The sequence below is a fragment of the Paucilactobacillus oligofermentans DSM 15707 = LMG 22743 genome (genome assembly GCF_001434315.1).
Taxonomy (GTDB): Bacteria; Bacillota; Bacilli; order Lactobacillales; family Lactobacillaceae; genus Paucilactobacillus; species Paucilactobacillus oligofermentans.
Genome location: NZ_AZFE01000002.1, coordinates 57,672 through 106,568, shown reverse-complemented (window position 1 = coordinate 106,568; position 48,897 = coordinate 57,672). Strand labels below are relative to the sequence as shown.

Annotated in this window: 45 protein-coding genes, 2 riboswitches and 1 other annotated feature (1 of these 48 cut by a window edge); of the genes, 30 read left to right on the top strand and 15 right to left on the bottom strand. The window is 37.3% G+C overall.

The window, feature by feature from the left end; genetic code table 11:
* Positions 1-292: 292 nt before the first annotated feature.
* The 8 genes from pyrR to pyrE all read left to right on the top strand — a co-directional run bounded on the left by pyrR (position 293) and on the right by pyrE (position 9,797).
* A complete protein-coding gene (gene pyrR / locus FC70_RS00815) occupies positions 293-832 on the top strand; it encodes a bifunctional pyr operon transcriptional regulator/uracil phosphoribosyltransferase PyrR (RefSeq protein ID WP_057889145.1) in 540 nt (179 codons plus the stop codon).
* Between the two features lie 153 nt (positions 833-985).
* Positions 986-1,915 (top strand): aspartate carbamoyltransferase catalytic subunit, encoded by a 930-nt coding sequence (locus tag FC70_RS00810; RefSeq protein WP_057889144.1) that lies wholly within the window; start codon positions 986-988, stop codon positions 1,913-1,915.
* Positions 1,916-1,946: 31 nt separating this feature from the next.
* A complete protein-coding gene (locus tag FC70_RS00805; protein ID WP_057889143.1) occupies positions 1,947-3,218 on the top strand; it encodes a dihydroorotase in 1,272 nt (423 codons plus the stop codon).
* Positions 3,218-4,312, top strand: coding sequence for a glutamine-hydrolyzing carbamoyl-phosphate synthase small subunit (gene carA, locus FC70_RS00800; protein WP_057889142.1), 1,095 nt, complete (start codon positions 3,218-3,220; stop codon positions 4,310-4,312). Before FC70_RS00805 ends, carA begins: the two co-directional genes overlap by 1 nt.
* Positions 4,305-7,487: a carbamoyl-phosphate synthase large subunit gene (carB, locus tag FC70_RS00795; RefSeq protein ID WP_057889141.1), complete on the top strand. Its 3,183-nt coding sequence runs from the start codon at positions 4,305-4,307 to the stop codon at positions 7,485-7,487. The genes carA and carB overlap by 8 nt, the downstream gene beginning before the upstream one ends.
* Before the next feature lie 42 nt (positions 7,488-7,529).
* Positions 7,530-8,450 carry a dihydroorotate dehydrogenase gene (locus tag FC70_RS00790; RefSeq protein WP_057889140.1) on the top strand — a complete coding sequence of 307 codons (921 nt, stop codon included), beginning with the start codon at positions 7,530-7,532 and terminating at the stop codon, positions 8,448-8,450.
* Complete coding sequence (gene pyrF / locus FC70_RS00785; protein WP_057889139.1) at positions 8,447-9,166, top strand: orotidine-5'-phosphate decarboxylase; 720 nt, start codon at positions 8,447-8,449, stop codon at positions 9,164-9,166. Before FC70_RS00790 ends, pyrF begins: the two co-directional genes overlap by 4 nt.
* 1 nt (position 9,167) lies before the next feature.
* Positions 9,168-9,797 carry an orotate phosphoribosyltransferase gene (gene pyrE, locus FC70_RS00780; RefSeq protein ID WP_057889138.1) on the top strand — a complete coding sequence of 210 codons (630 nt, stop codon included), beginning with the start codon at positions 9,168-9,170 and terminating at the stop codon, positions 9,795-9,797.
* Positions 9,798-9,838: 41 nt separating this feature from the next.
* On the opposite strand, the gene FC70_RS00775 is transcribed toward pyrE, so the two are convergent.
* Entirely contained in the window at positions 9,839-10,675 is an 837-nt protein-coding gene (locus tag FC70_RS00775) for a YitT family protein (RefSeq protein WP_057889137.1), read from the bottom strand.
* A 143-nt stretch (positions 10,676-10,818) separates the two neighbouring features.
* Positions 10,819-11,256, bottom strand: a complete 438-nt coding sequence (locus tag FC70_RS00770; RefSeq protein WP_057889136.1) for a DUF2628 domain-containing protein — start codon at positions 11,254-11,256, stop codon at positions 10,819-10,821.
* Between the two features lie 164 nt (positions 11,257-11,420).
* On the opposite strand from FC70_RS00770, the gene FC70_RS00765 reads away from it, so the two are divergent.
* Both FC70_RS00765 and FC70_RS00760 read left to right on the top strand, forming a co-directional pair.
* A complete protein-coding gene (locus FC70_RS00765; RefSeq protein ID WP_057889135.1) occupies positions 11,421-12,965 on the top strand; it encodes a glycosyltransferase in 1,545 nt (514 codons plus the stop codon).
* Entirely contained in the window at positions 12,965-14,470 is a 1,506-nt protein-coding gene (locus tag FC70_RS00760; RefSeq protein WP_057889134.1) for a glycosyltransferase, read from the top strand. Before FC70_RS00765 ends, FC70_RS00760 begins: the two co-directional genes overlap by 1 nt.
* A gap of 54 nt (positions 14,471-14,524) precedes the next feature.
* On the opposite strand, the gene FC70_RS00755 is transcribed toward FC70_RS00760, so the two are convergent.
* The 5 genes from FC70_RS00755 to rlmD all read right to left on the bottom strand — a co-directional run bounded on the left by FC70_RS00755 (position 14,525) and on the right by rlmD (position 20,391).
* Positions 14,525-15,877 (bottom strand): M20/M25/M40 family metallo-hydrolase, encoded by a 1,353-nt coding sequence (locus tag FC70_RS00755; RefSeq protein ID WP_057889133.1) that lies wholly within the window; start codon positions 15,875-15,877, stop codon positions 14,525-14,527.
* Between the two features lie 18 nt (positions 15,878-15,895).
* Complete coding sequence (locus FC70_RS00750) at positions 15,896-16,576, bottom strand: methionine ABC transporter permease (RefSeq protein WP_057889132.1); 681 nt, start codon at positions 16,574-16,576, stop codon at positions 15,896-15,898.
* Positions 16,576-17,664, bottom strand: a complete 1,089-nt coding sequence (locus tag FC70_RS00745; RefSeq protein WP_057889131.1) for a methionine ABC transporter ATP-binding protein — start codon at positions 17,662-17,664, stop codon at positions 16,576-16,578. The genes FC70_RS00750 and FC70_RS00745 overlap by 1 nt, the downstream gene beginning before the upstream one ends.
* 23 nt (positions 17,665-17,687) lie before the next feature.
* Positions 17,688-18,512, bottom strand: a complete 825-nt coding sequence (locus FC70_RS00740; RefSeq protein ID WP_057889130.1) for a MetQ/NlpA family ABC transporter substrate-binding protein — start codon at positions 18,510-18,512, stop codon at positions 17,688-17,690.
* Positions 18,513-18,591: 79 nt separating this feature from the next.
* Positions 18,592-18,840: a binding site (T-box leader), on the bottom strand.
* Positions 18,841-18,993: 153 nt separating this feature from the next.
* Positions 18,994-20,391 carry a 23S rRNA (uracil(1939)-C(5))-methyltransferase RlmD gene (gene rlmD, locus FC70_RS00735; RefSeq protein ID WP_057889129.1) on the bottom strand — a complete coding sequence of 466 codons (1,398 nt, stop codon included), beginning with the start codon at positions 20,389-20,391 and terminating at the stop codon, positions 18,994-18,996.
* Positions 20,392-20,625: 234 nt separating this feature from the next.
* On the opposite strand from rlmD, the gene FC70_RS00730 reads away from it, so the two are divergent.
* Positions 20,626-20,931, top strand: a complete 306-nt coding sequence (locus FC70_RS00730) for a helix-turn-helix domain-containing protein (RefSeq protein ID WP_057889128.1) — start codon at positions 20,626-20,628, stop codon at positions 20,929-20,931.
* Positions 20,932-21,046: 115 nt separating this feature from the next.
* On the opposite strand, the gene FC70_RS00725 is transcribed toward FC70_RS00730, so the two are convergent.
* Positions 21,047-21,898 (bottom strand): aldo/keto reductase, encoded by an 852-nt coding sequence (locus FC70_RS00725; RefSeq protein WP_057889127.1) that lies wholly within the window; start codon positions 21,896-21,898, stop codon positions 21,047-21,049.
* 162 nt (positions 21,899-22,060) lie between these two features.
* A complete protein-coding gene (gene tenA / locus FC70_RS00720) occupies positions 22,061-22,726 on the bottom strand; it encodes a thiaminase II (RefSeq protein ID WP_057889126.1) in 666 nt (221 codons plus the stop codon).
* A 94-nt stretch (positions 22,727-22,820) separates the two neighbouring features.
* Positions 22,821-22,911, bottom strand: a riboswitch (TPP riboswitch).
* 115 nt (positions 22,912-23,026) lie between these two features.
* Between tenA and FC70_RS00715 the strand changes: the two genes are divergently transcribed.
* The gene (locus FC70_RS00715) at positions 23,027-23,668 is read left to right on the top strand and encodes an ABC transporter ATP-binding protein (RefSeq protein WP_057889125.1); all 642 of its coding nucleotides are present in this window, start codon (positions 23,027-23,029) and stop codon (positions 23,666-23,668) included.
* Complete coding sequence (locus FC70_RS00710) at positions 23,665-24,420, top strand: ABC transporter permease (protein ID WP_057889124.1); 756 nt, start codon at positions 23,665-23,667, stop codon at positions 24,418-24,420. Before FC70_RS00715 ends, FC70_RS00710 begins: the two co-directional genes overlap by 4 nt.
* Positions 24,421-24,465: 45 nt before the next feature.
* Here the strand turns inward: FC70_RS00710 and FC70_RS00705 are convergent, their stop codons facing one another.
* Complete coding sequence (locus tag FC70_RS00705) at positions 24,466-26,160, bottom strand: phosphoenolpyruvate carboxykinase (ATP) (protein WP_057889123.1); 1,695 nt, start codon at positions 26,158-26,160, stop codon at positions 24,466-24,468.
* 160 nt (positions 26,161-26,320) lie between these two features.
* Positions 26,321-26,959, bottom strand: coding sequence for a TetR/AcrR family transcriptional regulator (locus FC70_RS00700; RefSeq protein ID WP_162253430.1), 639 nt, complete (start codon positions 26,957-26,959; stop codon positions 26,321-26,323).
* A gap of 48 nt (positions 26,960-27,007) precedes the next feature.
* Here FC70_RS00700 and FC70_RS00695 point away from each other — a divergent pair, with 48 nt between their 5' ends.
* The 4 genes from FC70_RS00695 (at position 27,008) to thiE (ending at position 30,487) form a co-directional block, all read left to right on the top strand.
* Entirely contained in the window at positions 27,008-27,760 is a 753-nt protein-coding gene (locus tag FC70_RS00695; protein WP_057889121.1) for a hypothetical protein, read from the top strand.
* An 86-nt stretch (positions 27,761-27,846) separates the two neighbouring features.
* A riboswitch (TPP riboswitch) is annotated at positions 27,847-27,952 on the top strand.
* A 141-nt stretch (positions 27,953-28,093) separates the two neighbouring features.
* A complete protein-coding gene (thiM, locus tag FC70_RS00690) occupies positions 28,094-28,882 on the top strand; it encodes a hydroxyethylthiazole kinase (protein ID WP_057889120.1) in 789 nt (262 codons plus the stop codon).
* A 3-nt stretch (positions 28,883-28,885) separates the two neighbouring features.
* Positions 28,886-29,704 carry a bifunctional hydroxymethylpyrimidine kinase/phosphomethylpyrimidine kinase gene (thiD, locus tag FC70_RS00685; protein ID WP_420835975.1) on the top strand — a complete coding sequence of 273 codons (819 nt, stop codon included), beginning with the start codon at positions 28,886-28,888 and terminating at the stop codon, positions 29,702-29,704.
* A 135-nt stretch (positions 29,705-29,839) separates the two neighbouring features.
* Complete coding sequence (thiE, locus tag FC70_RS00680) at positions 29,840-30,487, top strand: thiamine phosphate synthase (protein WP_057889150.1); 648 nt, start codon at positions 29,840-29,842, stop codon at positions 30,485-30,487.
* A gap of 47 nt (positions 30,488-30,534) precedes the next feature.
* Here thiE and FC70_RS09540 read toward each other — a convergent pair whose 3' ends face one another.
* Complete coding sequence (locus FC70_RS09540; RefSeq protein ID WP_083478586.1) at positions 30,535-31,269, bottom strand: CPBP family intramembrane glutamic endopeptidase; 735 nt, start codon at positions 31,267-31,269, stop codon at positions 30,535-30,537.
* Between the two features lie 30 nt (positions 31,270-31,299).
* Positions 31,300-31,854: a CPBP family intramembrane glutamic endopeptidase gene (locus FC70_RS00675; RefSeq protein WP_057889118.1), complete on the bottom strand. Its 555-nt coding sequence runs from the start codon at positions 31,852-31,854 to the stop codon at positions 31,300-31,302.
* A 461-nt stretch (positions 31,855-32,315) separates the two neighbouring features.
* Between FC70_RS00675 and FC70_RS00670 the strand changes: the two genes are divergently transcribed.
* From FC70_RS00670 to FC70_RS00655, 4 genes are read left to right on the top strand one after another with little or no spacing between them, the layout of a single operon-like run.
* A complete protein-coding gene (locus tag FC70_RS00670) occupies positions 32,316-33,602 on the top strand; it encodes a sensor histidine kinase (protein ID WP_162253429.1) in 1,287 nt (428 codons plus the stop codon).
* Position 33,603: 1 nt separating this feature from the next.
* The gene (locus tag FC70_RS00665) at positions 33,604-34,347 is read left to right on the top strand and encodes a response regulator transcription factor (protein ID WP_057889116.1); all 744 of its coding nucleotides are present in this window, start codon (positions 33,604-33,606) and stop codon (positions 34,345-34,347) included.
* A gap of 26 nt (positions 34,348-34,373) precedes the next feature.
* Positions 34,374-35,054 (top strand): CPBP family intramembrane glutamic endopeptidase, encoded by a 681-nt coding sequence (locus tag FC70_RS00660; protein ID WP_057889115.1) that lies wholly within the window; start codon positions 34,374-34,376, stop codon positions 35,052-35,054.
* A gap of 46 nt (positions 35,055-35,100) precedes the next feature.
* Entirely contained in the window at positions 35,101-35,922 is an 822-nt protein-coding gene (locus FC70_RS00655; protein ID WP_083478585.1) for an alpha/beta hydrolase, read from the top strand.
* Between the two features lie 412 nt (positions 35,923-36,334).
* On the opposite strand, the gene rpsN is transcribed toward FC70_RS00655, so the two are convergent.
* Positions 36,335-36,604, bottom strand: coding sequence for a 30S ribosomal protein S14 (gene rpsN, locus FC70_RS00650; RefSeq protein ID WP_057889114.1), 270 nt, complete (start codon positions 36,602-36,604; stop codon positions 36,335-36,337).
* 165 nt (positions 36,605-36,769) lie between these two features.
* Here rpsN and FC70_RS00645 point away from each other — a divergent pair, with 165 nt between their 5' ends.
* Positions 36,770-37,198, top strand: coding sequence for an OsmC family protein (locus tag FC70_RS00645; RefSeq protein ID WP_057889113.1), 429 nt, complete (start codon positions 36,770-36,772; stop codon positions 37,196-37,198).
* A 474-nt stretch (positions 37,199-37,672) separates the two neighbouring features.
* Complete coding sequence (serS, locus tag FC70_RS00640; RefSeq protein ID WP_057889112.1) at positions 37,673-38,986, top strand: serine--tRNA ligase; 1,314 nt, start codon at positions 37,673-37,675, stop codon at positions 38,984-38,986.
* A 60-nt stretch (positions 38,987-39,046) separates the two neighbouring features.
* Here the strand turns inward: serS and FC70_RS00635 are convergent, their stop codons facing one another.
* Complete coding sequence (locus tag FC70_RS00635) at positions 39,047-39,895, bottom strand: oxidoreductase (protein WP_057889111.1); 849 nt, start codon at positions 39,893-39,895, stop codon at positions 39,047-39,049.
* 359 nt (positions 39,896-40,254) lie between these two features.
* Here FC70_RS00635 and FC70_RS00630 point away from each other — a divergent pair, with 359 nt between their 5' ends.
* The 7 genes from FC70_RS00630 to rsmG form a co-directional block, all read left to right on the top strand.
* Positions 40,255-41,607, top strand: a complete 1,353-nt coding sequence (locus FC70_RS00630) for an amino acid permease (RefSeq protein WP_172457062.1) — start codon at positions 40,255-40,257, stop codon at positions 41,605-41,607.
* Positions 41,608-41,937: 330 nt separating this feature from the next.
* Positions 41,938-43,743: a threonine--tRNA ligase gene (gene thrS / locus FC70_RS00625; protein WP_083478584.1), complete on the top strand. Its 1,806-nt coding sequence runs from the start codon at positions 41,938-41,940 to the stop codon at positions 43,741-43,743.
* Between the two features lie 977 nt (positions 43,744-44,720).
* The gene (locus FC70_RS00620) at positions 44,721-45,077 is read left to right on the top strand and encodes a hypothetical protein (RefSeq protein ID WP_057889109.1); all 357 of its coding nucleotides are present in this window, start codon (positions 44,721-44,723) and stop codon (positions 45,075-45,077) included.
* Positions 45,078-45,100: 23 nt separating this feature from the next.
* Complete coding sequence (locus FC70_RS00615; protein ID WP_057889108.1) at positions 45,101-45,850, top strand: epoxyqueuosine reductase QueH; 750 nt, start codon at positions 45,101-45,103, stop codon at positions 45,848-45,850.
* A 390-nt stretch (positions 45,851-46,240) separates the two neighbouring features.
* Complete coding sequence (locus FC70_RS00610; protein ID WP_057889107.1) at positions 46,241-47,485, top strand: NupC/NupG family nucleoside CNT transporter; 1,245 nt, start codon at positions 46,241-46,243, stop codon at positions 47,483-47,485.
* 162 nt (positions 47,486-47,647) lie between these two features.
* Positions 47,648-48,559 (top strand): ribonucleoside hydrolase RihC, encoded by a 912-nt coding sequence (gene rihC / locus FC70_RS00605; RefSeq protein ID WP_057889106.1) that lies wholly within the window; start codon positions 47,648-47,650, stop codon positions 48,557-48,559.
* A 196-nt stretch (positions 48,560-48,755) separates the two neighbouring features.
* A protein-coding gene (rsmG, locus tag FC70_RS00600) for a 16S rRNA (guanine(527)-N(7))-methyltransferase RsmG (protein ID WP_057889105.1) crosses the window boundary here: on the top strand, positions 48,756-48,897 show its 5' portion. 593 nt of this gene lie beyond the right edge of the window; only the first 142 of its 735 coding nucleotides appear in the window; it begins with the start codon at positions 48,756-48,758; its stop codon lies off the right edge, out of view.

Genomic DNA, 48,897 nt, shown 5'->3' with positions numbered 1-48,897 from the left:
GGACGTCGCCATGCATTTAAAAAACACGAATCTTAATTGATTCGTGTTTTTTTGTGCAATTAAAATAGCTAGCTGTAAACAAATAAAAGAATAAAAAAATTATTTTAAGACCATTGACAAGAATAATTTGATTCGTTAAAATGAATACAATTAAATAACTTTAATTTAGTCCAGTGAGGCTGAGAAGTAAACCGGCAGAAATGTACAGGAACCTCTTAGTGAAAACTGAGAGGTTCTATTTTTAACTGGTACTTCAGCAAACTCAAACATATTAAAAAGGAGCGTGAGATTAGTGGCACACGAAGTTGTTGATGGTTCAAGCATGCAACGCGCATTGACTCGAATCACATATGAAATTATCGAACAGAATAAAGGTGTCGATGATCTTGTATTTGTAGGCATTAAAACTCGCGGGGTTTATATCGCTAAACGTTTGGCTAAGCGACTTAAACAGCTTGAACAAATTGATATTCCCGTTGGCGAATTAGATATAACTTTGTATCGTGATGATCGTCATGTTGCTGATTATCATGAAGAACCTGAAGTTAAGGGTGTTGATATTAATGTTGATATTAACGATAAGCACGTTATCTTAGTTGATGATGTGTTATTTACCGGTCGGACCGTTCGGGCTGCATTAGATGCTTTAATGGATGCTGGTCGTCCAAAGAAAATCTCGCTAGCTGTGTTGGTTGATCGCGGTCACCGTGAATTACCAATCCGTCCTGATTTTGTAGGTAAAAATATTCCAACTGCTATGGATGAACAAGTTCATGTTGCCGTTGAAGAATATGATAGCCATGAAGATATTACGATTGAAAAAATAAAATAAAGTAACTGAACCTTTTAATTGTTTCCTGAGAGAGCAAAACGGTACAGTACAGTTTTTGTAGCATCCAGCTGCAGGACTATACTCACACAAGCGTTGAGCTAATCAGAAAATGATTAACTTGACGCTTTTTTTGAATAGAAAGGAAAACAACTTATGATGATGGCAGAAAGAATTCAACGAAACTTGGTAACCGTAGATCACATGGAAGCAGACGATGCACTTGATTTAATCCACGAGGCACAAGCTTACAAAGAGGGTAAAAAGCCGGAACTATTCCAAAAGGCTTATGCTGCCAACCTATTTTTCGAAGATTCCACCAGAACCAAATGTAGTTTTCAAATGGCTGAACACAAGCTCAATATGGATACGATTAACTTTGATGCCTCAACCAGTTCAGTTAATAAAGGGGAAACGCTGTATGACACGTTAAAAACTTTGGAATCAATTGGGGTTAATGTAGCCGTGATTCGTCATCCAGAAACTGAATATTACCGAGATTTATGTAAACGCGAAGATTTAAAAATTGGAATTGTGAATGCGGGTGATGGGAGTGGTCAGCATCCGTCACAATGTTTATTGGATATGATGACAATTGCGGAAGAATTTAAAAGTTTCAATGATTTAAAAGTACTGATTGTTGGAGACATCAAACATTCTCGCGTGGCGCGTTCAAATGCCCAAATGCTATATAGCTTGGGAGCAAAAGTTTTCTTCTCTGGTCCTAAAGAATGGTTTGATTCCGATTTTGAAAAGTATGGAACTTATGGCGACTTAGATACGCTCTTACCAGACATGGATGTCATTAACTTACTGCGGGTTCAAAATGAACGGTTAAATGATACTGAAGGCATGAATTTTGACAGCGACGAATATCATCAACAGTTTGGTTTAACCAAAGAGCGAGCTACGCAGATGAAGCCCAAAGCCATCATTATTCATCCAGCTCCAGTAAATCGTGGCGTTGAAATTGATAGTGACTTAGTTGAAGGCCCTCAATCACGAATCTTCGAACAAATGAAAAATGGTGTATATGCACGGATGGCAATTCTAAGCCGCGTCTTAAGATATCAAGAAGTAATGTAGTTAATCAATTAGCCAAAAAAGGAGTAATCACATGTCGCTATTGTTAAAAAACGGACGTAAATTAAATCATCATCAAATGGAACCAATCGAAATTTTAATTGATGGTGGCAAAATTATTGAGATGGCTACTTCAATTACCCAATCTGCCAGTGAACAAATTGATTTACACGGGGCATTTGTTTCACCAGGTTTAATTGATATGCACGTTCATTTACGTGAACCGGGATATACCAACAAAGAAACCATCATCACGGGGAGCCAAGCAGCAGCACATGGTGGTTATACAACAATCGCCGCAATGGCAAACTTAAACCCAACTTGTGACACAGCAGAAAAATTTCACCAACAAGTAGCACGTAACCAACAAGGGGCAATTAAAATTGAACAATACGCTCCGGTGACTCAAGGACGTGCCGGACAAGCAGTGGTTGATTTTGACGAATTAAATGCAGCTGGGGCGCGATTCTTTAGTGATGACGGTTCCGGTATTCAAGATGCCGCGGTTGTTTATGAAGGTATGCAACAAATGGCGAAATTGGGAGTACCAATGTGTGACCACGCGCAAGATATGCAGTTGTCTTTTGAGGGGGTTATTAACGATGGGGACGCCGCCAAACGATTAGGACTTCCTGGATTACCTGATGTGAGTGAAACCGCGCAAATCGCTCGAAATTTAGCTTTAGCACAGGTAACTGGCGTACACTACCATGTCTGTCACGTCTCAACCAAAGAAAGTGTTGATTTGGTTCGACACGCTAAGCAACAAGGGGTCAACGTTACTTGTGAAGTTACCCCACATCATATTTTATTAGATGAATCTGATATCACGTTTGATAACTCGCAAATGAAAATGAATCCACCATTACGTGACTTTGACGATCGGCAAGCTTGTATTAACGGACTAATGGATGGCACGATTGATATTATCGCCACAGATCATGCCCCTCATACCGATGAAGAGAAACAACATGGTTTCTTGAATTCACCAAACGGGATTGTGGGTTCTGAAACCGCGTTTGCGTTACTTTACACGCAATTTGTTAAATCAAAATTATGGACATTACCCCAGCTAATTGACTGGATGAGTACGAAAAATAAAGAAATCTTTGATCTACCGAATGCGGGTGAATTAAAAATTGGAGCCCCGGCTGATATTGCGGTCTTTGATTTAGAACATGAATTCACGATTGATGACCAAGAATTTTTATCAAAAGGTCATAATTCACCATTTATTGGCAAACAAGCTTATGGGGAAACGGTACTAACGGTAGTTGATGGCGAAGTGGCGTATCGGAGGATGTAATGAAAAAAAGATATTTAGTCTTTGAAAATGGCGAAGTAATTGAAGGTGAAGCGTTTGGTGCCGACGTTGCGCGAGCCGGTGAATTAGTTTTCAATACGGGCATGACGGGTTATCAAGAATCAATCACCGATCAATCATATAATGGTGAAATCTTGATGTTTACGTATCCATTGATTGGTAATTATGGGATCAATTTTGACGATGATGAATCAGTTGCCCCCACGACAGCCGGAGTCGTGGCACATGAAGTTGCCCGTACGGCAAGTAATTGGCGTAATCAAATGAGTCTCGATACCTTTTTGAAACAACATGATATTCCTGGAATTAAGGGAATTGATACGCGGTCATTAACTAAAAAAATTCGGATGCAAGGTTCTACCAAAGCCGCAATTGTTGATGAAATTGAAAGTGCTCCGGAATTGATTAATAGTTTGGCGTTATCAGCGACTAAATTAGTCGAACTTAGTAGTACCCATAAAGCTTATCCGAATCCAAATACCGGTAAACGGATTGTGGTGGTAGATTTTGGTCTGAAACACAGTATTCTTCGGGAACTTGCCGAACGTAATTGTAACGTCACGGTTTTACCCGCAGATTCAACGGCGCAAGAAGTTCTTAACTGTCAGCCAGACGGAGTTTTACTCAGTAATGGACCCGGTGATCCAAAAAATGTGCCGGCCGCGTTAGAGATGATTCGGACGATTGAACAACTTGTGCCAATCTTTGGGATTTGTCTGGGTCACCAGTTATTCGCCCTCGCCAATGGCTGTGATACTTTTAAAATGAAATTTGGTCATCGCGGCTTTAATCATCCCGTGAAAGAAATTATTACAAATCGCATTGATTTTACCTCACAAAATCATGGTTATGCGGTGGATGCCAAATCAGTGGCGCAAACCGAATTATTTATTACTCACGAAGAAATTAATGATCAAACGGTTGAAGGCTTACGTCATAAACAATATCCCGCCTTTTCCGTGCAATTTCATCCAGATGCAGCACCAGGTCCGCATGATGCCAGTCATTTATTCGATGATTTCTTAGAAATGATTGATAGCCAACAACGACAAAAGGAGCTAGAACAACATGTCTAAACGTGAAGATCTAAAAAAAATATTGGTCATTGGTTCTGGCCCAATTATCATTAGTCAGGCTGCGGAATTTGATTATTCTGGCTCACAAGCATGTCTTGCCTTAAAAGAAGAAGGCTATGAAGTAGTATTAATTAATTCTAATCCGGCCACGATTATGACCGACAAAGAAATTGCCGATCGCGTGTATATTGAACCGTTAACCTTGGAATTTGTTAGTCGGGTGATTCGAATTGAACAACCTGATGCGATTTTACCAACCGTTGGGGGCCAAACTGGATTAAATTTAGCGAAGCAACTCGATGAACATGGAGTGCTGGAAAAGTATGACGTTGAACTATTGGGCACTAGCTTAAAATCAATCATGCAAGCTGAAGATCGCGAACAGTTTAAACAGTTAATGTTAGATTTAGCGGAACCAGTACCACAATCAAAAACCGTCACTACCTTGGATGAAGCAACCGAGTTTGTTCAAACGATTGGGTTTCCCGCAATTATTCGCCCGGCGTATACCTTGGGCGGTACTGGTGGTGGGATTGCAAAGGATGAAGCTGAGTTTGAAGAAATTACTAGTAACGGGTTATCGTTATCACCAATTACCCAGGTGTTAATTGAACAAAGTATTGCCGGGTTTAAAGAAATTGAGTTTGAAGTCATGCGCGATCATGCTGATAATACGATGGTCGTTTGTTCGATGGAAAATTTTGACCCGGTTGGGATTCATACGGGGGATTCGATTGTCTATGCGCCAGTTCAAACCTTATCCGACCGTGAATATCAAATGCTCCGGGATGTGTCGTTGAAATTAATTTCAGCGTTAAAAATTGAAGGTGGCTGTAACGTTCAATTAGCTTTGGATCCCAACAGTTTTGAATATTACATCATTGAAGTTAATCCACGGGTTAGTCGGTCATCCGCCTTAGCTTCTAAAGCCACCGGTTATCCAATTGCGAAGTTAGCGGCTAAAATTGCAGTCGGATTGACGTTAGATGAAATTAAAAATCCGGTCACCCAAACAACTTTTGCGATGTTTGAACCAATGCTGGATTACGTAGTCGCCAAGATTCCGCGCTGGCCCTTTGATAAGTTTAATCAAGCAGATCGTAACTTAGGGACGCAAATGAAAGCGACCGGTGAAGTAATGGCGATTGGCCGAAATATAGAGGAAGCCACGCAAAAAGCGGTTCGCTCGCTGGAAATTGAAACGCAAAGTTTAACCTTACCGGAAATGGCAACCAAAACTGATGAAGAGTTAGCTGACTTGTTAGTCCATGCGCGTGATGATCGCTTGTTTGCGATTTATGAAGCGATTAAGCGCCACTGGTCGCTACCTGAGATTCACGAATTAACGAAAATTGATCTGTTTTTCTTAGACAAGTTATTACGAATTTTTGAAATTGAAACGGCGCTAAAAGCACAACCTAATGCTTCAGAGTTATTAAAATTAGCGAAACAAAATGGTTTTTCTGATGAAATGATCGCGGACTTTTGGCAAATGACGACCGATGAGATTAGGAATGTACGTAAGGGCCAAAATTTGTTACCTACTTATAAGATGGTCGATACTTGTGCTGGTGAATTTGAAGCCCACACGCCATACTTTTATAGTACTTATGAAACGGAAACTGAAAGACATGCTGATAGTGATAAAACGGTGCTAGTCTTAGGTTCGGGACCAATTCGAATCGGTCAAGGGATTGAGTTTGATTACGCGACCGTCCATTGTGCCCAAACTTTGAAAGAGGCGGGGTATCAAGCCGTGATTATGAATAATAATCCGGAGACGGTGTCGACTGATTTCTCAATTTCTGACAAGCTATATTTTGAACCGCTCACGCTAGAAGATGTTTTAAATGTCGTTGATGTTGAAAAGCCACTCGGGGTCATCGTCCAATTTGGTGGTCAAACGGCCATTAATCTCGCGGCACCACTAGAGGAACATGGGGTAAAAATTTTAGGCACGACGGTGGCCGATGTTGACCGCGCCGAAGATCGAGATGAATTTAATCAAATTATCAAGCAATTGGCAATTCCACAACCAGTTGGAAAAACGGCTTTTACCAATGACGAAGCCCAAGCCAATGCGAATGAAATTGGTTATCCAGTGTTAGTCCGGCCAAGTTATGTATTGGGTGGTCGCGCCATGCAAATTGTCCATAGTGATGAACAGTTACAAACGTATATGACCACGGCCGTTGAAGTTTCACCACATCATCCCGTATTAATTGATAGCTATCTATCAGGTAAAGAATGTGAAGTTGATGCCATCTGTGATGGTGAGACGGTATTGATTCCCGGAATTATGGAACACATTGAAGGTGCAGGGATTCACTCGGGTGATTCAATGGCGGTTTATCCCGCTCAAACTTTCTCGCAAACTGTGATTGATCAAATTGAAGCAGCCACGATTAAGTTAGCGCTGGAACTAAAATGTCGGGGCTTAATGAATGTCCAATTTGTTGTGCATGATGAAACCGTCTATGTCATTGAAGTTAATCCGCGCGCTAGTCGAACCGTGCCATTTTTAAGTAAAGTAACTGATATTCCAATGACTCAATTAGCCACTAAAGTAATTATGGGCGAAAAGTTAGCTGATATTGGCTATCAAACGGGAATTGCTGCCTATACGGGGCAAGTACATGTCAAAGCCCCCGTCTTTTCATTTAGCAAGTTGAACAACGTGGACAGCCTGTTAAGTCCAGAAATGAAATCAACTGGTGAAGTAATGGGCAGTGATGCCACTTTTGCCAAAGCCTTAGCCAAAGCTTTTCTCGGTAGCGGATTTGATATTCCAAGCGAAGGTCAAGTTTTATTAACCATTGATGATCAACAAAAGGCCCGAGCAACAACTATCGCCCGCCGATTAATCGAGTTAGGTTTTAGAATTTCAGCGACTGATGGCACGGCAGATTATTTAGAAAAAGATGGGATCAAAGTTGCTAATCGTGTGGGTAAATTTGGCAGCGATGGTGACCATGAATTAGGAAAAGTACTCGCCAGTCAAAAAATTTCGATGGTGGTGAATACGGTGGATGATGGCAATAGTCATCATGAAGATGGCGCTAAAATGCGTGCCTTAGCCATTAGTCATGAAATTCTCTTACTGACATCATTGGATACTTTGAATGCACTTACGGGGATGTTAGAAGAACAAAGTTATACTTTAGCAGCATTGTAGACGAACACGATACTTAAGCCGAATAAATTAAGGAGAATCAGCATGTTGTCAAATCGACTCAACGTTAAATTGCCAGGATTAGACTTAAAGAATCCCGTGATGCCAGCGAGTGGAACTTGCTGGTATGGTCAAGAATACGCCGAAAAATATGATTTAAATGTATTAGGTTCATTGGTGATTAAATCGACGACACCACTCGCCCGTGAAGGAAATCCGCAACCGCGAACGACCAATACGACAGCTGGTTGGATGAATGCAAATGGCCTGCAAAATGTTGGGGTCGACGCCGTCGTGGCTGAAAAATTACCATGGCTCGGTGAACATTTTCCTGAATTACCCGTAATTGCAAGTGCCGGTGGTTTTAGTGAAGAAGACTATGTGACGGTAGTCCGTAAATTAAGTTCGTCAAATGATGTGAGTGCGATTGAATTAAATGTTTCATGTCCGAATGTTGCTCATGGTGGACTGGCGATGGGAACGGATCCCGACACGGTTGAAAAATTAACCCGTGCTTGTGTGGCGGTTAGTCGCGTTCCTTTGTATGTAAAATTAACGCCCAATATTACTGATATTGTCCCAATTGCTTTAGCCGCCGAACGTGGTGGAGCAGCAGGATTAACGATGATTAATACGTTGACGGGGATGAGTATTGACTTGCAAACCCGTAAGCCCGTATTAGGTAATCAAACTGGTGGCTTATCAGGACCAGCGTTGAAACCAATGGCAATTCGGATGATTCATCAAGTTCGAAGTGTCTCACAAATTCCAATTATCGGAGTCGGTGGGATTGAATCCGCTGAAGATGTTTTAGAATATATGATGGCGGGGGCAAATGCCGTTCAAGTTGGTGCCGCTAACTATCATGATCCACTGGCTTGTCCAAAAATCATTGCACAATTGCCAACTGTGATGGACTATTACCACATTGATAAATTGACTGATTTAGCGGAGGTACAATTTTGAAAAAATACCAACCAATTGTGGCACTGGATGTTCCGTCAAGACAAGCCGCAATTCAGTTATTAGACCAGTTTGAGGTTGAACCAAAACCAATTATCAAAATCGGGATGGAACTATTTTATGCCGAAGGTCCCAGTATGATCAGAGAAATCCAACAACGTCATTTTCAAATTTTTTTAGATTTAAAATTACACGATATTCCCCATACCGTGGAACAAGCAATGACATCGATTGGTCGTTTAGGCATCCAATTTGCAACGATTCATGCGGCTGGGGGGTCAGTAATGTTAACAGCTGGGCTTCGTGGTTTACAGGCCGGTGCTAAAGAAGTCGGGGTTGAACCAGCTAAGTTATTAGCCATTACTCAATTGACGTCCACGGATGATCAAATGTTACATGACGAACAGCATGTGGATTTGACGATGAAGGAATCTGTTCAAAATTATGCCCAATTAGCGGAACAAGCAGGAGTTGATGGAGTAGTCTGTTCAGCTCAAGAGTTATCAGTTATTCGGCCCGTGGTCGGGGATGAATTTTTATGTGTCACACCGGGAATTCGACCAGATTTAAGTGTTAATGATGACCAAAAACGAACGGTAACCCCAGCGCAAGCGAGTCATTTACGAAGTAATGCAATTGTAGTTGGCCGACCAATTACGCAAAGTGATAATCCGGCAGCCGCATATCTTGAAATTACAAAACAATTCTTGGAGGCTTAATATGAATGAATCAATCGCAGAAAAAGTAGCCCATGATTTATTAGCAATTGGGGCCGTCGCTTTAAAACCTAATGATCCATTCACTTGGGCTAGTGGTCTTAAGAGTCCCATCTATACGGATAATCGAATGACCATTTCTTATCCGAGCGTTCGCCGAAATATTTATACCGGTATTTGTGCGATTATTCGGGAACATTTCCCAGAAGTCGAAGTGATTGCTGGAACCGCAACGGCGGGAATCCCACACGCCGCGTGGGTTGCGCAAATGTTAGATTTACCAATGATTTATGTGCGGTCAAAACCTAAAGATCACGGTCAAGGTAATCAAATCGAAGGTGATTTAAAAGCCGGACAAAAAGTCGTGCTAATTGATGATTTAATCTCGACGGGTGGCAGTGTGTTAAAGGCAGTTGATGCCGTAAAAGCGGCTGACGCCGATGTCATAGGAGTTTGCGCGGTGTTTACGTATCAATTAGATGCCGCGACTAAAAATTTTGGAGATTACGGACTCGATTATTATGCAGTAACCGATTATAGTACTTTGATTGCAACGGCGGAAACTGAAAATTTAATTACAAGTTCGGATATTGATTCATTGAAAAAATGGCGAGAAGATCCAGCGGCTTGGTAATAAAAAACGGAAGCTCCCAATTTGGGAACTTCCGTTTTAATTTATTCGATACTGCCACCGTGCACTTCGGTCGCTTCGGTTGCAATAATGAAGGCAATTGGATCAACTTTATGGACACGGTTAACTAGGTGTCTGAAATCACGTTGTTCAACAATCACCATCAACATTTCGCGGGGTTCATTTGAATAACCACCAACGACTTGATGAATCGTCATTCCATAATCTGTGTGAGTTAAAATATTATCTTCAATTTGGGGTAGATGTTCGTTGCTCATAATATAAACAGTTTTTTTGCGGTCAAAACCAGTTTCGATATAGTTCATCGCAAGACTAGTAATTCCGACTGAGAAAATTGCTAATGCAAAGGCCTCAAAACCGGTCACGGGAATATTGAATAGACAGACCACAAAATCAACCATGAATAATCCAATTGAAGGCCTAATTTTAAAGTATTTTGCGAAAATCATGGGTGGAACCGTGGTTCCACCACTAGAGGCATCGATGCGATAATTTAAAGCAAAACCGGCAGCAATCACTAAGCTACCAATAATAATTGCGAGCAGGCGATCTTGAATGATCATCATTTGCGGAGTAATTGATAACAGCACTGGTAGGGCAAGACTACCAAATAAAATACGGCGTGTGGTCCCGCCATTAAGAAATGAAAGAGCCAAAATCATCATCAGCATGTTGACACCCAAAGTAGTCATCCACAGTGGAATTTTAAAAGCTTCTTGAACTAAGATGGCGATCCCGGTTGCTCCACCAGCAGCAACTTCGTGAGGGGCAAAAAACATATTGATGGCGATGGCGATAATTTCTAGGGCGACAATCATTAAGAATCCGCGAACGAGTGGTTTGTGAATTGGTAGCTTCATTAAAGTCCTCCATAATTTTATTATTATAATAAGTATACATTAAAATGTATTGATAATCATTAAATGTTGGATTTAGTGAATTAATTTAATAAATAATTAAAAAGTCCAATCATCAAAATTGATGATTGGACTGCTAATTAGTATTAATCTTTCCAGTATTTGGCTTTCACGAGTAGTTCTTTTGAACGTTCGTCAGCTGGTTCATAACCGGTGTAAAATTTATGGCGGAAATACATCATATTATAAAAAATGGAGAAAATAATTGATGGCAGGACGTTTAAAATCAACATTAAGTTTGAAGCAGTATCGGTATTAACGACTTCAAGACCAAGCATTGAAAGTAGTAAGCCATAGGCGACATCAATGACTAACATCAAGGCAAAGTTATACCAGTCACCACGAAAAACAGAGGGTAGTGGACCAAAGAAAAAAGTAGTCCAAGAAACGCCAACTTTGGCAATTCGGACTTGGCGATTTTCTTTATTTACAATCCGCGCATAGTTTGGTGGAATTGGTAATCCAGAAAATGGGTCGTTAGGGTCTTGTTCGGAATTATTTTGATTGTTAAATGGGTCTTGCATTAGTCGTTGTTCCTCCTGTTAACTATTGATATATCATAACATACCGCCTATTTATTGAACATTGATATTAACATTCAAAAACTTATAAACATTTCGTCAAAATATGGTCACAAAGTTAATATATGTTATTATCTATACAATAAAACAAACCGGAAGGAGCCGTTATGTATTACTTTTTAGATGATAATATGCAAGACCATAAATCGGGAATTGAGCACGCTCAAATTAAGCGTCTGAATTTATTTAATAGTTTTAAAGTGCCTGCTAAAATCGTGACAATTCAATATAATAATGAATTACACCGGGTTACGCAGGCCGCTGGGATTGCAGATAATCAATTAGTTAATTTATATGATTATTTCCAAGAAACGTTAGATATTCCGGCTCAACCAACAATGATTCAAGATATTAACATTGATTCAACGTGGCGACGGGCTGCCGATGGACCCAGTTATAATTATTATGAAAATGATCAACGAATGATGTACGTTCGTCGTCACAGCGAAGCGGATAAACGGGTCATGAACCTACAGTATTTTGATCACTATGGAAAACTATTAAAAGTTAAGTGGTTTGATGTGCGTGGTTTTATGTCGGTTGAACAAATCTATGGTTGGGATGGCAAAATTGCGATTGAAAACTATCTTAAACCAGATGGGACAATTGCGATTCAAAAGTCGCGTTTGCATGATCGTCAGGGCAAAGCGATTGAGCATTTTATTTTAAATTATGCTGATCACAAATATTCATTTGCGAACTTTAATGAGTTAGTGAGCTTTTTTTATGATCAAATGGTGAGTGATAATCAGCTCAATGATGGAACGGCACCTAAACTAATTGTTGATCGTTCATACGAATTAGCATGGCCCGTATTTCATATGAAAAAGCGGGTCTATCGAGCTATGCAGCTTCATAATAACCATGTAAATGCTTCAAAGGATATGTTGCACGCCGAATATAATTATAACTATGCATTTGGCTTGAATCATTTGAATGATTGGGACGGTTTGATTGGGTTGACTAAGCAGCAAAAAATTGATTTAGATGCGCGGTTTGGGGATGAAGCGATTAAGATTTATCAAATCCCGGGACCGGTCGTATCAACTGCGACATTAGAAGCGAAGCAAATTGAGTTTTCAAAGCGTACCCCATTAAAAGTCGTGATGGTGGCGCGGATTTCATCTGAAAAGCAACAAGATCAATTAGTCAAAGCTTGGAAACAAGTGATTAAAGTTTTACCTGAGGCAACCCTTGATTTATGGGGTTATGAAAATGCTGATTTTGGTAAAAAGGTCAAAGCAATTGTTAAAGAAGAAGAATTGGAAAAATCAATTAATTTTAGGGGATATACGGCCGATGTGGCTAGTATTTATAATGATGCCCAATTGTTAATTCTTCCTAGCCGGGCAGAAGGTCTACCGTTGTCATTAGTTGAAGCACAATCACATGGCTTACCAATCATTGCTAATGATATTAAGTACGGTCCAGCCGATGTGGTGATTGATCAACAAGATGGCTTGTTAACGACTAACGGTGATATTGATGGCTTAGCGCAGGCAATCATTTCATTGCTTCAAGATCAGGATAAACTCGCATTATTTAGTCAACATGCGTATGCCGACAGTCGTCGTTATTCCGAGGCGGCGGTCATGGAAAAATGGCAAGTTTTAATTCAAGATGCCGACCAATTTGAAAAGGGGGCTCACTAATGTTTTATTTTGTGAACGAATATATTTTGAGCCAAAATTCAAGTTTGGAACATGCTGAATTTAAACGAATTAAATTGTTTGATCAGTTTCAAACTCCCGCTAAAATCGTGACGCGAAATCATGATAATCAATTACATCGGACAATTAAAAAGTTTAATTTAAATGATGAACAGATTATTAATATGTTTGATTTTTTTGGCAATACAATTGATTATGTGGGTCATGAGTTAAAAACCAAGGATTTGAAAATTCCGGTGGATTACCAAGTGAGCACCGGTAATAATTCGCGAACGATTAAAGATGGCGGCCGACTAGTGGGCGAAATCCACTTTGCCAGTGGCACAGTGGGCCAGATTGCACGGGTTGATTACTTTGATGTTGCAGGGAACTTAGCTAATCGGGAACAGTATGATATTCGTGGCTTTAAATCAGTCGATGAATTCTTCGATGGCGAAGGGCACATGAGTTATCAAGTGTATTATCGTCCCGATGGTACGCGATATATGGAACGTCACTACATTAAATCAACGGCCAACACGCCAATTAATTCTTTAAATCAGTTGTTGAATTATCGGGGGCGGGATCGTTTTTTCAATTCAATAGATGATTTATTCACGTACTTTTTAGACGAACTAAATCAAGCTAACGATGAAAATAATGTGTTTATCGCTGATCGACCAGCAGTAGCGAATATGCCAGTAATGAGTATGGAATCGGGTGCTAAGAAATATTTGTGGTTGCCAATGAATCATGCACGCGATGGGCAAGATGAAGTTTTAGGGGCCTATGATGGTTCATATGCAGTACCATTTACCCCGAAAGGTTTGAAGAAATTAGCTGGGATTATCGTAATGACTAATCAACAGCGGGAACATTTGCAGCAACGATTACCGAAGTTTAAAAAGCATATTTATACGATTAGTGGTGCAATTGCTGAACATTACCAACCGGTGAAATTAAGTGCACGTAAACCTGGTAATTTGATTTATGTCGGCCGATTAGGTAAAGATAAAGAAATTGATCAATTATTACAAGCTTATAAGTTAATTCATGAAGCGGTACCGACTACTAACTTGGATTTGTATGGTTATGGTAGTAAATCAGATTTAGCTAATTTTAAACAGCAAGTGATTGATTTGAAAATCAATGATGATTCCGTTAACTTTAGAGGTTATCAACCGGGTGTAGATGAACCATATGATACTGCGCAATTAATGCTTGATTTAGGGAAACAAGATGGTCAACCGTTAGCAATGGTTGAAGGCCTTAGTCATGGAGTGCCAGTGATTAGTTGTAATTATCATTATGGGCCGGCGGAAATTATTACTGATGGAAATAATGGTCGTTTAATTGAAACTAATAATATTTCTGAAGTGGCCAATGCGGCGATAAAGATACTACAAGATGATCAATTATGGCAGTCGATGAGTGACCAAGCTTATCAATTAAGTGAATCTTATTCACCAGAGAATGTCTGGAAACAATGGCAAGTGATTTTAAAATAAATATAGATACGAAAACCCTCAGTGTTGAATTTTGTTCAACATCGAGGGTTATTTTTATTTATTTTTCGTGAGATTGGTGAAAAACCGACTGATTAATTCAATTCCTTGAAGGTAGTCGGCTTCATAAACATTTTCATTAGGTGCGTGGGCCCCAGATTGGGGGTTGCCAATGCCAAATGCAGCAATGGGAGCATTAAGATAATGATTAAAGTTATATGATGGTCCCGTACCGGCAGAAGTAGGTAATACCTCAATACTGTTTTCGCCACCGTAGACGGTTTTTGCAGTTTGAATTAAGGTATTGATTAAGGGCGCATCCATATCAGATCGATAGGCTTTGCTTCCCATGGTGTAATCAATCTTAATATCATTAAAACCATTTTTCTTTAATTGGGCTTCAACTTTTTTTGCGATATCCTCTGGTTCTTGGCCGGGAACTAGTCGAATATCAAATTTAGCAACCCCATACCTTGGTAACACGGTTTTAACACTTTCATTTTCATAGCCACCACTAATTCCTTCAATATTAAGACTAGGAGAAAATAAGTAGGCCTCTTTGATTTTATTAATTTCATTACCTGGAATTAATGGATATGCGAGTTGGTATTGTTCAGTTAATTTTTCTGGAGACAAATTCATTTGATGGGCTAGCTCTCTGGCTCGATCAGTTGGTTCTTCAATACCGTCATAAAATCCTTCAATGGCAATTTTACCACGGTCACGCAAACTGGAAATACTATCAACTAGGTGCCACAATGCCCCATCAACAATGGCTGCATATGATGAATGTAAATCAATATTGGCTGAGGTTGCTGATAGCTCGAAGCAACAGATACCTTTATTACCGCCAGTGATACTTAATTGTCCCTTTTCATTTTTGCTGCCAGATTCCCAAACAACTAAATCAGTTTGGAACAAATTCGAGTATTTTTTAAAATAGTATTCCAATCCATTACTAGCAATTTCTTCGGCACCTTCAATTAAAAATTTGATGTGGACGGGCGGTTGACCGTTGTCATCAATGTAATTTTTTAATGCGGTTAAACGGACAAATAAATCACCTTTACAATCTGCAATTCCGCGACCAATTAACTTTCCGTCTTGTTTAGTTAGGGTCCAAGGATCACTATGCCAAAGTTCGAGAGGTTCGGCAGGTTGAACATCATAATGATTATAAAAAAGTACAGTCGGTTGATCAGAATTGGGGTCAGTTGTGGGGAAGTCTGCGAAGACTAGTGGGAATTTTTGATCATCGAATACTTGAACTTGACCACCTAATTCGGTTAATGTCTTTTTCAAAAATTCCGCAGTTACGTTGATATTCTGGTATTGCGCAGAAACAGAACTCAGTTGGATATAATCGGCCAGTTTTTCTTGAAATGTTTTGATATTATCTTCTTTTGACATTTAATTATCTCCTTTAAGTTAATGGGTAGTGCGACGAACAAAGTAGTCACCAATTGTTTGAGTAACTAAGACCATGACTAGGATGATTAGGGTTGCTGCAATCGTAATATCGTTTTCAAAACGATCGTAGCCAAGACTAATTGCTAGGTTACCTAAGCCACCGCCACCAATAGCGCCGGCCATCGCGGTAAAATCAATTACACCAATCAAGGTTACGATAGAAACTCTGATTAATTCCGATGTTCCTTCTTTCAGGTAAACTCCAAAAATTAAATCGAAGTTACTTGAACCGCTTGCCTGTGCGGCTTCTATAATGCCCGAATCGACTTCAACGAGTGCATTTTGAACTTGCCGTGCATAGAAAGGAAATACCCCAATGGACAGCGGAACAATAGCAGCAATGGTTCCAATGGAAGTGCCAACGATTATTCTGGTTAATGGCACTACTAAGGCTAGTAAAATAATAAAGGGAACTGATCGGATGATGTTAATAAATTTATCTAAAACGCTATAAACTAATGTATTTTCCAGGATGCCTTTTGGACCGGTAATAGTTAATAAAATTCCAAAAGATATCCCAATTATTCCGGCAATAAGAGCAGTCCATCCGACCATGAATAGGGTTTCAGTAAAACTTTGGGTTACGAGATTCCACTGAGAAACCACGTTTGGAAATAAATGAATTAGTAAAGAATGCATTATCGTTTACTCCCTCCAATTACGGATTTTATGTCATTACCAATTTTGAGGATGGTAACTTTAACATCTAAACCTTCTAAAAATTTCAATGCATGTTTAACGTTATTCGCTTGTCCAGATAAAATGATTACTAGATTACCAACCGGCGTATCTTTTAAATTTTCAACATTTCCTGCTAAAATATTGGCAGTTACCTCAAATTGTTTATAAAGGCCAACGATGATTGGCTCATCAGTTACGGTTCCAATATACTTAAGTTTAATTAGAACCTCGTTGGTTTTTAGATGCTTGATATTTGGTTGTGCTAAAACACTGTCAATTGCTTCGTCGATTTGGTTGGCAGTTGCGACAAACTCTTGGGTGATTTTAACTTCAGGTTGACTAAAGATGTTAACGATATTATTTCTCTCTACAATCCGACCGTTTTCCATCACGGCAGCGTTATTACAAATTTGTTTAACGGCCTGCATTTCATGAGTAATTAATATGATGGTTAAATTTAATTTTTGATTTAATGAAGCTAGTAAAATAAGAATTGATTTGGTCGTTTTTGGATCAAGGGCGCTAGTGGCTTCATCACTGATAAGAATATCAGGATCGTTTGAAAGCGCACGAGCAATTGCGACCCGTTGTTTTTGACCACCTGATAGTTGGGATGGATAGGTCAATTTTTTATCGGTTAATCCAACTAATGCTAATAGCTGGTCAACTTTATCGTTGATTTGTTTTTTGGTAAGGTTACTTTTTCTCAAAGGGAAAGCAACATTGCCAGCAACGGTACGGGCATTCATCAAATTGAAATGTTGAAAAATCATGCCAATTTTTTTTCGAGCATAGCGGAGTTGATTGCTATGAAGGGCAAGCATATTTTGATCATTAACAATAACGCTACCGTTACTGGGTGCTTGTAATAAATTGATAACTCGAACTAACGTACTTTTGCCGGCCCCTGAATAACCAACGATGCCATAGATATCGCCTTTTTCAATTTTAAGAGTGACATCATCTACGGCTTTGATAACATGATTTTTTTGTTTAAAAGTTACATCGATATTTATTAGATTGACTGCTAAATTATTTTTAATCATTTGTGATCACTCCCAATATAATTTTATTTGAGCTTAATATCCCATGCTGGGACTTCGGAATTATTGGAAATCTTTTTAATAATTTTTTTCGTTGCGTTAGTCTGGAAAGCAGCCACGACTTTTTTATAAGTTTTATTATTCTTGTCCTTAGTTTGAGCAGCGATAACGTTGATATAAGGTTTGGATTGTTTATTGACTTTTTCAGCGTATAAAGCATTTTTGATTTTTAATCCAGAATCTGAAGCAACCCCGTTATTAACAACGGCTGCAGCTACATCACCTAATGAATGGGCTGTTTGAGCGGAATCTACAGCTTTAATATTTAGGTTTAACTTGTTTTCTGTAATGTCACTAACGGTGGGTAGGGTTGTGTTTTTAATTTTAATCAGTCCCGCATTTTGAAGTAACGTTAGGGCCCGACCTTCATTAGTGGCGTCGTTACTAATCGTTATAGTATCGCCCTTTTTAATTTGGCTAACTTTTTTATATTTGCTTGAGTATAAAGCCATGGGTGCAATTTCAGTTTTTCCAATTGCAGTTAATTTAGCATTATGGGTCTTTTTCCAATCATCAAGGAAATATTTGGTTTGGAAGGCATTTAAATCAATATCGCCATTTTTTAAGGCGGTGTTTGGTTGGTTATAGTCACTAAAGGAAACAAATTTTAAAGTAATTCCTTCATTTTTTAATTTCTTTTCAGCGGCATTCCAAGTTCGATGATCACTGCCGCTAATCCCGATTTTAACGGTGGTGTTAGCACTGACGGTGTTGCTAGAAGCTGTTAAACCAATTCCTAATGCTATTAAGGCTAATCCAGTAAATGATATTAATTTTTTATAGATTGACATAAATAATTCCTCCTAGAATGTTGTTACTTGTACTTAATAATTTAAATAAAAAAAATCGTCCTTGAATTCAATAATTGAATTCAAGGACGATTTTTCGCGTTACCACCTTAATTTCTATTTTCCTCACGAAAAATAGCTTTGTAAGTCACAGTGCCTCCGGATGCACTAGGACTTGGCAAATAATAACGGTAGCCACCCCGACATCAGTTAAGCCAAAGCCTCACTAATGCACACAACCAAGACCATATTCAAGAAATCAACTTTACACATTTTCACCAGCCATGTGCTCTCTAAAAAAATTAAATTTCTTTACTCATCTTGTAGTCATTTAAATTATTTAATAAGTATTGAGTAGTATAATAATTACTTTCTTAAATCTTGTCAATACTTTTATTTTGTTTATTCAGAAATTAATTATTCAAAGTGATGAAAAAAAGACCATGATTCAAACGAATCAAGGCCCTTTATGGGATGCTAATATTTAGTTTCTTACTAACTTAACCACAACTTCACATTTTGGTGTTTGTGGCATCATATCAACTGGTTGCATGTATTCAACGTTATAACGATCAGTCAACGTGACTAAATCGCGAGCTAAAGTTGAAGGATTACATGAAACATAAACCAATTTTTCGGGATCAGCTAATAAAATTTGTTCAATTAACTTTTCATCAAGACCGGCACGTGGTGGATCGACAACCATCGCATCAACTTGCAGTCCTTGTTCAAGCCATTGCGGCATGATATCTTCAGCAGTGCCGACTTCGTAATGTGCGTTATCGATTCCGTTTAAAGCCGCATTGAAGTTGGCATCTTTGACAGCATCTTCAATAATTTCCATCCCAACCACTTGTTTAACTTTAGTGGCCATTGAAAGCCCGATAGTTCCAATTCCGGCATAAGCATCGACTAATGTGTCGTGTTTGTTTACGCGGAGGGCACGCCGGGTTTCAGCGTATAAGACATCAGTTTGTGCGGGGTTCAATTGTAAGAAGGCCCGAGCCGATAAACGGAATTGAAGGTTATTGATTTTTTCAGTAATCGCGGTTGAACCAGCTAAATGAATTGTTTCACTTCCCCAAACTAAGGGACTAGTACCTTTATTAACGTTTTGCATAACGGAAGTGACTTCGGGAAGTTCTTCCGCAATACGAGTTAATAAATTATGTTTTTTGAGTAATTTAGGGGTGTTCGTAATGAACGTGACTTGAACGTTACCAGTTTCATTAGCGACCCGAACAACGACCGTTTTTATGATACCAGAATTGGCTTCTTCGTCATAAACGGGGATGCCAAGATCTTCAATCATTTTAACGATGGCCCGCATTACTTTCATAGTAGCAGGCATTTGAACGGAACAGGTTTCTAAATCGACCAGATCATGGCTACCAGGCTTAAATAATCCAGCAGCAACATGACCATCAATCATCCGAATTTGAAATTGGGCTTTGTTCCGATATTCGTAAGGATTTTCCATACCAAGAGTGGCACGAATTTGGTACTTGTTGTAACCTCGAGGTTTGAATTTTTCAAGTGATTGCATGACTAAGTCACGTTTAAATTTTAATTGTTGTGGGTATGAAAGGTGTTCGAGTTCGAAACCACCAACTTCTTCGGCATAGCTATCCCGAGTTGGTACTCGATGCTGGCTTTCCCGACGCATGGTGTGAATTCTGGCACGAATATAACGGTCGGTCACTTCAGTGGCTTCCGCCGTTACTAATTCTTCAGGTAAGGCATTGGGAATGAAGACGATCTTGTGCTTATAGTAGCCAATTCCTTCGCCATTAATCCCGATTTGTTTGATGGTCAGTGGGAAACGAGTTCCAACATCCATTTTGACAGTATCATTTTTGGTGCGATCATAATATGTTTTCATGTGTTTTTCCTATTCATTTGACAATATTCGTTCTACAAAAAGTGCTAACGGTAATTATAACATGGTAACCAAGCCGTGTGTATCATAGTGAGTCAATTCATGATAAAAGATTGATTTAATGGTCAATGCAACCATTAGTTGCGTAATTGTAAAGGGCTGATGGCTTGATAAGTGCGTGTTTGTAAAGAGGGTGTTTGCTATACTTAAGTTATAAATTAATGAGGAGTGATTATGATGGCAAAACAAATCACTGAATTTTCCAAAAAATTAGTTGAATTACGAAAAACCGCGAATTTTTCGCAAGATGAATTAGCTGAAAAAATATTTTTATCACGACAGTCAATTTCCAAGTGGGAGAATGGCGAATCAGTTCCGGATATGAATAATTTGGTTCAACTGGCAAAAGTATTAGAGGTTAGCTTGGATGAATTAGTGCTAGGTGTTGAACCAGTTAATTCTCAAAGCCGATTGATGAAAGAGTTTCTAGATGCTGACAAGTCGGATCAACAGCAACCGATTAATAATGGTTGGAATGGTTAGCTAGATACTGGTGGGTCATTGTTGGAATCATTTGGATGTTGTTAATCTTTTTATAAATGCTCATAAATATAAAAACGGTCAGTGCGTTATGCACTGGCCGTTTCTTAGTTTATATTTAAAAGTTAACTAAATCAGGATCATCAGCAACGCGAGTAGTACCATGTAAACCATCAATGGCCTTCATATCTGAATCGCTAATTGTGAAGTCGAAGATATCAGTATTTTGTTGAATGCGGTCCGCATGGGTTGATTTAGGTAATGGTAAAAAGCCATGTTGCAATGACCAACGAAGCGTTAATTGAGCAGCACTATGACCGTACTTTTCACCAAGTTCATGAAGTAGTGGCACGGATAATAGTTCACCGGTCCCAAGGGGACTATAAGCTTCATTTAAAATATTATATTGTTCATTAGCGTGAATTACTTCAGGCTGCATATCGCTAGGATTTAAGTAGTTTTGGTTAACGGCGGGCGTAATTGTGGCCGTCTTCATTAATGAAGCTAAGTGGTGAGGACGGAAGTTGGATACCCCAATGGCACGAACTTTCCCGGCCTTATAAGCTTCTTCCATTGCTTGCCAGCTTTCCGCATTAATTTGTTCCCAGTTATCACGGAACTCAACTGGATTAGGCCAATGGATTAAGTATAGATCGACATAATCGGTGTCCAAACTTTTTAACGAGTTATCAAGTGCTTTGGTCGTGGCTTCGTAACCATGATCATCGTTCCAAAGTTTAGTCGTCAAAAAAATATCATGACGATCAACATCACTGTCATTGATTGCTTTCCCGACACTGACTTCATTACCATATGCAGTTGCAGTATCAATATGGCGATAACCAGCATCAATCGCGGTTTGAACAGATTGGTAAGCGATGTCACCATCAGCAGACTGCCAAGTACCAAAACCGACGATTGGAATTTTTACATCATTATTCAGGGTATAAGTGTCAATTAGACTTTGCACGTTAAAATTCCTCCAAACTTAATGTGATTAACGCTTAGTTTAACACATTAATGGATGTAATTTAGGAATTATGGCCGGATTTTATCAAAAAATGTAAGCGGTTATTGTTTGTGGAAATAATAATGTTAACCAAAAGTGGCTGTTTTGGCAAAATATAAATAATTAACCCGCCCAATTTTCCATTGTGTAAGCCATTTGCCAAAAGTTTAATTCGTAATTACTGCTTTTTAAGAAAGAATCTTTGATTTGAGCTCGTTCAGCAGAATCGGCTTGTTCACTAAGGTGATCGATAAGTTGCACCATTTGATTCGTGCCACCATCAAATTCAGTACTGGCATAGCTATCTAACCATTCTTGGTAAATCGGCACGGGAGATTGAGCGTTAATGAGCCGATGGCCAATTTCACTGTATAACCAGTAACAGGGTAGTAAAGCAGCGACGGCAGAAGCAGTGGTCCCGTTAGTTAATTCATAGTTCATATGGGTGACATAACTATACGCGGTTGGGGCGATGGGGGTACTTTTAATTTCATCTGCAGTAATCCCAATTTCTTGGAACATAGTGTTTCGAATGTCGAGTTCGCCATCATGCATATCGTTGGCGCCGACTAACAGGATTTCTTTATCCGCGGGATTATCAATTAGTTGGGCAATCTTTTCATGTAAATCACCAAACTGTTCTAAATAATAACGATCCTGTTTGAGATAATAACGAAATTTTTCTAAGGGTAACTTACCAGCGGCTAGTTCAGTGATGAATGGATGTTGATAGCTTAAGTTCCAGACTGGTTGTGCGATTTCAAATAGTTCAGTACTAATTTTTGTCAAAATAAAGAGCCCTCCAGTTAATTTTATCTGGGGGGCTTTTGCATTGAAATTTATGTTGGTTGAAACGTGATTTACTGCACAATTTTCAAGCGTGCTGTAAATCACTTTAACTTCCTACGCCGCCATTACGCGGATCAGGTTCAATGGGTATATTCTCAGCCAAGTTGGCACCCCAGATAATGATATTTAATTGAGTCTACCATAACGATATGCCAAGCTAATGTCAATCATAACCTTAATTAGTTGGTTCTAATCGATGAGTTAGTTATACTTAAGGGATTAATATAATGAGGTGCAGTAATGGCAGTAATTGAATTTAAACAAGTGAGCTATCAGGTCGGCGATAAAAAAATCTTGAATCAATTAGATTTAGAAGTTGCTGACAATGACTATTTAACGATTGTTGGTTTATCTGGTGGCGGTAAAAGTACAATTTTAACGTTAATGGCGCAAATGATTTCGGCAACGAGTGGAGAAATTGACTTCCAAGGCCAAAATGTGATGGAATTAGATCCAGTTAAATATCGGCGAGAAGTTTCATATTGTGTTCAACGACCAGCGCTATTTGGTGAAACGGTTGAAGATAATTTAAAATTTCCGGCTGAAGTTCGGGGTGTTGAATATAATCGTGACCGAGCACTAGAATTAATGGCACGAGTGCAATTACCAGCTTCCATGATGGACCAAAAAGTAATTGAGGTTTCCGGTGGTGAACGACAACGAATTGCGCTTTTACGTAATTTAATGTATTTGCCTAAAGTTTTATTACTAGATGAAATTACAACCGGACTAGATGCGGAAAACAAAGCGATTGTTTGGAACTTGATTCGCGCGGTTCATCAAGAAGAACAAATTGCGATTGTTTCGGTGACTCATGATCAACAAGAAATTGAGAATGCTGAAAAAGTTATTGCGGTGGTTGATGGGAGGATTAGTCGATGAATCTAGTAGTAAGCAATGTATCATTAACGTTAGTGACTGGATTAGTATTGGTTGCGGTCTTTATCAGTTATCGTGAAAAACTTGGTTTGAATAAGGACATTATTATTGGCGTTATTCGGACCGTCATTCAATTAACCGTGGTTGGTTATTTGCTGAAGTACGTGTTTAAAATTAACAACTGGGTCGTTACTTTGCTAATGATTCTGATTATTATCATTAATGCGGCCGATAACGCTCGTAAACGTGGACCTGGAATTGAAAATGCTTTTTTCATTTCATTTATTGCGATTTTAACCAGTACGGTAGTTGTGGTTGGAACGTTGATTGCCACAGGTTCATTAAAAATGATTCCCGCCCAAATCATTCCATTCTCAGGGATGGTTGCCAGTAATACCATGGTCGCGATTGGTTTATGTTATCGAAATCTAAATGCTAGTTTCCGTGATCAACGCCAGCAAGTAATTGAAAAGTTAGCTTTGGGAGCGGAAATTAAATTAGCTTCGCGCTCGATTGTGGCGGAAAGTGTCCGCGCGGGGATGTCACCAACGATTGATTCAGCTAAAACCGTGGGATTAGTTAGTTTGCCGGGGATGATGTCCGGATTAATTATTGCCGGTGTCGATCCGGTTAAGGCAATTAAATATCAAATTATGGTGATGTTTATGTTATTAGCCACCACCGCGATTGGTTCCGTGATTGCTTGTTATCTGGCCTATCGTAAATTTTATAATAGTAAAATGCAATTAAAATAATTCTAAAAAAGCTCAGTTCGCAAAATTTGCGAGCTGAGCTTTAATTTATGAGTCCATCAAGGTATTTAACATTGCTTGAACGGAACCGTTTAAACTATCTTTCGATTTATCATTACCTAAGTGGGTATAGATTTCGCCGACATAGACATTATGTTCAAAGAGCGTATCAAAAACTTGATCAATAATTGGTTGGGTTTTAACTGGTTCTTGGACAGGACCAAATGGATTAGCGAAGAAGGTCGTACTCATACCGACTTCATCAGTGGTTCCAAGTGCAAAGCGTTTGCCATCAACGAAAGTTTGCTTGGCTTCGTTTTTATCATCGAAGCGGTGTAAACCAATTTCAGTATCATAATTATTGGCATAGACCCACATATCGATATGATGATGCGTAACTACACGGTCATAAGTGTTCGCCGGAATAATTACCCGAGCATTTTTTTGTTCAGGGTTTAAATAAACTCCACGATCCATATTGTTAAAGGCAACCGCACTACTCAAATCATCAAGGCGAACAAATGCCCCAATTTCAGTTCCTTGGGCGTATAGACCTTCAGAATCGGATGAATCTAATGTGAAACTACCCATGTCATCAAAAATGGTTTCCATTTTATGAATTTGGTCACCGGCAATTTCTTGCAGGGCCTCAATTGATTCAGACTTACCGGCACCGGAATCGCCAAAGAAGACCACAGTTTTGGTTTTTCCATTTGAAAACTTAATTTTGACCATTGAACCGTGAATTGGTAAGCGATTTTGATAAATCATATGCAAGTTATGCAACGTGAGGCACATTTTTTTCATGTAACCAAAGTAAGTGGTTTGGTTGTTGTAAGGCACTTCACCGACCCAGATGTCATTTTTTTCATCATGGTGATAATGACTAACATCGCCTTCAGTTTGTTTAACCCCGAAGAGCAAAATTAAATCAGGTTTGTGATTAGCGACGTCGGCTTCATCAGCTAGTTCAAAGAGGTTAGCGAGGGCTAAACCACTAACGAAGTAATCTTGATGGAAGTAAATTAGGGCTAAACTTTCACCAATTTTAGCGGGGTAGCAGTACCATTCATCAGGATTGCCATCAAAATGATCAATTGGATTATAATCAACACTTGAAAAAGTGCCTTTGCGTTTGTTACTTTGAGTGTGCATCATCATTGGTGGACGTAACATGATTTTATCAATAAAATTAATTGATTTAAGTTGTTCGTAATCAGATGGAATTGACCATTTGTAAGGTTTAACCATCAATGAAGCATTAGTACCGGCGTTAACTTGACGGTAAGTATGATTAGGAAATCCTTGAACTTTTTCTTCAACCGAACGATAAAGGTTTCTGACTAAGTCATTAAACTTATCATCAATGGCTAAAAATTCACTATTTAAAATTTGATTATTGGTGGCATTCATAACGGAGATTCGTAAGAATGACCGGTAAAATGAGTACAAATTTTCAACGCTGGTTAAAATTTCTTTAGCATCAAAGGATTGATAAACGGTATCGTCATCAATCAAAACTCGTTTAATGATAGCGACGTAATCAACGCTAGTAAGTTGATTGATTTTAGTTTGATGGTTCGGCGTTGAAGTCAAAAAACAATCAATAATGTTGAGGATTTCGTCACTATTGAGTAAATCAAAGACGTTACTAAGATAATTTTGGTTATAATTTAGAACGGCAATCTTTCGATCTAGGTTCAAATAGGTTGAACCATTTTTAATGAAATTCACATTTTCCATTGATAATCATTTTCCTTTCGATTGAGAACGTTGGTGGATATTGAAACTATCATAATACAAGGCGAAACGTGATACAAGTAGATTTATTCACAAATGTAAAATAATATAAATTTATCGTTAAATTTTAATTAGTGATATCTAAAATTAAAAAAATTTAATGTTATTTTTTGATGATATCGTTAAAAATAGGATTGATAATGGTATTGATGTGGTTGGTTAAATCATTAATCTTAAGATTGGAATCATGTTCAAACCAGTTGCTGTAGGTTTCTACTATTCCGGCAGCAATAAAGTTGGCATAAAATTCGGTCTGAATCTGATTGAGAGAAGAATGAGTTTTTAAATGTTGCGCCAATGCTGATGCAAAAATATTTTTACAATCTTCGGTTAAAAATAAATTATTGCGAGCTTTGAAAATATTTTGATAGAAAATATAATGTTGCATTAATAGTTGGTTAAGGCCAAACGTTAATTCATTAATTGATGATGGATCAATTTTAGCTAATAAATTTTTAATTTCAACTAGTAGGCTTTTTTCGAATTTTAAAATAAGTTCATCGATTGATTGATAATGTAAATAGAAAGTTTTACGTTGAATTTGTGCTTCTTTTGCCAGTTCACTGATAGTTATTTTATCTGTTGCTTTTGATTGAATTAATGAAATAAAGGCAGCATTAATCTGATTTTCAGTTTTGATAACTCTTAAATCATTTTTATTTTTCAAAAGATATACCTCGGTTTTGTCTAAAGTTGAGTCATAAGACACATTAAAATCTAAATTGGGTGTTGTTTCATTCACCATGTAGTTTTATTATACACTTGTGTAATAAAAATGGAGGAAATAATTATGTATACAACTAGTCAGATTATTAATAGTATGTCTGTTAATAATCCAAATGTCATTAGCTTGTTGATTGGTTTTGTTGCGGCTAATTCGATTGGAATGTTGGAATATTTTTGGGCGGTTGCTTTGACCATTAAGGAAAAGAAAGGTCCTTTTCCAGTTTGGATGCACACGTTCTTTTTAGCTCATGACTCAACAGCTGCTATTGTATTTTCTGTGTTAGCGATTAAAAATGATTTTTTTTGGTTATTTTCTGTTTTTGCGATTGGCATGTATGTTTGGACGGCGATGGAAATATATTGTTTAGCCATGGAAGTGAAGTATTCACGTCAAGAAAATTGGCAGATGGCTAATTCAACAGCAGTTTCAAAAAGTTATGCCATTAAGAAAGTTGTACAACAAGTGGTTATTATGTACTGCGTTATTAATGTACTCAGATATTTAATGCAAGATACAGCAATGTTTATGTGGCTACCATTAACTAACTTTGTGATGGCAATTGGTCCAGGTTATATGTTAGATAAGAGACAATCTCGCGAAGGAAGCTCAGTATTTATTTATATTTTAATTATAATGGGGACGTTTTTAAACTTTGCACCAAAGGGAATCGGTTTCTTTAGTAGCATTTTACCAACTATTTTTAATCAACCAATTTGGTTTGCAACGGGGATTATATGTATGATTATTGCCGTTATTAACTTGATTAAAATTTTACGGTTACCAGCAAAAAGTCAAAATTTAAGTCGAATATGGTAATAACTTTTATTATTAACGATTTAATTTGATCTGACTTGTGATGTAAGCACTTTTACAGTACAATGAATTCGACAATTAAATAATCATGAAAACACTAGGGGTGTTCGTAGAAGAACTGAGATTTGCTTGCGCAGCAATGTCCCTTGGAACCTGTAAGTTCATACTTGCGAAGGAAAGTGTAAAAATATCAACTACTATTTTTACGCGAATAGTGGTTTTTTTTGTCGAAAAAAGAGTGTGACGGGAAACGTTTAATGCTTGAGGATTAACTAGTTTTCCGGAGCACGTTTCAAAAACGTTGCTGTCTCCCGTTGAACCTGAAAGGAAGCTATCATGCAAATCGAATTACTAGATCAAATCCGGACACAAAATCCCATCGTTTTTAACATTTCTAACTTCGTCACGGTTCAAGATGTGGCGAATGGAATTAACTCAATTGGGGCTTCACCAATTATGTCGGAAGAAATTGATGAATCAGAAGAAATGGTAGCGATTAGTTCAGCGGTTGCTTTAAATTTAGGCGCCTTTACGACGCCACAAGTGGCACATATCAAACGAGTTGGGCAATTAGCCAACCAATACAAAAAGCCATTGATTATTGATCCAGTGGCGGTTGGGGCGATTAAATTTCGCTTAGATGTGGCCGAACAATTATTATCCGATTTCCAAGTAGATGTGATTCGTGGAAATGCCGGTGAAATTGCAGCGTTAGCTGGAATCGATTGGCAAGCTAAGGGAATTGATGCAGGACAAGGTAGTGGTGATTTAGAAACCATTGCTAAAGCTTGTGCGATTAAACGCAACTGTGTCGTGATTCTATCCGGACCAACTGATGTGATTACGGATGGAACAAAGGTTGCTAAAGTTAAGAATGGTACACCGCTATTTCAACTTCATGTTGGATCAGGTGATATGTTAACGAGTATCGTGGGGGCATTTGCCGCGGTCAGTGATAACTATTTTGAAGCAGCTAAAGCTGCCTGTGCTGTGTTTGCAGTGACTGGTCAACTAGTTGCGGAAGAATTAGGTGGCGAATTACCAGGAACCTTCTCGATGAAATTGATGGATAAATTGCATTTAGTAACCCGAGCACAAATTGAAGAAAAATTGAGGGAAGCATAAATTATGGAACAATTCGTACAGGCATTGTCCATCGCTGGCTCTGATAGTGGTGGCGGTGCAGGCATGCAAGCTGATTTAAAAACGATTCAAGAACGACATGTATTTGCGACAACAGTATTAGTGGCGATTACGGCGCAAAACACGTTGGGTGTCGATGATGCGTTTGCTCTACCAACTAAAATTATTGATGAACAATTTACGGCACTGGCAGAAGATTTAGATATTAAGGCTTGTAAGACGGGGATGTTAGCAGACGTTGAACGAGTTCGTACGGTGGTTAAAAATCTTAAAAAATATGATTTCGGCCCATTAACAGTTGACCCAGTTATGATTGCTAAAGGTGGCGCACCATTGTTGAGTGAAGATGCAGTTGAAGTGGTTAAAAATGAGTTGTTGCCACTAGCTACTATTGCCACGCCGAACTTACCGGAAGCGGAAAAATTAACAGGAATTACCATTGAAGATGAAGCTGATATGGAAATTGCTGCGAAAAAATTACAATTGATTGGTGTGAAAAACGTCATGATTAAAGGTGGTCACTTTGTTGGTGATGATCAAAGTAGTGATTTTGTATTACTGGAAGATGGCACATCGTTTTGGTTAACCGCAGAACGAGTTGATACAATTCGGACCCATGGAACTGGCGATACTTTATCAGCTTGTATTACGGCGGAACTTGCTAAGGGTAAATCTGTTGAGTCAGCGATTCGGATTGGTAAAAAGTACGTTGATGAAACAATTCGCCATGGAATCGTGGTTGGACATGGACATGGTCCGCTAAATCATTGGGCTGGCAGAAATAGTGATGAAAGCAACGGTTAGACTTTTAGCATTAATGAATAATTACGATTATCCGAAGTTTGGATGATTGTAATTATAAAATTAAGTGGAGAAGCTTGTTGCTTGAATCCGTATACTTCTATGATCCAGTTATCAACTCAGGAAAAGGAAAAATTAATGAAATTCAAATCAGAAATGTTACGGGTTTATTTAATCGCAGGCACACAGGATGTAAATCACGATGTGGATGATTTCTTAGTTCGTGTCGAAAAAGCGTTGGCGGCCGGAGTCACAGCATTTCAATTTCGTGAAAAAGGTAGCTCACAGTTGGATGCGGCTCAACGTTTGGCACTCGCAGATAAGTGTCGAAAACTAACGACAAAGTATGACGTGCCATTTATTATTGATGATGATTATGAGTTGGCGATTGCAGTCGGCGCTGATGGTGTTCATGTGGGACAAAAAGATCAACGGGTCGAAGAAGTCATTTCGGCGGTCGGGGATGGCATGTTTGTCGGGTATTCATGTAATACTAAGGAACAGATTGATCATGCTAATCAATTACAAAAGATTGCCTATTTAGGTAGCGGACCAGTTTTTCCAACTGGGTCTAAAGCGGATGCTGATCCGGTATTGGGTTTTGAGAAGCTTAAGTCGTTGGTTGATTATAGCAATTTTCCCATTGTTGCGGTTGGTGGTATTACTACTGATAATGCGAAAACAATGGTAGAACAAACTGGAGTAGCAGGTATTTCAGGGATTTCAATGATTATGCAAAGTCCAGATGTAGCGCAAACGGTTAAAGATTTACTGGCAATTTATTAAAAACAAGCACGTAGAAATGATTCGATTTCTACGTGCTTGCTTTTAATTTAAACGAACGAATTTAAAAATAAATCATAATGGTTGTTAGTTGTTGATCGAATTAGCAAATATGCAATAAAGCCATAAACTATAATTGGAATTATGCCGGTGGTACTGAAATTATTAAGTGACTGCGGTGCTGATGATAATGTGCTTACGTTAAATGCAAAGTGAACAATAATGGGAATTATAATACTACGAGTGCGGAGATAGAATATTGATAATATCACTCCGAGTATGCAAGCAGTTATGATTTGTATGAATGTTGAAAATGGTGATTGTGATAAGACGTTAACAACGTGAGTTGCACCAAAGATTATGCTTGAGATAAAAATACTGAATAAAATATAGTTTGATTTATGACGATTTTTAAAAATAATAGTCAATTGGGGAAGTAAATATCCTCTAAAGTATAATTCTTCAAAGATAGATGCAAGTAATAAAATGAAGATGTTAGTAATCAAATTATCGCTATTTAAATGGGGAATGATTAAAATGGCAATTATAATTAGTAAGAATATGACGATTATAGAAATCGGTTTATTTATTTCAAGTAAAATCTTTTGATGTACAAGGCCGATTATTACAATGGTAATGATGAGTGGAATAATTTCTTGAATTACTGAGTAAAGATTAGTCGAAAGCGACCAATATATCTTAGAAAATGCAGTAGTTAATAGGACTAAAATTAGAAGTAAATATGATCCAATTAAATAACATAGTCTTTTGTTAGATTCATGCATAAAATGATCCCTCCACCAAAATAGGTTGAACTATACAAAATAAATTAGGATACCAATTGAGTTTAAACCAATGTGTGTCACAATTGTTTTTGCTAAGCTATTGGTTTTTACGTATATAAAAGGCATCCAAATAAGTGCGATATATCTATAAAAACCAGGATCTGAAAAATCATTTAAACTTTTTAAATGCCAGCACATAAACAAAATGGTTACTAAAACAATTTGAAAAGCTTTAGATAATTTAGATGAATCGGGTTGATTCATACTTTTAAGTAACTGTCCTTGGATAAAGTAAATAAATAGGATGTTTTCAACAAACGGACCGATAATTCCTATCCAAATATGATTCATTACAAGTAGGATTGTTTGGCTTTTGAATTGATCATTAACGGTAGCTAGAAAGTTATTGTCTGAGCCCATTAAGCTTGCTGATGTGTGTCCTGTAATACTCAAAATAATAGCAATGATTATCGTTAACAAGATTTGAAAAAATGCCAGACTTGGTAAATAAAGTAAATAATCAAGTGGTTTTAATTTTCTAAAACTGGCAATTAAAGTTTGACGAACTAAAAAAATAACTAGCATACCTAATATTAATAAGATGCCTACATAAATAAATTCACTTTTACTTATTTTTGCGACAAATGAAGTTAGTACAGATAATGAATATAGTGCTAAAGGTAATAAGTATAAATTTTTTCGTATATTGATTTTAAAAATCTCCTTTACATAGATAAACTTGGTCCACGGAGTTATTATGCGACTAGTGAAATGAATGAATTAAAATAAATTATTAACGTTAGATAGTTAATTATTATCGTAATTAAATACGTAAATCGGGAGAAAAATGACGTTAATAATAAAAGGTTATTCCTGCAATGCTTGTTGATATAATAATGTTTGTAGATTATATTAATTGGAGAAAGATATTATGAAGATCAAATAAACTAAAGCTCATAATTAATAATGGTGATTAATTGCTATACGTAGACACGTTATATGTATTAGTAGCAACTTTTATTCAAACATTAATGATGTTTGTTTTGATGAGATATTTATTACAGGATGGCTATCATTGGCGTAATGCAATAGTTGATAGTTTTTTTGCGTTAATGGTAGCAGTTATTTCATTAATGATATTCGATACTATCTGGATTTTAATCTTGATTGTTTTGGTATTAATTGGTCGATTTGGAAAACAAAATATTAATAATCGGTATGAAAAAGCTATAACTTTTATGGCTGTCTGTATTTTACAAATGATAATTTTATTTAGTACAACGTATATTTTTAGGCTTATATTATTTTTATTTAAGCGTGAGTTCAATTTAAATCTCGCAATTTCGAGTGGTCACTTATTAGTAATTGCTATATCAGTATCAGAATTACTGATTACCATGATTACTGTATATCTTATTAAGAAGTACAATGAAAAATTGCAAATTTTAAAGGGGATAATTAACGATTTTGAGATTAAAAATCAAATTTTTATAATGATTTTAGGGATGTTTATAGCGCTAGTAACGGTATTAGTTATCAGTGAGCTGCAGCGTGTGTTGTCATCTATTTTAGGTGTTTTGATAGTCGTTTTTGTCTTAGTAACTTCTTTAATTTTGTATCAAATGATTATTTTTATTAAGTCTTATTCTATCAGACAAGAAGCAATCAATATTCGTAGACAAAATGTGCAGTTAAACGAATATATGACTAATATTGAACAACAATATACAGAATTCAGAAAGTTTAAGCATGATTATAATAATTTACTTTTGTCGCTTAAAACGATAATTGAAAGTAATGATTCTGAGCAATTAAAATCGTATTATAACGAACTGAGTCAACAAACTCTGAGTACGGAACATAATGATTCTCAGATATTAATTGCCGTGGATAAAATTATTAACGAACCAATTCGTGGATTGCTGATTCAAAAATTTTTTACAGCTCGAAAAATGAAGATGGAATTATCAGTTGAAACCCCAGATATAAAAATTGATATTTCAAATCATGTAGTTTCAATGGTCAGAATTCTAGGCATCTTAATTGATAATGCAATTGAATATTTGAGTGAAAATTTAGAATATGAGCAATTAGTTAAGTGTGCATTTATTGATCATCAAAATTCAATTGAGATTGTAATCGAAAATTCAGCCAATGAACTAATTGATTTAGACCAAATTTTTGAACAAGGGTATACCACTAAAGGGGAAGAACATGGTCTTGGCTTAGCTAATGTGTCAGACTTAGTTCATAAAATTTCCAATTTGTTTATGAGTACCCAACTAAAAAATAATAAAATTCAAATTAGTTTAATTTTAGAAAAGGAGAAATAATTTGTTTCCTGTTTACTTATTAGAAGATGATCTGATTCAACAAAAGTTATATCGACAAATCATCGAAAATACAATCATGATTAACGAATATGCTATGAAACTTCAGATAGCAACGGATAATGTCGGTGAATTTGAACAACAACTATCGCATGTTAATCAAGGGCTATTTTTCTTGGATATGGAAATTGCAGATGACGCGAAAGCGGGTCTTAAATTAGCTGCTAAGATCAGAGAAAAAGTGGATTTTGCACAGATTGTTTTTATAACAACACATGATGAATTATCATTTTTAACCTTACAAAGTCGGATTGCGCCACTTGATTACATTTTGAAGGATTATGGGCCACAAGAAATTCAAAAGCATTTGATTGATGATATAAATTTAGCTAATCAAAATTATGAACAAGAGTTGTATCATCATGCTTGTTTATTTCGGTATAACGTTAGCGATAGATACTTTTCGTTATCAATGAATGAGTTAATCATGCTGGCTACTGATAAAAACCAACCTGGAATTATTACGTTGACCGCAGCGAATCGAAAAGCCACTTTCCCCGGTAATTTGAATATGATAGAAGCTGAATATAAAAATCTTTTTAGATGTGATAAAAGTTATTTGGTTAATTTAGATCAAATGAAGAAGTTTGATGCGCGTGCCAGAATATTAACTTTTAATGATGATAGTGAATGTAAAGTTTCGTATCGAAAAGCAATTGATTTGAAAAGGATTCTCAAAAATACGTAAAAATAATAATTATTTATGGAGAAAAAATGCATATACAAAAAGCTAAATTTTATTTAATTCCGTTATTGGTTTACATCTTAGTGATTAAATTTGCAGTACTAGGATCACTTGTTGAAACGGTAGGTCAGTTTGCGGTAATTGGAATTATTTTAGGAATGTTAGTTATCATTCCGCTTTGGAGTCAGATTAAAATTAGCTTTCGTGAGTTGAAATGGCACTCGATTTTTTATGCCCCAAGTCTATTAATCGCACAGGTCGCTACTTTTTTAATTATTTATTTAATTGCGACTAAAATTGGCCATATTCAAGTAATGTCTACTAGTGCAAATCAAAGTAATTTAAATGGCATGGGTACTTATGCATCGAAAAATATTTTGGTTGGTATCTTATTTTTTATCTTTACGGCGGTAATTGGCCCAATGGTTGAAAATGTTTTATTTCTGTATTTTATTCAAGGAACAGTACTGGTATTTGCAACTAAAAAATTACCTAAAAAACTAGGCATCACCATTAGAATCGTGATAACGGCATTGCTATTTACACTTTGGCACATGACGCATTTATCAGATTTAGGGCATCCGATGTTTTATGAATATTTGTCGTTAATATGGTTAAGTGTAATTTATGAGTATCAACATAGTTTGGCTAAGACGTGGATTGCTCATGCAGGATTAAATACGGTTTCGGCAATCATAATGTTGACGTAATCATTGTGCTAAAATCATAGTAAATATTAGTTAGGAAGAAACTTAAATGATTAAAAAAATTTGGTTTGCAATATTATTATGTGCCACGATAGTTGGTCTTGGTTTAGGCACCACCGCTGAAGCAAAAACAACGGTTAATACGCCCACATTATTTATTCATGGTCTAATGGGTTCACATAAATCGACAGATGGTCTGATTGCGGCGGCAGAAACCAAAGCTAATGGTAAAAAAGTGATGACGATTACTGTTCAGGCTGATGGAACGGTAAATGTTGAAGGATCGTTACCAAGTAAAACCAAGCGACCATTGATTCAAATTAATTTTGCGAATAATGAAGCTAGTACAACTACACAATCACAATGGTTAACTAAGGTTTTGCAATTATTGCAAACTAAATATCATGTAACGAAATATAATGTTGTGGCGCATTCCGCTGGGAACGTTGCCTTTTTCCAAATGGTTACGCAAAAATCGATTAAGCTTCCTAAGTTAAAAAAATATGTCATTTTAGCAGGTCCTTTTAATGGAGTCGTGGGGATGAATGATGTCGCTAATCAAATTAAGCTGTTAGCTCATGATCAGCCGCAGACTTATTATCCAGCTAATGACTATTATCCGGGTTATCAGCAATTATTGGATGCAAGTAAACAATTTCCGAAAAATGTGAAGATCTTAAATATCTATGGAGATTTAAACGATGGAACCAATTCTGATGGGTTAGTAACCATTCAATCAGAACTGTCCATTAATTATCTATTGTATAAACATCATGACAGCATCAAAAATGTTAAGATGACCGGAATTTCACATAGTGGTTTGCATAATAGCAAACAAGTAAATCAAAAATGGATTAAATTTATGTGGTAAAAAATAACCAACTAATCTTAGAAGTGAATTCTAGGTTAGTTGGTTTTTGCGCTCTAATCTAGCTTCAAGCTACAACTTTCTGCGCCTAACTAATAATCGCCACCATCCAAAGTGCGGATAATGACGATTATCTGTTAGTGCTCAAAAGCTATCATGGCTTTCGGCACTCTAATCTGGCTTCACTCGTCAAACTCGTCACCTAATAAAAAAGCAATCACAACTCATGAAGCGAGTTATCATTGCTTTTATCATTAGTGCTCCGAGTCTAAGCGCCTCTTTCAGCACTATCTTAATTCGGCTTCAAGCCACAACTTTCTGCGCCTAACTAATAATCGCCACCATCCAAAGTGCGGATAATGACGATTATCTGTTAGTGCTCAAAAGTTATCGTGGCTTTCAGCACTATTTACCTTTACCAGCTTGCTTTTTTAACACCAGGGATTTGTCCCAAGTGAGCGTAATGCCAGAAGTTCAAACGAGACATTCCAAAGTCGCGCATATATCCGCGTGGACGTCCGTCCAGTTGGTCGCGGTTATGACGACGTGTTGGTGAAGCATTGCGTGGTAATTTGCTTAAAGCTTCGTAATCATGCGCAGCTTTTAATTGTTGACGCAATTCTGCATATTTTGCAATCGTTGCATCAATTTTAGCAGCTTTTGCAATTTTAGATTTTTTGGCCATTAATGGTCCTTTCCGAGCAATAAACTTAAATAACGTGGTTAAGAGTAAATCTTTCACTTACTAAAAGCAAGTAAACTGTTTCGAAATGAAAGGTTAGGGGCTAATGTTGGGATAAGCAGCTTCAAACGGTTACAATAATAGTAGTAATCAATAGGAGGTATATTTATGAAGTCAGATGAGAGTTTATATCATACAACCGCGGTGAACGATAACGGCGTGAAAGGTCATGCTTATATTGTTGGGGATGGCGAATTAGATGTTAAAATTAGTAGTCCTCGAAAACCAGATGAAGCCGGAGCTAACCCAGAGCAGTTATTAGGGTTAGCGCAAGCGACTTGTTTAGCAGCCACTTTAGAAACCATTCAAGCTGGTAAAGGGATTGAGTTTCAGAGTGAAGTTCGTGTCGGTGTTGATATGAAATATGATACTCATGGCTTGCGGTTTGTGGTGCAAGTTCAAGCTAAAATTCCAAATGTTGAGCTAGTTGAAGCGCAAAAAATGTTAGATTTTGCCGAAAGTCGTTGTCCTGTTTCTAAGTTATTGAGTGGCAATGAGGATGTTTCAGTTGAATTGGTAGACAAATTTACCGTTTAAAGATTGCTTATCAAATAAGTCTTACTTTTATTCGGATTCCTTCATATTTTCTTCACACAGTCTCGGTATAGTTACACCATACCAATTAAACCTCTTTTCATTTACTCCTCCAAAGTAATGAAAACAGTAGCTGGAAAGCAGCTACATCCTACTCCTAAATGATCAGCTTACCCGGGCTGGTCATTTTTTTATGAGTTCATTTGCAAAGGCAAGCAGACTGTAATAAAATGAATACAGATATAAAACACGATACATTTTAAGTAGACGTTTAGAAAGTCGCTGGTTGATGAAAAGCGTCCGTCGAAATTCCGGTGTATAAATGTGGGCGGGTAATGCCGCACGGTTGATTGACCGTTATCAGTTTTCAAAGTGTGTCAGTGATGGCAAACTTGGGTGGTACCGCGGAAAGAGTCACTTCGTCCCAATGAGGGAGAAGTGACTCTATTTTTATACCAAAATACGAGGAGAAAAATTATGTTAGATATTAAGAAAATGCGCCAAGATCCAGATCATTATAAGGAACGCTTAGCTCAACGTGGGACACAACCAGCTGATTTAGATGCAATTTTTGAATTGGATGACAAACGTCGGAACTTAATTAAAGATACCGAAGAATTAAAGGCGAAACGCAATGATGTTTCAAAACAAATTGGTGCTGCCAAACGGAATAAAGAATCAGCTGATGATGCGATTGCCGAAATGCAGGCCGTTGGTGATAAAATCAATCAAATTGATCAAGAATTGAATGAAGTTACTGAACAATTCCAAGACCGGATGGCTCATTTACCAAATATGCCACATGATGGCATTCCCGTCGGACCTGATGAAGATTCAAATGAAGAATTTAAAAAAGTTGGCACGATTCCAACTTTTAGTTTTGAACCAAAAGCTCATTGGGATGTTGCTGAAAACTTAGGTATCCTCGATTTCGAACGTGGTGCTAAAGTTTCTGGTGCACGTTTTGTCTATTATGTTGGTCTTGGTGCTCAATTAGAACGTGCGGTCTATAATTTCATGTTAGACGAACATATGGCAGAAGGTTATACCGAAATTTTGCCTCCATACCTAGTGAACGACAAGACAATGTATGGAACTGGTCAATTTCCTAAGTTCAAAAAAGATGTTTATCAAATTAATAATGAAGATCAAGAATTAACGTTGATTCCAACGGCTGAAGTGCCACTGACTAATTATTTTTCAGATGAAGTAATTCCAAGTGAAAACTTACCAGTTTATGTGACGGCTTTAACGCCATCATTCCGTTCTGAAGCTGGTTCTGCCGGACGTGATACTCGTGGATTGATTCGAATGCATCAATTTAATAAGGTTGAAATGGTCAAATTTGCTAAGCCAGCTGATTCATATGCTGAATTAGAAAAAATGACCGCCAATGCTGAAAGTATTTTGCAAAAATTAGGCTTGGCATATCATGTAATTAAACTTTCAACTGGTGATATGGGCTTCTCTGCCGCTGAAACTAATGATCTTGAAGTTTGGATGCCAGAACAAAATATTTATCGTGAAATCTCAAGTTGCTCAAATACGCAAGATTTCCAAGCACGTCGAGCACACATTCAATATCGTGATGATGAAGGCAAGTTGCAATACGTTCATACCTTGAACGGATCTGGTCTGGCCGTTGGTCGGACCGTTGCTGCCATTCTTGAAAATTGTCAAAATGAAGATGGTTCAGTAAACATTCCGGAAGTACTAGTCCCTTACTTCCATGGAATTACTAAAATTACTAAAGAAAACGCAGTTCCATTTAGAAAAGTACTAAAAAAATAAAGCTAATAAAAATAACAGATACCTCAATTTAATGAGATATCTGTTATTTATTTTAAAAGTTTAATTCCAGTAAGGTTCGTCACCATAAGAAAGGTGAGTGGAATCTTCTTCCCAAACATCAAAATCTTGTTGGAGACGTTCAATTTCTTCGTGCGCACGTTCAACCGCATTGGCACCAGCAAGGAAATGAAGTGGTGGATTAGTGACTTTACTTAATTTTACGATGGCTTTAGCAAGTAGTTCTGGTGAACCATCTTGTTGACCGGAGTTACCTTCAAACACCGTGGTGTTGTTATGGGCAGTATTTTCGTAATCAGCAATGGTTGAATCAGCAGCTTGATGTGAGCGACCAGCCCAATCAGTTCTAAATGGGCCGGGTTCAACATTGGTAATTTTAATGCCTAAAGGTTCAACTTCATAAGCTAAACCCTTTGAAAATCCTTCAACGGCATGTTTAGTTGCATTGTAGTAAGCAATTCCAGCGCCACCAAGAATACCGGCAACTGAAGAAATGTTAATAATTTGACCTTCTTTTTGACTACGCATGATTGGTAAGACGGCACGAGTCATGTTAGTGAGTCCCCAAAAGTTGGTATCCATTAATGAACGAACTGCAGCTTCATCAGTTTCTTCAACTGATCCAAAGTAACCCCAACCAGCATTGTTAACTAAGACATCAATGCGTCCGAATTTATCAATCGTATCGGCAACGGCCTTGTCGATTTGTTTTTGATCGGTCACGTCTAGTTCTAATAGTAAGGTATTCTTGTTGTCAGTCCAGTGTTGAATCTTTGCGACATTTCGAGCGGTTGCCACAATTTTTGCATCGGTTTTTTGTAATTCTTCAACTAGCATTTTACCAAAACCGGTTGAAGTGCCTGTGATTAACCAAACTTTTTCTGCTGTCATTAATGAGTTCCTCCAGATAGTCTATTTATCAGTCATGATAGCATTTTCAAGGTTACGGTACAAATATAGTCCTTTAATCTAACTTTAATTTTCTGGTTGACAATCAAGATGAAATTCGTATAATTGAACTATTAATCAAGTGATGAAAACAGAGAGTCGATGAATGGCTGTGAGTCGATAATGAAATGGCGTAACATAATGGATGGTTCCGATATCAACCGCAAGAGTCAATTTGGAGATACTCCAGATTGTAAAACTTGGGTGGAACCGCGTTAACTATAAATTTAACGTCCCTGGTACGAATCTTCGTGCCGGGGACTTTTTTCGTTAAAAGGACTTAATTACTTTAGGAGGAAATCATGGAAGATCGTAATTTATCACGCTCATTACAAAGCCGCCACATTCAAATGATTGCGATTGGTGGCGCCATTGGAACTGGATTGTTCTTGGGATCTGGGAGTGCCATTCGAAAAGCTGGTCCATCAATTATTTTATCGTATTTAATTGTGGGCGTGTTCTGTTTCTTCATGATGCGGGCAATTGGTGAGTTATTATTGTCAGATACTTCTAAACATTCATTTATTGATTTTGTGAAAGAATATTTGGGTGACCGGATGGAATTTATTACCGGTTGGACTTATTGGTCATGTTGGTTGAGTTTAGCAATGGCTGACTTAACAGCAACCGGAATCTACTTACGTTATTGGTTCCCTAATTTACCACAGTGGGTGGGACCGTTGGTTATTATCCTCTTACTATTAATGATTAACCTTTTAAATGTTGGGTTATTTGGGGAACTTGAATCGTGGTTCTCGATGATTAAAGTAGTAGCCATATTAGCGTTAATTGTGGTCGGTTTTGGCTTAACTATCTTCCATTATCATGTTGGAACCTCAACCGCTTCATTTAGTAACTTATATTCACATGGGGGCTTTTTCCCCACTGGTCCGGTTGGTTTCTTAATGTCGTTTCAAATGGTTGTGTTTGCGTTTGTTGGGATTGAGATGGTTGGTTTAACGGCTGGTGAAACTAAGAATCCTGAGAAAGACTTACCAAAGGCAATTAACAGTTTGCCAATTAGAATTGGACTATTTTATATTGGTTCAATGATTGCGATTATGATGGTCTCGCCATGGGATAAGATTACGATGACTTCAAGTCCATTCGTCCAGGTCTTTTCTGGAATTGGAATTACCAGTGCCGCTGCCATTTTAAACTTTGTTGTATTAACCGCGGCAATGTCAGCTACGAACAGTGCGATCTTTAGTACTAGTCGGACATTACATGCACTAGCCACTGGTGGAAATGCGATGCAACGATTTGCAAAATTAAGTCGTCATATGGTACCTAATACCGCATTGCATTTTTCATCCGGAATTTTATTTGTGGTTGTAATATTGAATTATATAATGCCAGAAGGGATTTTTAATTTAATCTCAGGTGTTTCGACCATTAACTTTGTCTTTGTCTGGTTGATTATGCTGTGGTGCCATTTGAAATTTCGAAAAGTACAACCAGAAGGGGTCAAGAAGTTCTTGATGCCAGGTTATCCATACACCGATTATGCGAGCTTAATTTTCTTTATTGCGGTGTTGATTTTTCTAACCTTCGATCCTGAAACTCGTTTATCGTTGATGGTTTCAATCGTGTGGTTCGTCGGTTTATTCATCACCCACTGGTTAATGAATCGAAATAAAACTAAATTAGACTAGTAAAATTTGATTTGCATATTTTGCTAAACATGATATAATTTTTCATTGAAGAACACGTTACGTATCCGAATCACAAGAGAGATTAGGGCCAGGCTGAAATTCTAATCGTTAATATCGGAGTAGTAATACTATCTTATAAGATAGTTTACCGAAATAAGGTAAACCGGAGAGCGCACGTTATTGCCTATCAGAGATAAGAGCAAATTTAGTTTGTTCTTAAAGATGGGTGGCACCACGTCAATTTATAAATTAACGTCCCAGGAATCATTATTAATGATTCCTGGGATTTTTATTTGCAATCATTTTAGTTCATTAGGAGGACATAGGAATATGGCACAAGTACAATTACTTTATGTTGACGGTTCAGTTGAAAAAGTCGACAAAGAATCAGACGCAGCATTACAGGCACTACGCCAAACCACTGCATTATTAACCGCAGCAGCATTACATCAACAATTTGATGGGATTCGTTTAGGCGATAACCAAGCAACTGATGATGGGTTCTTTATTGATTCTGATAAGGATGAAATCCAAGTTTCTGCTGATGAATTAGAAGCTATTGCAACAATTGTGAAAGCTTTTGGTAAAAATAAGGCAAAAGTTGAATTTGAATCAGCTGATTTAGCTGACGCAAAAGCACTATATCCTAATGATAAATTCCAACAAGAATTATTTGAAGATCATGCTGAAAATGGCAAAGTAGCCTTGTTTAAGGTTGGTGATTTTACCACTATCGCTAGCGGTGCCGTTTTAAACTATGTTGACGTAGTTAAAAACTTTGAATTACTTTCAGTTGCTGGTGCATATTGGAAGGGGATGTCATCAAATGACATGCTTCAACGTATTTATGGAACAGTTTTCTTTAAGAAAGACGATTTAGAAGCTGATTTAGTTCGTCGTCAAGAAGCCAAAGAACGCGATCATCGTGTGATTGGTAATGACCTTGATTTATTCTTCGTTGATCCTAAAGTTGGTGCCGGTCTTCCTTACTGGATGCCAAATGGTGCAACCATTCGTCGTACGATCGAACGTTATATCATCGACAAGGAAGTTTCAAATGGATATAACCACGTTTATACCCCAATCTTAATGAACTTAAATGAATATAAGACTTCAGGTCATTGGCAACATTATCGTGAAGACATGTTCCCACCAATGGACATGGGTGATGGCGAATTGTTGGAATTGCGTCCAATGAATTGTCCTAGCCATATTCAAGTTTACAAACATCATATTCGCTCATATCGTGAACTACCTTTACGGATTGCTGAACTTGGCATGATGCATCGTTATGAAAAATCTGGGGCCCTTTCTGGTCTACAACGGGTTCGTGAAATGACCCTTAATGATGGTCACACATTCGTTACACCTGACCAAATTGAAGAAGAATTTAAGAGTATTCTTGATTTGATGATCAACGTTTATCATGATTTTGACATCAACGATTATACGTTCCGTTTAAGTTATCGTGATCCTAAAAATACTGACAAGTACTTTGATGATGACGAAATGTGGAATAATGCTCAAACAATGTTGAAGCAAGCCATGGATGACATGAACTTGAACTATGTTGAAGCTGAAGGAGAAGCTGCTTTCTACGGTCCTAAGTTGGATGTTCAAACAAAGACTGCCTTAGGTAATGAAGAAACGCTTTCTACTATTCAATTAGACTTTATGTTGCCAAAACAATTCGACCTTCATTATGTGGGTGAAGATGGCAAGGATCATCGTCCAATCATGATTCATCGTGGAGTTATTTCAACGATGGAACGATTCACGGCTTACTTAACTGAAATGTATAAGGGTGCTTTCCCAACTTGGCTTGCACCAAAACAAGTTCAAATTATTCCAGTTCGTGAAGATACCCATGCTGAATATGCTGATCAAGTTCGTAATGAATTAGCTGCAGTTGGTATTCGTGCCACTGTTGATCACCGTAATGAAAAAATGGGTTACAAGATTCGTGAATCACAAACCCATAAAGTTCCATATACGTTAGTGGTTGGTGATAGCGAAGTTGAAAACGAAGCCGTTTCTGTTCGTAAGTATGGTGAACAAGAACAAGTTTCGAAGTCAAAGGCTGATTTCACGAGTGAAATTATTGCTGATTTGGCAACTTATTCAAGAGAAAAGTAAAAATAGAGCGTTCATCAATTCGGTAATCATTGAGCACTAAAATAAATAACGATATTATCCGTAGTTTGGATAGTGTCGTTATTTTTATTAGGTGGAGATGATTGAATTGATGAACGCGTTTCAAAATAGAGTGTGAAAACTCGCGGTTATCTTCCGTGATATACGAAGATTTACCTATGATAGTGATTTTATATCGTGGGTAAATGTTTGTTATATATTAGGAAGTTGTGAGTTTGAGCACGTTTTAGAAAATAAAGCCAAATGATGAGAATTTTTATTGTCTGGCTTTATTTTAGTTAGGTGAGAAAGCTGGTGATTTGAACACGTTTTAGATCAGCAAGAAAGCTGGTTTAAAGGCGTCTTTTAACTACAAAAAAATTTAGTTTTTTTCGGAGTCGTTTCATTTGAATAATTTCGTAGAAGCGGTTATTATACAGTTACAGGAAAGGAATCACCTCTTGTGGCTACTACCTTCTCAGTGCACAAGTTCCTTTAGTAGTATAGTTTGGAACCACATGATACGAAGAATTCAGATTGACAGCTTGAAGATTCGAACAGATTTGTAAAGTGTATCCATGATTAAGTTAAGAGACTAGCCCATGCGTAAGATTTAAGCCAGCGGCTAGCATAGACCGATATCCAATAAAATTAGAACACGGCAGTCGACCATTGACTTGCCAGTAACAAGACACCAATATTTAAATATTAAGTACCAGTTAATATCAGTTTAACGGATAAAACCATCGACCCAAGATTTAGATTTAATGGTTAGATTCAAAGATATATGAAAAGAATGAGGCGATACCAATAGTTATAAAGTTAAAACAATTTGGTAGCCGCAAGTTACTTTCCTGATGTTAAACGACCGGAGTGAGAAGGCTCCGGTTTTTTTGTGTCTAAATTTTTAATTTAAGATTGCCAAGCATCTAATTATCAAGGTATCATTACATTAAATAGAAGAAATTGGGAGTAGTCTGGTGAAAAAGCTATTTAATTGGTATTTGGAATCAATGTCATTTAATATTCGACTGGGTAAAACAACGGGAATTATTTATTATCTTTGTCGAACGTGTATACTCGGGATTTTATTGATGCTAATTTTTGTCTGGATTAAAGTTCATGGATCAGCAGTAAATATTTTGGATTGGGTAATAATAATTTATTTATCAATTGGAATTTTATTGTATTCATTTACCGCAAAGTATATTGACGTCTTTGCTAAAGAAAAGAAGCATCTAACTATTTTTACTTATGGCGATTGGTCAAAAGTTGGATTTATTTACCTGTTGATTTGGCCGTGGGCTGTGATTGGTATTTATCAAAATAATAATTAATAAAGTTAAGCGAGATGATAACAATGCTTGAATATGATGAAGTCGTTAAAATGTTTCAAGAAGGGCAAAAAATCAACTATGATGAAGTTCTTCAAAAAGTAATCACCAAATGGGAAACTACCGATGAACGTCCCAAAGTATTGCTGCATAGTTGCTGTGCACCCTGTAGTACTTATACGCTGGAATACATGACACAATATGCAGATATTACGATTTATTATGATAATCCCAATATTCATCCACGGATGGAATTTGAACGTCGAAAGTTAGTGCAAGCTAAATTTATTCAAGATTTTAATAAAAAAACGAATCATAATGTCACTTTTATTGCCGCCGAATACGAACCAACTAAATGGCTAGAAGTTGTGCGTGATCTTAAAGGTGAACCAGAAGGCGGCGCCCGTTGCACCCTGTGCTATAATTATCGACTCGAACGGGTGGCGAAGAAAGCACAAGAATTAGGGTTTGACTATTTCGGAAGTGCTTTAACAATTAGTCCTCATAAAAATGCCAGAATTATTAACAAATTAGGATTTGATGTCCAACATGTCTATGATGTCTCGTATTTACCGAGCGATTTTAAAAAGCGTTCTGGCTATAAACGTTCAGTTGAAATGTCAGAAGAATATAATGTCTACCGGCAATGTTATTGCGGTTGTTTATTTGCGGCTCGCCAGCAAGGCGTTGATTTGAAGCAGATTAACAAGGACGCACGTGAATATGTCACGCAACATCAAGATGACGATTATTCGCAAATCATGTATGAAAAATAATTTAGGTTCAAAATAATCTTTCGACTGATTATTTTGAATCTTTTTTGATGTATTTTACGTTGCTTTTCACAAAGGTATTAAATGTATTATTAAATTGACGATTTAAAGTGTTTTCACGTTTTGATTAATCTTAATCAACAAAATAGGGGAACGTTAATAATTAATTATCCTATTGCTCAATTAGTGAAGATTTATCGATAAATTAAATTAATAAAGTTTGTGAATCGTGTAAGCGCTTAACGTAAAAGGGTTTACCGATTTCAATCAATTTTTGAGCAAAGTTTTTGGTTTACAGAGCAATTTTAAAACGTTATATTTTAGTAGTACCCAAAAACATGCTATTATTTTATTTTTGGTTTTCGGGAAATATATATAAAGGGGTTTATATTCATGTATGTTGCAATAAATTGTTTAGGATTAGTCGTATTCCTATTGGTTGGTTTCCTTTTCTCAAAGGACAAGAAAGCTATCAACTGGAAGTCAATTGGTATCATGGTTGTTATTAACTTGTTCCTTGCTTGGTTCTTTACAAGCTTTTCAGCAGGTCGTACAGCAATCAAAGCTGCCGCTGATGGTTTCTCTGAATTAGTTAAAGTCGCTTATGTCGGAATTAGCTTTGCACTTCCTAACTGGGTTACACCATTGGCCCAAGGTGGAGCTGCCGGTGGTACTGCTGAAACAATGAACTTTGTTACCAGTGCCTTGCTTCCAATCTTAATGATTGTTCCAATGTTTGATATCTTAACTTATTTTGGTATCTTACCTTGGATCATCAAATGGATCGGTCGTGGACTTTCATTCATTACCGGACAACCTAAGTTCGAATCATTCTTCGCTGTTGAAATGATGTTCTTAGGAAACACTGAAGTGCTTGCTATTTCAGGTATGCAACTTCGTAAGATGACAGCTCAACGTAACTTGACTATCGCGATGATGTCAATGAGTTGTATTACTGCATCAATTATCGGAGCTTATGTTCAAATGGTTCCAGGTCAATTCGTATTGACTGCTGTTCCAATTAATATTATTAATTCAATTATTGTTACAAGTATGATTAACCCTGTTAAAGTTTCTCCAGAAGACGATACAATCGCAACTGTTTCTGAAGAATCTGTAGATGGAAAGCGCGAACCATTCTTCTCATTCTTGGGTGATTCAATTTTAAATGCCGGAAAATTGATTTTAATTATTTTGGCTAACGTTGTGGCCTTCGTTGCTTTAGCAGCCTTAATCGACAAGATCTTTGTCTGGATTCACCTTCCACAAGTTTCTCTTGAAGTTATTCTAGGAATCATCATGTCGCCATTTGCATTCTTAATGGGTATGCCATGGCACGATGCTTGGATCTTAGCTCAACATATGGGTATGAAGTTAGTTACTAATGAATTCGTTGTTATGGGTGAAATTACTGGTAAGACAATTGCTAGTTACTCTCCACATTTACGTGCTGTCTTGACAGTATTCTTGACTTCATTTGCTAACTTATCAACGACTGGTATGATTATCGGTGCCTTCAAGGGTATCGTTGGTAAAGAAACTAATGATTTGATTTCTAAAAATGTTGGTTTAATGCTTGTTTCAGGTATCTTGGTTTCACTTCTATCTGCTGGATTTGTTGGATTATTCGTCTGGTAGAATCAAGCTTGAACCTGTTTCAAACAGTTAAAAATTACGATTAGATAATCGTCTGAATTTATGATTCAGGCTTTTATTTTCAACATAGCTACAAGCGCTTTCTTGGGTATCATAAGTGTAGAATTGATAAGTACTAAAATTTACAAAATGGAGGAAATCATAATGACTACCAAAATTATTATGGATACAGATCCTGGGATTGATGATGCTGCCGCACTAACGATGGCAATTAACAGTCCTGAACTTGATCTTAAATTAGTGACAACTGTTGCAGGAAATGTGACTGTTGATAAAACAACAATCAATGCTTTAAAGATTGTTAACTTTTTCAAAAAGGATATTCCAGTTGCTCGTGGGGCTGAACAGCCTTTGCTTAAACCATTCGAAGATGCTTCTCGGATTCATGGAGAATCAGGAATGCCCGGTTATGACTTTGGCAATGACTATGGTCATGAAATTGACTTGTCTGCTGTTGAAGCATTGCATAACGAAATCATGGCTTCAGATGAACCAATTACTTTAGTACCAACTGGTTCATACACAAATATTGCGATGCTATTTTCACAATATCCTGAAGTTAAAGCTAACATTAAAGAAGTTGTAGCAATGGGTGGAACTTTAGGCAAAGGTAACATGACCAGTGCCGCTGAATTTAACTGTTTCACTGATCCACATGCAGCAAAAGTCTTGTATGATTCTGGTTTACCAATCGTCATGGTTGGACTAGATATTACTTTGAAGGCTTTATTAACTGCTGATACGTTGGCTAAGCTTGAAGGCTTAAACGCCACAGGTAAAATGCTTCATGGACTAATCACGCATTATAGTGATGGTGATGAAGATGGTCATCCAATGCACGATGTGAATACGATTTTCTATCTACTACACCCTGAATTTATTACGACTGAAGATATGTGGGTGGACGTTCAAACTGAAGGACCTGCAATGGGTGAAACAGTTGGGGATATCCGTGGCGCATATCATGATGGTAAAACCAACACAAAAGTTTGTGTGGACATCAATGCCGCTGAGTTTAACAAATGGTTCTTAGAAGAAATCGCCAAAATTAAATAGTTTTAATGTAAAGTGCAAATGTTTGTCTACAACAAACACAACTTAGAGATCGGTAAGCAGAAATGTTTACTGGTCTTTTTTTATCGAAAATTACTCGCGAAAGCATGTTAAACTGGTTGATAATTGTAGCTTTTTGGGTTAAAGTTAAATGGTATGTGAAACATAAATTTGTTTCACGAATTAAAGGAGTACATTCATGAATCCGGAACAATTTAAAACAGCATTAGCAGCGCAAGGTGTCGAATTATCAGCAACTCAGCTCGACCAATTTGAGTTGTATTTTAAACTGCTAGTTGAAGGTAATCAACAGCTAAACTTAACCAGTATTACGGATCACG

Excerpts from the sequence above, each read along its gene's own strand:
- FC70_RS00730 (WP_057889128.1), top strand. The coding sequence starts at position 20,626 with ATGGCAAAACAAATCACTGAATTTTCCAAAAAATTAGTTGAATTACGA.
- FC70_RS09540 (WP_083478586.1), bottom strand. The coding sequence starts at position 31,269 with ATGCATGAATCTAACAAAAGACTATGTTATTTAATTGGATCATATTTA.
- carA (WP_057889142.1), top strand. The coding sequence starts at position 3,218 with ATGAAAAAAAGATATTTAGTCTTTGAAAATGGCGAAGTAATTGAAGGT.
- FC70_RS00755 (WP_057889133.1), bottom strand. The coding sequence starts at position 15,877 with ATGTCAAAAGAAGATAATATCAAAACATTTCAAGAAAAACTGGCCGAT.
- rpsN (WP_057889114.1), bottom strand. The coding sequence starts at position 36,604 with ATGGCCAAAAAATCTAAAATTGCAAAAGCTGCTAAAATTGATGCAACG.
- rihC (WP_057889106.1), top strand. The coding sequence starts at position 47,648 with ATGACTACCAAAATTATTATGGATACAGATCCTGGGATTGATGATGCT.
- carB (WP_057889141.1), top strand. The coding sequence starts at position 4,305 with ATGTCTAAACGTGAAGATCTAAAAAAAATATTGGTCATTGGTTCTGGC.
- thiM (WP_057889120.1), top strand. The coding sequence starts at position 28,094 with ATGCAAATCGAATTACTAGATCAAATCCGGACACAAAATCCCATCGTT.
- FC70_RS00810 (WP_057889144.1), top strand. The coding sequence starts at position 986 with ATGATGATGGCAGAAAGAATTCAACGAAACTTGGTAACCGTAGATCAC.
- FC70_RS00660 (WP_057889115.1), top strand. The coding sequence starts at position 34,374 with ATGCATATACAAAAAGCTAAATTTTATTTAATTCCGTTATTGGTTTAC.
- FC70_RS00710 (WP_057889124.1), top strand. The coding sequence starts at position 23,665 with ATGAATCTAGTAGTAAGCAATGTATCATTAACGTTAGTGACTGGATTA.
- FC70_RS00715 (WP_057889125.1), top strand. The coding sequence starts at position 23,027 with ATGGCAGTAATTGAATTTAAACAAGTGAGCTATCAGGTCGGCGATAAA.
- FC70_RS00765 (WP_057889135.1), top strand. The coding sequence starts at position 11,421 with ATGTATTACTTTTTAGATGATAATATGCAAGACCATAAATCGGGAATT.
- FC70_RS00630 (WP_172457062.1), top strand. The coding sequence starts at position 40,255 with ATGGAAGATCGTAATTTATCACGCTCATTACAAAGCCGCCACATTCAA.
- FC70_RS00770 (WP_057889136.1), bottom strand. The coding sequence starts at position 11,256 with ATGCAAGACCCATTTAACAATCAAAATAATTCCGAACAAGACCCTAAC.
- FC70_RS00745 (WP_057889131.1), bottom strand. The coding sequence starts at position 17,664 with ATGATTAAAAATAATTTAGCAGTCAATCTAATAAATATCGATGTAACT.
- FC70_RS00705 (WP_057889123.1), bottom strand. The coding sequence starts at position 26,160 with ATGGAAAATGTGAATTTCATTAAAAATGGTTCAACCTATTTGAACCTA.
- rlmD (WP_057889129.1), bottom strand. The coding sequence starts at position 20,391 with ATGAAAACATATTATGATCGCACCAAAAATGATACTGTCAAAATGGAT.
- FC70_RS00790 (WP_057889140.1), top strand. The coding sequence starts at position 7,530 with ATGTTGTCAAATCGACTCAACGTTAAATTGCCAGGATTAGACTTAAAG.
- FC70_RS00760 (WP_057889134.1), top strand. The coding sequence starts at position 12,965 with ATGTTTTATTTTGTGAACGAATATATTTTGAGCCAAAATTCAAGTTTG.
- FC70_RS00695 (WP_057889121.1), top strand. The coding sequence starts at position 27,008 with ATGTATACAACTAGTCAGATTATTAATAGTATGTCTGTTAATAATCCA.
- serS (WP_057889112.1), top strand. The coding sequence starts at position 37,673 with ATGTTAGATATTAAGAAAATGCGCCAAGATCCAGATCATTATAAGGAA.
- pyrE (WP_057889138.1), top strand. The coding sequence starts at position 9,168 with ATGAATGAATCAATCGCAGAAAAAGTAGCCCATGATTTATTAGCAATT.
- FC70_RS00740 (WP_057889130.1), bottom strand. The coding sequence starts at position 18,512 with ATGTCAATCTATAAAAAATTAATATCATTTACTGGATTAGCCTTAATA.
- FC70_RS00670 (WP_162253429.1), top strand. The coding sequence starts at position 32,316 with ATGAGATATTTATTACAGGATGGCTATCATTGGCGTAATGCAATAGTT.
- FC70_RS00805 (WP_057889143.1), top strand. The coding sequence starts at position 1,947 with ATGTCGCTATTGTTAAAAAACGGACGTAAATTAAATCATCATCAAATG.
- FC70_RS00615 (WP_057889108.1), top strand. The coding sequence starts at position 45,101 with ATGCTTGAATATGATGAAGTCGTTAAAATGTTTCAAGAAGGGCAAAAA.
- FC70_RS00610 (WP_057889107.1), top strand. The coding sequence starts at position 46,241 with ATGTATGTTGCAATAAATTGTTTAGGATTAGTCGTATTCCTATTGGTT.
- thiE (WP_057889150.1), top strand. The coding sequence starts at position 29,840 with ATGAAATTCAAATCAGAAATGTTACGGGTTTATTTAATCGCAGGCACA.
- FC70_RS00655 (WP_083478585.1), top strand. The coding sequence starts at position 35,101 with ATGATTAAAAAAATTTGGTTTGCAATATTATTATGTGCCACGATAGTT.
- thiD (WP_420835975.1), top strand. The coding sequence starts at position 28,886 with ATGGAACAATTCGTACAGGCATTGTCCATCGCTGGCTCTGATAGTGGT.
- FC70_RS00635 (WP_057889111.1), bottom strand. The coding sequence starts at position 39,895 with ATGACAGCAGAAAAAGTTTGGTTAATCACAGGCACTTCAACCGGTTTT.
- FC70_RS00645 (WP_057889113.1), top strand. The coding sequence starts at position 36,770 with ATGAAGTCAGATGAGAGTTTATATCATACAACCGCGGTGAACGATAAC.
- FC70_RS00675 (WP_057889118.1), bottom strand. The coding sequence starts at position 31,854 with ATGCTAGTTATTTTTTTAGTTCGTCAAACTTTAATTGCCAGTTTTAGA.
- FC70_RS00750 (WP_057889132.1), bottom strand. The coding sequence starts at position 16,576 with ATGCATTCTTTACTAATTCATTTATTTCCAAACGTGGTTTCTCAGTGG.
- thrS (WP_083478584.1), top strand. The coding sequence starts at position 41,938 with ATGGCACAAGTACAATTACTTTATGTTGACGGTTCAGTTGAAAAAGTC.
- FC70_RS00775 (WP_057889137.1), bottom strand. The coding sequence starts at position 10,675 with ATGAAGCTACCAATTCACAAACCACTCGTTCGCGGATTCTTAATGATT.